Origin of the sequence: Paraburkholderia elongata (genome assembly GCF_013177735.1) — a bacterium.
Taxonomy (GTDB): Bacteria; Pseudomonadota; Gammaproteobacteria; order Burkholderiales; family Burkholderiaceae; genus Paraburkholderia; species Paraburkholderia elongata.
The window spans coordinates 1-42,008 of sequence record NZ_WOEZ01000225.1; the positions used below are offsets into that span (position 1 = coordinate 1).

The window sequence follows — 42,008 nt, forward strand, 5'->3', positions numbered from 1 at the left end:
GTCTGACGATCAACGGGCACGAAGCGACTCATCTATGGGCTCTCTCAGTGAACTGGCTGATTCATTAACGCCCAACGTGCCCGCCCGGATGACCAACCTCGGCGCAAACTCCGACAACCTCCTAGACAACCGTAGCCGGCTGGCGAGGGCACAGCAAAGCGAGGTTTAGTGATCGTGCGGATGCTTGTGAATCGCATCGACCCAGAAAACCGTTTCCGGCGCTTCCACCGCGTCGATGTTCAGATTCACCACCACCGCTTCATTGTCGCTGCGCACCACCACGCATTCGAGTGGATCGTCGGTGCTGGCATTGATCTCTTGATGCGGCACGTAGGGCGGCACGAAGATGAAGTCGCCGGGACCTGCTTCGGCCGTGAATTCGAGGTGCTCGCCCCAGCGCATGCGTGCCTGGCCACGCACCACGTAGATCACGCTTTCGAGCGCGCCGTGATGATGCGCGCCGGTCTTCGCATTCGGATGGATCGTCACGGTGCCGGCCCAGATTTTCTGCGCGCCGACTCGCGCCGCGTTGATCGCCGCCGCGCGATTCATGCCCGGCGTTTGCACGGTATTGCTGTCGAGTTGGTCGGCCTTGATGACCTTGACGCCGTGCTCGCGCCAGTCGATCGGCGCCGACGGTTGCTCATCCTTGTAATGCGGGTGTTCGTGATCCTGGCTCATGATGTGTCTCCTCGTGGGCGAGGCGTCCGGGTGCTGGGCGCGGGGCCATCTGGCATTTTTGCACGTTCAAAAACGTGTGTGTTGCGCGTGTTTTGCGTGTGTGTTACCTGCAGTTGCAGGCGGCTTCGCAGACGAAAAAAAGCCCATCCACAGGGGACGGGCCTTTTGCAGCTTGCCTTCATTGCATCGCGGGTCGCAGCACATGGCGTGTTGCGACCCGTGGCGCTTACTTCTGCTTCGCGTTGATCACGGCTTCCGCGACGTTGTTCGGCGTTTCAGCGTAGTGCTTGAACTCCATTGTGTACGTCGCGCGGCCTTGCGTTGCTGAACGCAGTGACGTCGAATAGCCGAACATCTCTGCGAGCGGCACTTCGGCGCGCACCAGCTTGCCGCCACCGCCGGCGATGTCTTCCATGCCTTGCACCATGCCGCGACGGCTCGACAGGTCGCCCATCACGTTGCCCATAAAGTCTTCCGGCGTTTCCACTTCGACCGCCATCATCGGTTCGAGCAGCACCGGCTTGGCCTTGCGCATCGCGTCCTTGAATGCCATCGAACCGGCCATGCGGAACGCGTTTTCGTTCGAGTCGACGTCGTGGTACGAACCGAAGGTCAGCGTCACTTTCACGTCGACCACCGGATAGCCCGCGAGCACGCCGGCCTTCAGCGTTTCCTGAATGCCCTTGTCGACCGCCGGAATGTATTCACGCGGAATCACGCCGCCCTTGATCGCGTCGACGAATTCGTAGCCTTTGCCTTGCGCCGACGGTTCGAGCGTGATCACCGCGTGGCCGTACTGGCCGCGGCCGCCCGACTGCTTGACGAACTTGCCTTCGACATCCTCGATCTTGTTGCGCACCGTTTCGCGGTAAGCCACCTGCGGCTTGCCGACGGTTGCCTCGACGCCGAACTCGCGCTTCATCCGGTCGACCAGAATTTCCAGGTGCAACTCGCCCATCCCGGAGATGATGGTCTGGCCGGATTCTTCATCCGTCTGCACGCGGAACGACGGGTCTTCCTGCGCCAGGCGATTGAGCGCGATGCCCATCTTTTCCTGGTCGACCTTGGTCTTCGGCTCGACGGCCTGCGAAATCACCGGTTCCGGGAAGATCATCTTTTCAAGAATGATCACATGTTGCGGATCGCACAGCGTGTCGCCCGTGGTCGCTTCTTTCAGGCCGACTGCCGCGGCGATGTCGCCGCAGTAGACTTCCTTGATTTCCTTGCGCTCGTTCGCATGCATCTGCAGGATCCGGCCAAGGCGTTCCTTCTTTTCCTTGGTCGCGTTGTAGACGGTATCGCCCGAATTCACCACGCCCGAATACACGCGGAAGAAGATCAACTGGCCGACGAACGGGTCGGTCATGATCTTGAAGGCGAGGGCGGAGAACGGATCGTCGTCTCGCGGATGACGCTCGATTTCCTTGTCGTGTTCGTCGTGGCCCGCGATGGCGGGAATGTCGACCGGCGACGGCAGATAGTCGATCACCGCGTCGAGCATGGCCTGCACGCCCTTGTTCTTGAACGCGCTGCCGCACAGCATCGGCACGATCTCGTTGGCGATGGTGCGCACACGAATGCCGTGCTTGATTTCCTCTTCGGTCAGCGTCCCGCCGTGCAGGTATTTGTCGAGCAGTTCCTCGCTCGCTTCAGCGGCGGCCTCGACCATCTTGTCGTGCCATTCCTTCGCGGTAGCCTCGAGTTCCGGCGGGATGTCGCGGTACTCGAATTTGATCCCCTGGTTCTCTTCGTCCCAGTAAATCGCCTTCATCTTGACGAGGTCGACCACGCCCTGGAAATGATCTTCCGCGCCGACCGGAATCTGGATCGGCACGGCTACGCCCTTCAGGCGATCGCCGATCTGCCGCTGCACGCGGAAGAAGTCGGCGCCGACGCGGTCCATCTTGTTGACGAACGCAATGCGCGGCACCTTGTACTTGTTCGCCTGGCGCCACACGGTTTCGGACTGCGGCTGCACACCGCCGACCGAGTCGTACACCATGCACGCGCCGTCGAGCACGCGCATCGAGCGTTCCACTTCAATCGTGAAGTCGACGTGGCCCGGGGTGTCGATGATGTTGATCCGGTGTTCGGGATAGTTGCCGGCCATGCCCTTCCAGAAGGCGGTGGTAGCCGCCGACGTGATGGTGATGCCGCGCTCCTGCTCCTGTTCCATCCAGTCCATCGTCGCAGCACCGTCGTGAACCTCGCCGATCTTGTGGGTCACGCCTGTGTAGAACAGGATGCGCTCGGTGGTGGTGGTTTTGCCGGCGTCGATGTGAGCGCTAATGCCGATATTCCGGTAGCGCTCGATGGGAGTCTTGCGGGGCACGTGAACCTCCTTGAAATGGCGCGCCTGAAACGCTTGCCGGGCGGCAGTCTGTGCTACCCGGGGAGCCTGGGTGCTGCTTTGCTAAGAATACTAGGATAGCGCGTCGGCCCGCCTTTTGCAGGAATCTTGCCAGCCGCGCGTGAAGGCCTGCTGGTATGGGCTTACGGCGCGGCGCGGGCCTCCGCCGCGCGGTCTCGCGCATGGATTGCCCCCGCGCAGAACGCAAAAAGCCGGTGTCCCGTGAAAGGCACCGGCTTTTTCTGAAAAGCGGCCGCTGAAGGCCCGGCGGGGCGTCGCCGTGATGGCGCGCTTTTATTGCGCGGCCGGCAACCCCTGGATTTTCATGCCCGGTTTGATGCCTTTCGACGAGAACCAGCCCTTGCTCATTTCCAACGCATACACGCCGTTGTTCTTCGGGCAGTGATTGTTGGTGGTCTCGGCCTGCATTTCGTCGATGTCGGTGACCGTGCCGTCGGCGCGCATGAAAGCGATCGACAGCGGGATCAGCGTGTTCTTCATCCAGAAGCAATGCACGGCGGTTTCGTTGAAGACGAACAACATGCCTTCATTCGGCGCAAGATTCGTGCGATACATCAGACCCTGTTCGCGGTCGGCGTCGTTAGCGGCGACGGCTGCGTCGATCACGAACATGCCCGCCGTCAGCTTCGCACGCGGAAAGTCGCCGGGCTGCTTCGCGCCGGCCGGCATCTGTTGCGCATGCGCGGGGGCAGCGGTGGTGGCGGCGAACGACATCGCGGCGAGCGGCAGTGCAACGGCAACAGCGAAACGCGCAATCAACGAGCGCATGGGAAATCGCACGGCATGACTCCTTGCTGGAAATTAACCCGCGAATGTTACGCGAGCGCGCCAAAAACAAAAAGGCAGATCGCCTTGCGGTGATCTGCCTTTCAACGCCGTAAGAACGGCAATAAAGCTAGTTCTTGACTGCGTTTTTACAACAAACTTACTCCGAAGCGCCCGAAGCTGCAGCTGCAGCTGCTGCCTTCTTGTGCGCCTTCTTGTGAGCGTGCTTCGTGGTCTTCTTTGCCGACGAAGCTGCTGCCATCGGAGCTGCCGAAGCTGCTGCCGGAGCTGCCGGTGCCGAAGCTTGTGCGAATGCTGCCGTTGCGAAGAGGCCAGCGACCAGAGCGGCGATCAGTTTGTTCATTTTGTAAATCCTCAGCTTGAGTTAATTAACCAAATGACCCGGTTATATGTAGAGTCATGTCGGTAAACGTGCCATCCACCTTTCGGTTGACAGCCGCATCGAACATTTTTTCGACGCGTCTGCTTAGCGCTCAGACTCCCTGTACTCACCGCGCGAGCGGCTTGTGCAAAGGCCCTTAAGGCTGAATGCCGGATAGCTTCGGGCGGCATCTGCGTCGAATAACGCGTGAGCGCGCGCACCGGTTGACGTGATTTTTGTGGAAAATTTATATGTCGATGTATTGAAGCAAATGAATGGCTGCGCAGTGATCGTGAACGCAATTGTTTCACGCGTTTTGCATGTTGGTTTCACGCGCCAATTTGTTTGCGGATACAACGAGTTAGCTTTTTTTGCTGCGGGTCAAAATACGGGGTTCATGCGAGTTCGGCGCAGGCATGGCGCCCAGGCAAACAAGTTCAGATGATGCCTTCCCATGGCGCCTTCAGCGGCAAATCAACACTCTCTCCCGGCTGCAGTCCGAGCGAAAAAATATCGAGTGCGCCGATACCGGCGCGCACGAGTCGCAACGTCGGAAAACCGACCGCAGCGGTCATGCGTCGCACCTGGCGGTTCTTGCCTTCGGTGATCGACAATTCGATCCACGTAGTCGGAATCGCGGCGCGATAGCGGATCGGCGGCGTGCGGGCCCATAGCGAGTCGGTCGGCTCGACGTATTCAGCGCGGCAGGGCCGCGTCACGTAGTCGCCGAGATCGACGCCACGCGCGAGCTTCTTCAACGTGGCATCATCGACCGCGCCTTCCACTTGCGCCCAATAACGTTTGACAAGTTTGTGGCGCGGTTCGGCGATGCGCGCTTGCAGCGCGCCGTCGTCAGTGAGGAGTAGCAGCCCTTCGCTATCGGAGTCGAGCCGGCCCGCCGGATAGACGCCGGGCACTTTCACCCAGTCGGCCAGCGACGCCCGCATTTCGTGCGGCGAAAACTGACAGATGGTGCCGAACGGTTTGTTCAGGGCGAGAAGTCGCATAAGGGAATCGATGAAGGTCGAGCGGCGCCGGCTGCGGCGGGGACGTGCCACGCGGGCCGGCAGAGGCGCTGGCTCGATAGTAAATGGCGGAATAATAATGCATAATGAGCTGCTGCAAGTCATCTGTCTTATATAAGACATAAGAGTAGGCGGCTTGCTGATTTTGATTTTAGACAATGTTGGAAAACCCCGAGCCGCTATGCCCTCGTTGCTGCCTCGGCGTGGGCTAGAATAGGCGACCAGGCCGCTCGCGGGCGTCCGGCATTGCGCGTAGCGAGGAGCACCCAGTTTCCGCAGTCTCCCATCAGCTTTCAGCACAGCCTTCACTGGAGTCCGATCATGCCGTATCAGCACATCAAGGTTCCGACCGGCGGTGACAAGATCACTGTCAACGCAGATTTCTCGCTCAACGTTTCCGACCAGCCGATCATTCCGTATATCGAAGGCGACGGAACGGGCCTCGACATCACGCCGGTGATGTTGAAAGTGGTGGATGCCGCAGTAGAAAAAGCCTACGCAGGCAAGAGGAAAATCCACTGGATGGAAATCTACGCCGGCGAGAAATCGACCAAGGTGTACGGCCCGGACGTGTGGCTGCCGGAAGAAACGCTGCAGGTGCTGAAGGAATACGTCGTCTCGATCAAGGGTCCGCTCACTACGCCGGTTGGCGGCGGCATCCGTTCGCTGAACGTCGCGCTGCGTCAGGATCTCGATCTGTATGTTTGCCTGCGCCCGGTGCAGTACTTCAAGGGCGTGCCTTCACCGGTGCGTGAGCCTGAGAAGACCAACATGGTGATCTTCCGCGAGAACTCGGAAGACATCTACGCTGGCATCGAATGGCCTGCCGAGTCGGAAGAAGCCAAGAAGGTCATCAAGTTCCTGCGGGAAGAAATGGGTGTGAAGAAGATTCGCTTCCCGGAAACCTCGGGGATCGGTATCAAGCCGGTGTCACGCGAAGGCACGGAGCGTCTGGTGCGCAAGGCGATCCAGTACGCGATCGACAACGAGCGCCGTTCGGTCACGCTCGTGCACAAGGGCAACATCATGAAGTTCACGGAAGGCGCATTCCGCGACTACGGTTATGCGCTGGCGCAGAAGGAATTCGCCGCGGAGCTGATCGACGGCGGTCCGTGGATGAAGATCAAGAACCCGAAAACGGGTGGCGACATCGTGATGAAAGACGTGATCGCCGATGCGTTCCTCCAGCAGATCCTGCTGCGTCCGGCCGAATATGATGTGATCGCCACGCTGAATCTGAACGGCGACTATGTTTCGGACGCGCTGGCCGCGCAAGTCGGCGGCATCGGGATTGCGCCGGGCGCGAACATGTCGGATTCGGTTGCCATGTTCGAAGCGACGCACGGCACTGCGCCGAAGTACGCTGGCAAAGACTACGTGAACCCGGGTTCGGAAATTCTCTCGGCTGAGATGATGCTGCGTCACATGGGCTGGACGGAAGCGGCCGATCTGATCATCAAGTCGATGGAAAAGTCGATTCTGCAAAAGCGGGTCACGTATGACTTCGCGCGCTTGATGGAAGGCGCGACGCAAGTGTCCTGTTCGGGCTTTGGTCAGGTGTTGATCGAAAATATGTAAGTGCGTCCAGCGTGTTCCGGTGAAATCCGGCAAGCCCCGATGTACACTGAGTGTCGTCGGGGTTTTTGTTTATTATGTTCCGACAAGGTGGAGGGAGATCCGGGCGTTGTGGAGGGGAATTTGGAGGGGAATTGGCCTGTTTTCTCCCTCCATTCCCTCCATTTGGAGGGGAATGAAAATGAGCCGTAACCGACATTTCAATTACACGCTGACGCCCACGCGTCTGAACAGCGCCAAACCTCAGGAAAAGCCTTACAAGCTCACGGATGGCGGCGGGCTGTTCGTGCTGATCCAGCCAGGTGGCTCTAAAACATGGGCGTACCAGTACCGGCTGGACGGACGGCGGCGCGAGGTAGTCATTGGCCGGTATCCGGAAATCGGCGTTGCTGATGCACGTGACCGGCACGCCGAGTACCGGGCGATGGTTGCGCAGGGCAACGACCCGGTTGCGCACAAGCGGACCGATGACGCTGAACGTAACGCGCGCGCATTGATGGAAGCGGACGAAGGGCAGTTCAAAGCCTTTTCCCTCAAATGGCTGGACGAGCGGTTGGGCAACAAATCGGATGGCTACCGTGCGCAGATGCGTTCGCTGCTGGATCGGTTCGTCTGGGCGGAGATTGGCCGTAAGTCGCTGGACGAGGTGCGACCGGCGCATGTGCTCGCGATCATTGAGAAGCGGCGCGACACGCCGAACACCGCTGAGAACGTCCGCGTGCTGATTCAGCAGGTCTACAACTACGCGATCCAGAAGCTATTGGTGGAAACGAACCCGGCGCTTGCGCTGCGTGGCGTAATCGAGGTTCCGAAAGCCGAACACCACCGGCACCTGAGCGAGTCGGAGTTAGGCGCTTTCTGGCGCGCTGTCGGCAAGCAGGGCGCGCATCCGTCCACCACGGCGGCGGTGAAGCTGCTGATGTACAGCATGTGCCGTAAGGCCGAAGTGCTGCGCGCGAAGTGGAGTGAGATCGACACGGACAAAGCGCAATGGGACATTCCAGCCGAGCGTATGAAGTCGCGCCGCCCGCATCGCGTTTATCTGTCCACGCAAGCACTCGAACTGTTGGAGGTGCAGCGCGCGCTTACCGGCGATCTGGAATATGTGTTCCCGTCCGCGTTCCGCGCCAATGTGCCGATGGCGGACGCGACGCTGAACCACCTGTTCAAACGACTGGACTTCGGCGTACCGGAATTCTGCCCGCACGGCACACGCGGCACGGCGGCGACGCTGTTGCGAGAACATGGGTTCAGCCGAGACGTTGTTGAACTGCTGCTGGCGCACACGGAGCGAAGCCAGACAGCGGCGAGCTACCACCATCACGAGCTGGAAGCCGATCGCCGGCGCGCGGTGCAATACCTTGCTGACGAGATCGAACGGCAAGCCGCCATATCAGCGGCGGGTAACGTGGTGAGCATCAAGGCGAAATCCACCTGACACTTTTCGAGCCGCGCCTAGATCAACCGGGTTCCCTCGCCCATGGCGCCGCTCCTTCATTATTGAGGGGCTTTCAGGAAGGGTGCAATGAATTCTGCTGGACGGAGAGCAAATGTTCTTGAACAGAGGATAAACGGGCTTAGGCATCGTGATCGACTTACCCTGCACGAAGCCGCTGATTTTGTGGAAGAGCGGCTAGGTACCTTTTCGGATGCCGCTCTGCGCTTGGTGATCGAGAGCGTTGAGGCGAATAAATTTCCAGCCCATATTGAGCCGGAAATCAATTCGTGGCAGGGAACCGTGGTAAGGCCCGTTGATCCTGATCGATCGACCGTCGCGACCGCCGACCTATTGGCGTGGCTAGATATGCTCGACAGCGGGAAGTCCACGAAACAGACGGAGCGAGCCGCCGATGTGGGGGGCCGCCCATTAGGCGAGCGCGAGCGCACCACGCTTCTTGTGATCATCGCGGGGCTCGCGAAAGAGGCAAAAATCGACGTTTTAAAACCATCAAAAGCTGGGGTGGAGATCGAACAATTGATAGCGCGAACCGGGGCGCGCGTGGCGTGCCGCACGATCGAGAATCACCTGAAGAGGATTCCTGAAGCGCTGGAAAAGCTCACCACGCCTTGATATAGACCGCAATTGCGTAAGCAGTGACCGCAGTTGGGCAAGTGCGTTACCGTAATCGGTTTCAATTCGGCCATGAGTTCCGGGGCGGTCCCAGAACCATCACTAAGGGTGAAAAATGACCGAACAAATCAAAACCGCACTTACCATCCTGCGCCGCAAGCAGGTTGAAGCCGCAACGGGGCTTTCCCGTTCGACCATCTATCAGCGCATCAGCGCAAAGACGTTTCCGCCTGCTGTCCAGCTCGGTCCACGTGCTGTTGGCTGGAGGCGCGGCGATATCGACGCTTGGCTTGCCAACCCCGCCGGCTACCGCGTGGAGTCTGTATGAGCGTCCTGCGCTCTCCGTGGTTTTAGAGCACGGGCTCGACGCGTGGCTTGATCTTCATTTGTAAACAACGTTTAGGATACCAAATGAATCAGAGTGAAAATTCCAAGTGCATTAAGAGCGAGAATCAATTGACCTGGGCGTCGATTCAAGTCTCGTTGGACGTGTTCAAACCGTGGCTGGATGACCCCACGACTTATGACGTTGCGAAAATGTGCATGATTGCCGCCGAGCTTGCCGGCCGGGGTAGCCCATTCCAAACAGCCACGGCCTGCCCTCATACCGCCGACAAGCTGCGGAAGCTCAGTGAGGTGTCCAAGATCCCGTTTGCAGTGATCTCTACCTTTGCCGATACCGTGGCTGTGCTGCAGAATCTCGACTTCCAGGGCTTCCTCGCGCTGTCCCACTCCCGCGAGGCCCAAAATCATGAATAACGCATGCCAGGATACGGCGATCTCCGCTCTCTCATTGGGGCTGTGTGCTATTCCCGCCGCTGGCCACACCGACCGTGCAAATCCTAAGCGCCCGTTTGGCGCATGGCGCACTTACCAGCAGGAGCACCCTCTGCGCCGTGATATCGAGGCGCTCTACACCCAGTATCAGTTCTCCACCGTAGGGCTCGTGTGCGGCAAGGTCAGCGGGGGACTCGAATGCCTCGATTTTGACACCGCGTCTGGTTACGAACTGTTCCTGCGCGCGGCGCGGACCTCCGATCTCGCACCCTTGGTTGCCCGTATCGAGGCCGGGTACTCGGAACTGTCGCCTAAGGGCGCGCATCAGTTGTATTTCTGTGACGCCGTTGGCCGTAACGACAAGCTTCACCGCGCCCTGAAGATTGAAACTCGTGGTGAGGGCGGCTTCGTTGTAATCGCCCCGAGCTGCTTCGCTGACGCTGGCGCACACAAGCAATATCGGATCAAGTCCGGCGCGCTCGCGTCGATTGCGCGCATTTCCCCTGTCGAGCGCGAACAGCTGCATTCGTTCATTCGCGCACTCGGTGACTCAGAGCCGCCGGGCAATGGCGTTGCTCGCAGCATGGCGGCTGACACGATTGCGGAAGGCGGCCGCAACAACTATCTGACTTCGCTCGCGGGCACGCTGCACAGCCGAGGCGTGTGTGGTGAGACGTTGAGCGCGGCGCTTCATGCCGAAAACAAGGCTTGCTGCAAGCCCCCCCTGCCCGATACCGAGGTCGAGGCCATCTTGCGCAGCGTGACCAAGTACCCCCCTGGCCGTCCGTCCGGAACGTCCGCACCGCTGATCTGGGCCACCCCCCTTGACCTGCCGACGGGCATGCCGACTGTACCGCCCCTTGACGCGCGCGTTCTGTTGCCGAGCGCCTTGGGCGACTGGGCCAGCGACACCTCCCACCGCCTGCAATGCCCTCCTGATTACCCGGCGGTTGGTCTGCTGGTTGCTCTCTCGGCAGTGATTGGCGGTCGCTTGTCCATTCGCCCGAAGCAGCGCGACGACTGGACGGTCACTCCGAATCTCTGGGGCTTGATTATTGGGCGCCCCAGCACACTGAAGTCTCCGGCGATGGCGGCGGCACTGGCGCCTTTGAACGTCCTTGAACGCGACGCGTATGCGAAGTACGACGCGGCACTCATGAACTACCGTGCCCAGAAAGCTGCATACGACCTCGCCGTCGGCCACACGAAAACGCAGGCCAAAACCAAGAGCGCTACGCTCCAACAGGCCAGCGTAACTGCCAATCTGGTGTCGGTTATGCAACAGCAGCCGGTCGTGCCGACACGTACGCGCTACGTGGTCAACGACGTGACCGTGGAAAAACTCGGCGAAATTCTTGCGGAGAACCCGAATGGTGTGCTGCTGTTCCGGGATGAGCTGAAAGGTTTTTTGGCTGAACTCGAAGGCGAGGAAAATGCTACCAAGCGCGCGTTTGTCTTGCAGGCGTGGGCGGGCGACAGCGGCTATAACTTTGATCGCATTGGCCGCGGCAGCGTCCGCATTGAACGCGCGATCCTTGCGGTCTTGGGAACCACCCAACCCGGTGTTGTCGAAGCCCACCTGGCATCGGCCATGCGCGGAGGAGTCGGGGACGACGGACTGATTCAGCGCTTTCAGCTCGCGGTCTATCCCGAGGAGCCCGACTCGTCAGCGCTAGTCGACGAATTCCCGGACCTCCAGGCCGCCGCCTTTGTGTCGGCACTGTTTCAGCGGCTCGCACAGCTCGATCCGGCTTCGATCGGCGCTCAGCAGGACAATATCGGCGCGGCTGATGGTCAGTGGTATCTGCGCTTTGACGCCACGGCCCAGCAGGTATTCAACACGTGGTATTCCAAGCTCATGGGACTCATCAAGCGCACCGAGCATGGTGCCGTCGCATCCCACTATGGCAAGTATCGCAGCCTTGTCCCGTCGCTTGCCCTGATCTTTCACCTGGCTGAAGGACGCTCCGGACCGGTTGACGAAACGGCGCTTTATCGTGCAATTGGCTGGGCTGCTTTTCTGAAGAAGCACGCGGCGCGGATTTATCATTACTCGATCCGCAGTGATGCACGAGCGGCTTGCGCGTTGGGTGACGCGATCAAGGAGGGAAAATTGGAGGACGGTTTTGCGCTGCGCGACGTTCGCCGCAAGTGCTGGTCGGGCCTTACGAGTCCGCTTCTCTGTCAACAGGCGATTGAGATCCTCGTGGAACACCACTGGCTTTCCATGGAACGCGTCGAGACCAATGGCAAGGTGACGGAACGTTGCCGCATCAACCCTGCGCTGATTAAGATGCAAAACTAGAGGTAGATGTGTCAGTGTTGTCAGTAAGGCTATGGATTCATTTTTTTTGATTCGCATTCCTACATATATAAAAATGGCAATTGCAAAAGACACAATTGCCAGATTAGCACTGACAACACTGACAAACCGGCTGAGGAAAAATGAGCTTCTTCGGTCGGTCATGAGGCGAAGCCCCCGTTACAACGTCGGGTCAACCTAACCACCAGCGAGAATACCGATGAGTGCATACATCAAGCAATTGAATCGCATGATGGAGACCGCCGCGCCCCGCCAACCGCCGCTCCAACAGCAGTTCATGGAATGGTACGGTTCGCTGCCGGAAATCGCGCGGTGCCGGCCGTTTTCAATGGTCGAGTTTGAGAAGGCGCTCGGCACGCAGGGAAAATACATCAGCCCGGTATTGCTGGAGCTGGGCTGGCAGCGTAAGCGCCGATGGGGTTCGCTGGGTCAGTATCATCGCTATTGGGTGCCGCCTCAGCTAGGTCGTTGAGGTCGCCGTCGCCCCTGAATGAGAAAACGTGCGCTGAACTAGCAGGCATTGGCTGGCTGTGGGTCGATCGAGCGGAGGACCGAAACCGACCGAGGCTGTGTGAAAACGCAAAAGTACTCGGTTTTCGGGTGTCGCTTTACCCTTCCCGAGTTGCTGCCAAGCCAATACGGCGCGATCTGAAGGGTCGATTTTTTGCAACGCGGCATTCAGCATGCGTTTTCACACACCCTCGACCCGTTGCCGTCATTCGCGTTGCCCCGACGGCAACGGCCGTTCTGAAAGTCCAACTGTCATTCCCTGCCGCGAGGTCGCCTGCCATACAGGCTGATTTCCTGGCATTTGCACCTCGGAAGCAGCGGCGTCAGGCTTCACTCCACGCGGCAATACTGCAAGAATCAAATCTGGGAAGTCTCAAGACTTGGGCTACGTGCGACTATGTAAATTTTGTTGACGCTATAAGGTGGGAACGTTCTCGACGGCGGCCATTAAATCGGTAGTGACAGCATCTATTTTCTGTCTGATAGTCCTCAAAGTTGAGCGGACGAAGCAACCTAGCTTCAGGAAGGGGCAATCGGCCAGCAATAACAATGAACTTGAGTGACTTATTCTAAATGAGAGTTTCTAAATAAAAGGAATAGTAATGTTAAAGTTGCCAGCTACATTTTGGTCGGGCGTTGTTACATTCATTGTGACACTATTCATAAATACGGGCATCAGCTATTACTCGGGCGATCAAGGGCTCGCAACGATTGGTCGTCCAATCATGCTCGATGGAAAGGTAGTTTTGCCATTGGCTCTGGAGAACTTTTCTGGCAAATCGATTAGCGGACTGTTGCTACAGGTTCCTGAGGAGGTGGGAGCTGCAAGCGTAGTTCGCGACGCCCCAGTGCAGATCACGAGTGTCAGCGATCAAGCAGGTAATTTGACACGATCGATTCGCATAGACGGCATAGAACCAAAGACGAGAACGAACCTATTTGTCGTGCTGCGCGACGTGACGGAAGTGCCGCTGGTCCGAATAATCAACGCTGATGAGGTTGGTTTTATGTTTGCGGATGGAGTGCCAGAATCTAAGCTGCACCGCGCCGTAACGTACGGATTGGTGGTTGCCGGTATTTACACGGTGATTGCCGTCGCGTTGGGATATTATTTCAACAAGATAATCCAATCACTTCACAAGAGATTGGACGAGGCAAAGGAAAATTCCACGAGGCTGCACGAGAATTCGGACAAGCTTCGTAAGGAATTGGATGACCTTAAAATGATGCAATCAAAAATTAGGATACTGTTGTTGTCAAGAATATCCGATTATTCAAAGGAGCTGGAATTTTGGAGAAATGCAATCAAGGAATTGCTTGTGCGGCGGGGAGCGCCTGCAAGTACTTCTGACGAGTTAATAAAGTGTGTCACTCGCGCACTCAAAACGTTTGGGACAAGGCGTGGGTCTGATGACTTTGACGCTATCGTTTTCGCAGCGGGTGTTCTTAAAGATGCGGAAAACAAGGCTCGTTCAGTAGAAGAGGCTGATCGGTAGTCAACTCTGGTAAAGGGAATTCGGCCGCGAGGCAGGCGGTTAGCCACGACGAATCGTACTTGTCGTTTGCGCGTCGGTCAGGACGTTCCTGAGGCGGCTGATGGCCGACTACCGCCCTATGTGATCGGCAGTAGTCGACCCGCAAGCGTCGTTCGGCAGGATGCAGCTTTGACGGCAGCGGTTTCGGAAACTGAAGGAAACGCGTTCACTTCGACTCGCTACCCGAAGCCACCTCCATTTCAGTGGGGCTTGGCGCTGTTGCCGCATCCGCAGCCTTCTTTGCCAACTCCAGCTTTGCGTTGTGCTCAAACGAGGCGGAGATTTCCGCCTTTAACGCGGCGAAACTTCTGTTAAGACACTTTACCGAATACTCGCTCGATAGCTCGGCGCTGTTCTGCAACGCAGCTCGAAGAATGCCCGCAGCATCCGCATATTCTCGATAGGCGCGAAATACGCTGTGGAACACCGTCGCATCCAACAATCTCGGATCACCCTTCTCTAGCGACACGTCAAGCAGATCCAGAGCCGCTTTCAGTCTAGCCATCGCCGTTTGACAGCCGTAGTACGCGTAAATTGCCACCTCTTTCATTCGCCCCAGATTACTCTGGTCAATCTCGAAATTCTCCGTTGCTCCTATAGCAGCTCGGATGAAGGGCTTCAACAACAATTGGACATGGGATATATCCTCGTGACTCATTTCCGCAGCCCTTGTCGCGAAAAATACGGCGGTCGCATGAGGCAGCCCATACCCTTCCATTTTAATGCCGCGCGCATTCACAAGCTTTTCGGAAAAATCCTTGATAAAAAAATCCGCTGCGACCACATTCGTCAGTAGCAGGAAGTTGACGTGGGCGAGACGCTTTCGCTCGTCTGAGTCCTCCCGATGCTTCGCCTTAAGCCGCACGATGTAACTTAAGTATGCTGAGACCAGTGCGCCGATTAGACCCGACACGATTGCAACGATTGGAGTAGAGCTCATTGGTTCCTCTCTGCCGTCAAATGGATAACCTCGCTGCTGGAATTGAATGTTTCATGGTTTGCCATTGCTGCGCCGCAATCAGTTCGGCCACGCGGCGAGATGGGAGTTTAATATACGGTGGTTACCTCATCGATGTCGAGATTTGAAAGTCAGGTACGGCCGAAAATCGGCATAATTTCATCCGACCGTGAAGGCCGTCGTTTGAGCGTTAGCCGCCGCTCGACTGGCCATATGACTACGGTGGCGAACGGCGGTTCGTGGCCGAACTCTGCCCGATGATGCCCGTACAGGTCCATGCGGTCGAATGTTCCCTCAAAACTGAGGGCAGCCGCGCGGCGACTGGCCGTTTCTGGGAAAGCTGATCGTGTCTGACGGGTCGAGCTGGGCCGGTCAACCGTCCCGCCGTTGCGATCATAGCGGCGGAACACCAACCAGCCTTTAGACCGTGCTCGGATTTGCCGATATATCGCGGTGTCGCTGGCACTATCCGGTGACAGTCCATGTCGGGGGAAATCGTGCGACGGCGTTCCAGGAAAAGAAAACAGAGTGTGTTCGATGCCGGACGCGTCACAGGCGCGAGACTCGTATCGCCCACAATGGGTGGTCCGCTGGCGGTTCTCTTCGGTTTGGCCGCAGTGGTATGGGTAGGCTCGCATCTCGATACCCAAGCCGCCGAGAGCATTGAGGCTACGGCAGTTGTCGCGGCACTTGTGGTGGTCGGGGTATTCTGGTTTAAGCAAACCGAGCGCACGCGCAAACGGCGTGACCTTATGCAACGCCAGCAGGGGCTAGATTCGATTCGAGCGCTCGCGTGGGATGAGTTCGAAGAGTTTGTTGGCGAACTCTATCGCCTTCAGGGCTTCGAGGTGCAGTCACGACTTCGCGGCGGAGCGGATGGGGGTGTTGATCTAATCCTTGAGCGCGGCGGCGGGAAAACACTGGTTCAATGCAAACACTGGAAAAGCACGACAGTGGGCGCGCCGGTCGTCCGCGAAATGATGGGGCTTATCACGCATCACGGAGCCGTGTCTGCAAAGATCGTGTGCAGTGGAAAATTCACTCGGCAAGCTATCCAGTTCGCTGAGGGCAAGCCCATTGAACTCGTTAGTGGCGAGGCGCTTTGGCTGATGGTTGAAGCTGCCAGGCGGCCATCGATGTAATTGGCTTGGAGCGACGTCTAAGTAGCTGCATCTGTAACTATCGGATTTTTTTCGGAAAAAATCTATGGGCGACCATGCAGGCCACCCCGCCCGCGCAGTTGGCGAGCCCCCCTTGGGGAGGCGCTCTGCGAAAAAGAATTCTTTCCGCCAGACCGGCTGGACGCGTGCGGGGATCGTGGCACCTCTAGGCGAGACACTAACGCCGTGTTGCTAACTATCGCGGGCGGCAGATCCTCTACTTCAACTGCTACCAAATCAGTCGTCCTCTCTGCGATGTTGCGAATTTGCCAAAGGAATCATTGCGACGACGTGATTCGCAATGATTGGGCTGGAGCCTTGTGAAGTGGGTAGCTGAGAGATAGTGAGGGGAATTTGGAGGGGAATTCGAACTGTGTAATTGATTGATCTATCACTGACAAGGCTTTGCGGGCGATTTACATAGAATGATCGAGAAACGAATCGCGCCGGCTTCTCCGGCTCGAATTCAAAACCCCGGCACCGTGAGGCGGCCGGGGTTTTTTCATGCGGCCGCCAACGGGTGAGCATCGAAAGCGTTCGGAAAGGAAGGCGGGTGTCCAGTATTTGAGACATTCGCTTTACCGACGTCTCAAGCCGCGGTAGCCGCAGTGGCGATCCGCCTCAAATTAGAAACCGCCGCCCAAAAAAAAGAAACCCGGCGGTGAAGCCGGGTTTCAAAGGACGGGTAACGAACAGTGTCAGGCAGGTGCCTGGATGTTCGATGCCTGTTTGCCTTTCGGGCCTTGCACGACCTCGAAGGTTACTTTCTGACCTTCCTTGAGGGTCTTGAACCCATTCATCTGGATGGCCGAGAAGTGTGCAAACAGATCCTCACCACCTTCGTCAGGCGTGATGAATCCGAAACCTTTTGCGTCATTGAACCATTTGACCGTACCAGTTGCCATTCCAACTTCCCCTGTAACTCATGTCACTACCACGAGCCCTCGAAAAGCTCGACGACCGCGCGATGCAGCCGCTCCCTCCTCACAAGCTCACCATCGGCATTTTTTCGATTTATGGCTCAGTGAAAAAAGTGCCAGCTTGATTGTTGAGGCTCTTTATTCGAGTGTCAAGAAAATTTTGAGATGTCGTTGCCGCGTTGCAAACAGGCGTTTCCAGGGTTTTTCCCGCTTTTATTTTCTTATGTGCGGTTGCCCAAGCGGGCCGTCTTGAAAAGTCGCATAATCGACTCACATGCTGTTCTGCGGGTCGCGCACCGTCCGCTGCGCCGGGCGCGTGCCCTCAGCCAGCACTGGCAGGTTGTGCGATACTCGATCCGACTGCGGCGCTGCACGGCTGCGACGCATCACAGGATAGGGGCCGGCTCCGCAATCGGCTCGTCGAATGACGCAACGCCGTTGGGGGTAATCACCCATCAGGCGGTAGCGAACGGGCTCACCGGCCGGTCGGCCGGGTTTTGACAGGATTGCGGGCCTGTCCTAGTTGTTTAGAATGGGTGTATGGCGATTATCCCGGACAAGCAGGACGGCACCGTACTGGAGCGGCAGGAGAAGAAGCTCAAGCCGCCATCCATGTACAAGGTGGTGCTGCTGAATGACGACTTCACGCCAATGGAATTTGTCGTGATGATCGTGCAGGAATATTTCAATAAAGATCGTGAAACCGCAACGCAAGTCATGTTGAAGGTGCATCGCGAGGGCAGGGGAGTTTGTGGGGTCTATACGCGGGACATCGCGTCGACCAAAGTCGAGCAAGTCGTTACCCACGCACGGCAGGCCGGGCATCCGCTGCAGTGTGTGATGGAGGAAGCATGATTGCCCAGGAACTGGAAGTCAGCCTGCACATGGCGTTCATGGAAGCACGCCAGGCGCGGCACGAGTTCATCACGGTCGAACATCTTTTGCTGGCACTGTTGGACAATCCAACGGCTGCGGAGGTGTTGCGTGCATGCGCGGCCAATATCGAGGATCTGCGCCAGAACCTGCGCAACTTCATTCATGACAACACGCCTACCGTGCCTGGCACGGATGACGTCGACACGCAGCCCACGCTGGGTTTCCAGCGTGTGATCCAGCGCGCGATCATGCATGTGCAATCCACCTCGAACGGCAAGAAGGAAGTGACCGGCGCGAACGTGTTGGTTGCGATCTTCGGCGAGAAGGATTCGCATGCGGTGTACTACCTGCAGCAGCAGGGCGTGACGCGTCTGGATGTGGTGAATTTCATCTCGCATGGCATTGCCAAGACCAGCAGCACGGACGCCGCGAAAGCGAGCGACGCGAATGCCGAGTCCGACGAAGCCGCCGCGCAGAAAGAAACGCCGCTCGCCCAGTTCACGCAGAACCTGAACCAGATGGCGAAAGACGGCCGCATCGATCCGCTGATCGGGCGCGAGTCGGAAGTCGAGCGCGTGGTGCAGGTGCTGTGCCGCAGGCGCAAGAACAATCCGCTACTGGTCGGTGAGGCCGGTGTCGGCAAGACGGCGATCGCCGAAGGGCTCGCCTGGCGCATTACGCGCGGCGAAGTGCCGGATATTCTGGCGGATGCGCAGGTGTATTCGCTCGACATGGGTGCGCTGCTCGCCGGCACCAAGTATCGCGGCGACTTCGAGCAACGGCTGAAGACGGTCCTCAAGGAATTGAAGGAACGTCCGCACGCGATCCTGTTCATCGACGAAATTCATACGCTGATCGGCGCGGGCGCTGCGTCGGGCGGCACGCTGGATGCATCGAATCTGCTGAAGCCGGCGTTGTCGTCGGGCACGCTCAAGTGCATCGGCGCGACCACGTTCACGGAATATCGCGGCATCTTCGAAAAAGACGCGGCCTTGTCGCGCCGTTTCCAGAAGATCGACGTGACCGAGCCGACCGTCGAGCAGACGGTGGCGATCCTGCGCGGCCTGAAGTCGCGCTTCGAAGAGCATCACGGCGTGAAGTATTCGTCGGGTGCGCTGTCGGCGGCGGCTGAGTTGTCGGCACGCTTCATCACGGATCGTCATCTGCCGGACAAGGCGATCGACGTGATCGACGAAGCAGGCGCGGCGCAACGCATCCTGCCGAAGTCGAAGCAGAAGAAGACCATCGGCAAGAACGAGATCGAAGAAATCATCTCGAAGATTGCTCGTGTACCGCCGCAAAGCGTGTCGCAAGACGATCGCAGCAAGCTGCAAACGCTGGATCGCGATCTGAAGAGCGTGGTGTTCGGGCAAGACCCGGCCATCGACGCGCTGTCGGCCGCGATCAAGATGGCGCGCGCAGGCCTCGGCAAGCTGGACAAGCCGATCGGCGCGTTCCTGTTCTCCGGCCCGACTGGCGTCGGCAAGACGGAAGTGGCGAAGCAATTGGCGTTCACGCTGGGGATCGAGCTGATCCGCTTCGACATGTCGGAATACATGGAGCGTCATGCGGTGAGCCGTTTGATCGGCGCGCCGCCGGGCTATGTCGGTTTCGATCAGGGTGGTTTGCTGACCGAAGCCGTCACGAAGAAGCCGCATTGCGTGCTGCTGCTCGACGAAATCGAGAAGGCGCATCCGGACATCTACAACGTGCTGCTGCAGGTGATGGACCACGGTACGCTGACGGACAACAACGGCCGCAAGGCGGATTTCCGCAACGTCATCATCATCATGACGACGAATGCGGGTGCCGAGGCAATGGGCAAGGCGGTGATCGGCTTCACGAATCGTCGGGAAACCGGCGACGAAATGGTCGACATCAAGCGCATGTTCACGCCGGAGTTCCGTAACCGTCTGGACGCAACGATCAGCTTCCGCTCGCTCGATGAGGAAATCATCATGCGGGTGGTCGACAAATTCCTGATGCAGCTGGAAGATCAGTTGCACGAGAAGAAGGTCGATGCGCTCTTCACCGACGCGTTGCGCAAGCATCTCGCCAAGCACGGTTTCGATCCGCTGATGGGCGCGCGGCCAATGCAGCGTCTGATCCAGGACACTATCCGTCGTGCGCTGGCCGACGAGCTGCTGTTCGGCAAGCTGATGAACGGCGGCCGCGTGACGGTCGACGTGGATGCGGAAGACAAGGTGCAGTTGACCTTCGACGAGCATCCGGCGCCGCGCAATCCGAATCCGGAAGCGGTCGAGGTCGAGTAAGTCAGTCGAGTAACGCTTTAGTCGTCCCTCTGAAAGCAGAACGGCGCGGGTTGAACCCCGCGCCGTTCTGCTTTTTGCGTTGTACGAAGCGCTTGTTAGAAGCAAGCGACGCTTCAACGCTTATCGCTTATCGCTTATCGGTGGTCTAAGTCTTAGTGCTTGCCCGTGCTCCCGAACCCACCGTTACCACGCTCGCTGGTTTCGAAATCGTCGACGATATTGAACTCGGCCTGGACCACCGGCACGATCACGAGTTGCGCGAGGCGCTCCATCGGATTCAGCACGAACGTGGTCTCGCCGCGGTTCCACGTCGAGATCATCAGCTGACCTTGGTAATCCGAATCGATCAGGCCGACCAGATTGCCCAGCACGATCCCATGCTTATGACCCAGGCCCGAACGCGGCAGAATCAACGCGGCATAACCCGGATCGGCGACGTGAATCGCCAGACCCGTCGGCACCAGCGCGGTTTCGCCGGGTTTCAGCGTCAACGGTTCGTCGAGGCACGCGCGCAGGTCGAGGCCCGCGCTGCCGGTGGTTGCGTAGGCCGGGAGTTGGTCGCGCATGCGCGCATCGAGAATCTTGAGGTCGAGTTTCATGCAGGTTCGAAGGTTTAAGGAGTGGAGGCCGGGCGTCCGAGTTGGAACGCTTCGGCGAGAAGTTCATAGGAGCGCAGCCGGGCGCGGTAGCTGCCCGCTACGGTGAGCACGATCAGTTCGTCGGCCTGGAACTGCTCCTGCAAGGCATGAAGCCGCTCAGTCACGGTTTCCGGCGTGCCGATGATACTGCGCGGCTTCTCGCGGTCGATCACCAGTTGCTCGCGTACGCCGTATTCTTGCGCGGCGCCTTGCTCGACCGTCGGAATCGGCGCATTCAGGCCAAGGGCCATCTGCACGCGGCGCAGGTCGACCGCTTTTTCCAGGTCGGCGGCTTCCTGTTCGGTGTCGGCGCAAATCACGAACACCGAGGCGGCCAGATAGGGCTGTTCTGTTTCCAGGCTAGCCTTGAAGTGTTCACGATAATCCAGCGCCACCTGATGCCCGAAATGCGCGTTGATGAAATGCGCGAAGGCAAAGCGGATGCCGAGTTGCGCCGCCAGCAGGCCGCCGAATTCACTCGATCCGAGTACCCACAATTGGGGGCGCGTGGCGATTTGCGGCTGAAGCAGTACGCCGTGCCCAAGGTGATCCTCGGGCAGTGTGCCGTGCATCAGGCCGACCAGATCGGCGACCTGCTGCGGAAAAATTTCGCCGCGATTGTAGGCACCGGCTGCGACTGCTTGCGCCGTGCGCATGTCGCCGCCCGGGGCGCGTCCTACGCCGAGGTCGATACGATTGGGAAACAGCGCCTCGAGCATCATGAATTGCTCGGCGACCTTGAAAGGGCTGTAGTACGGCAGCATCACGCCACCTGAGCCGAGTCGAATGCGTTTGGTGACGCTGCCGAGGCGCGCCAGCATCACCTCGGGGCACGGGTTCGACACGCCGCGCAAGCCGTGATGCTCGGCGCACCAATAGCGCGTGTAGCCGAGGTCGTCAGCCAGCTGGGCGAGTTCGACGGTGGCGGCGATTGCGTCCGCCACTGAGTGCCCGTCGATCACGGGCGTTTGATCGAGCACGGAAAGTAGCGTCATGTCAGTACTGCTCCAGATGAATCGATGCGCTAGAGGCGTTCGCGGCGAACGCAACATGCGCCGCCGCGAGCGGCTTCAGCGAATCAGACTTGTGTCGGGCAGACGCCTGGCAATTTCTACGATCAATGCGCGCGCGAGCGTCTGCTTGTCGGCGCGTGGCAGCTTGGTGGCACCTGCCGCTTCGAACAGGATGACTTCGTTGTCGTCCATGCCGAAGGTCAGTGGACCGAGATTGCCGATCAATAAAGGCACGTTCTTGCGCACGCGCTTTTCTTCGCCGTGCAGTTCGAGGTCGCCGCTCTCGGCCGCGAAACCGACTGTGAACGGCGGATGTGGCAGCTTGGCGACCGAAGCCAGAATGTCCGGATTCTCGACGAACGTGAAGGTGGGCAGTGCGCGCTCGGCGGTCTTCTTGATCTTCTGTTCGCTGGCGTGATCGACGCGCCAGTCGGCCACCGCGGCCACGCCGATAAAGATGTCGGCGTCCGCGACCGAACGCATCACCGCGTCGTGCATTTGCTGTGCAGTTTGCACGTCTTCGCGGAACACACCCCACGGCGTTTCCAGCGCAACCGGGCCGGCGACCAGATGCACCTCGGCGCCCGCTTGTTGCGCGGCGCGCGCCAACGCAAAACCCATCTTGCCGCTCGAACGATTGGTGATGCCGCGCACCGGATCGAGCGGCTCGAAGGTCGGGCCGGCGGTCAGCAACACGCGACGGCCGGACAGGATCTTGGGCGAGAAGAACGACGCGATCGCCTCAAACGTGGCGACCGCTTCCAACATTCGCCCGTCGCCGGTTTCGCCGCACGCTTGCGGACCCGAATCGGGGCCGAGCACTTCAATGCCGTCCGCGCGCAACTGCGTGACGTTGCGTTGGGTCGCCGGGTTTTGCCACATCTGCCGGTTCATCGCCGGCACGACGAGCAGCGGACAATCCCGCGCGACACACAGCGTCGAGAGCAGATCGTCGGCCATGCCGTGCGCGAGTTTGGCGAGGAAGTCGGTAGAGGCGGGCGCAATGACGATCGCGTCGGCTTCACGCGACAGATCGATGTGCGCCATGTTGTTCGGCACGCGCGCGTCCCACTGGCTCGTGTAGACCGGCCGGCCGGACAGCGCCTGCATCGTGACGGGGGTGATGAACTGCGTAGCCGCTTCGGTCATGACGACCTGCACGGTCGCGCCGGCCTTGGTCAACAGGCGCGTGAGTTCGGCGATCTTGTAGCAGGCAATGCCGCCCGTCATGCCGAGGACGAGGTGTTTTCCTGCGAGTTCTGCGGTTGCCAACGAAAGCCTCCGACAAAGCGTGGTGGCGGGCAGCGGTGCGAGTGTCGCACCGTCAGCCGCCTAAGCGACGTTAACGCGAGCCGCGCACGCGCCGCAACTCGTCGAGCACGAGCAGGATCGCGCCGATCGTGATCGCGCTGTCGGCGAGATTGAACGCCGGCCAGTGCCACGTGCGCACGTGAAAATCGAGAAAGTCGATCACATGGCCGTACGCGAGCCGGTCGATCACGTTGCCGAGCGCACCCCCGAGAATCAGCGAGAGCGCCGTGCAGAACATCTTCTGTCCGCCATGACGCTTGAGCAGATAGCAGATCACGAGTGCCGCGACCACGCCGAGCGCGGTGAACGCCCAGCGCTGCCAGCCGCCCGCCATCGCGAGGAAGCTGAAAGCGGCGCCGCGGTTGTACACGAGGATCAGGTTGAAGAACGGCGCGACCTCATGCGGAACACCGTAGGCGAACACCTTCTGGACCGCGATCTTGGTGAGCTGATCGAACAGAATCACGATCAGCGCGACGCCAAGCCAGGGCGCCAGCGAACTGTTTTCGGACGACGATTTCGACATGGTTTTCGCCATTATGCCGCGCTCCTCGCTTCACCGTTGCCGAACAGATTGCTGAAGCAGCGGCCGCACAGGGTGGGGTGCTCGGCGTTTGTGCTGACGTCCGCGCGGTAGTGCCAGCAGCGTTCGCACTTCAGATACTTCGAGGCGATCACTTCGACGCCTTCTTCCGCTTCGCTGTCGACCTTCACGACGTTCGCCGCCGACGTGATCAGCACGAACTTCAGGTCGTCGCCGAGGCTCGTGAGCGCGTCGTAACGTGCGCCGCCCGCGCGGATTTCGACCTCCGCCTGCAGCGACGAACCGATCAGGTTCGCGACGCGTGCCTCTTCCAGCGCCTTGGTCACGTCGCTACGCGCGGCGCGCAGCAGCGTCCATTTGTCGAGCAGGACGCCGGCTTCCGGCACCGCCGGGAACGCGTGATAGGTTTCCGTGAAGATCGTTTCGTTGTTCGGCGAGAAGATTTTCCACGCTTCTTCAGCGGTGAACGACAGGAACGGCGCCATCAGACGCAGCAGACCGTGCGCGATGTGATACAGCGCGGTCTGAGCCGAACGGCGCGCGACGGAGTCGGCCGCCGTGGTGTACAGACGGTCTTTCAGGACGTCCAGATAGAAGCCGCCGAGGTCTTCCGAGCAGAACGTCTGCAGTTTGGCGACCACCGGGTGGAACTCGTACTTGTCGTAGTGCGAGAGGATGTCGTTTTGCAGGTTCGCCGACAGCGCCACCGCGTAACGATCGATCTCGAGCCAGTCTTCGACCGGACGCGCGCGCTTCTCGAAGTCGAAGTCCGACAGGTTCGCGAGCAGGAAGCGCAGCGTGTTGCGGATGCGGCGATAGCTCTCCGTCACGCGCTTCAGGATCTCTTCGGAGATCGCCAGTTCGCCCGAGTAATCGGTCGAGGCGATCCACAGACGAATGATTTCCGCGCCGAGGCGGTTCGCCACGTCATGCGGGTCGATACCGTTGCCGAGCGACTTGCTCATCTTGCGGCCTTCGCCGTCGACGGTGAAGCCGTGCGTGAGCAGCGCGTTGTAGGGCGGGCGGCCGTCGAGCATCGAAGCGGTCAGGAGCGACGAGTGGAACCAGCCGCGGTGCTGGTCCGAGCCTTCCAGATACAGGTCAGCCGGGAATTGCAGTTCGTCTTTATGCGAGCCGCGCAGCACGTGCCAATGCGTGGTGCCCGAATCGAACCAGACGTCGAGCGTGTCGCGGTTCTTTTCGTACATGTTGGCGTCGTCGCCGAGCAGTTCGCGCGGGTCGAGCGTTTGCCACGCTTCGATGCCGGCCTTCTCGACGCGTTGCGCGACTTCTTCGAGCAGTTCCAGCGTGCGCGGATGCAGCTCGCCGGTTTCCTTGTGCACGAAGAACGCCATCGGCACGCCCCATTGACGCTGACGCGACAGCGTCCAGTCCGGGCGGTTGGCGATCATGCTGAACAGGCGCTGTTTGCCCCATGACGGATAGAAGGCGGTGTTCTCGATGCCTTCGAGCGCGGTTTCGCGCAGTGTCTTGTCGGTGTCGTTCGGCTTCACATCCATGCCGGCGAACCATTGCGAGGTCGCACGGTAGATGATCGGCGTCTTGTGGCGCCAGCAGTGCATGTAGCTGTGCGTGTACTTCTCAGTGCGCAACAGCGAGCCGGCTGCCTGCAGGGCTTCGACGATCTGCGGATTGGCCGCCCAGATCGACAGGCCGCCGAACAGCGCGAGCGATTCGATGTAACGGCCGTCGCCCATCACCGGGTTGATGATGTCCGAATCGGCCATGCCGTGCGACTTGCACGACACGAAGTCTTCCACGCCGTAGGCCGGCGACGAGTGGACCACACCCGTACCCGTTTCGGTCGTCACATAGTCGCCGAGATAAACCGGCGCCGTGCGCTTGTAAGCGGGATGCGCGGAGGCGAGCGGATGATTGAAGCGCAGGTTGACGAGCTTCGCGCCGGGCGTGGTCGCGACGACCGTGCCTTCCAGTCCGTACAGTTTCAGGCACGCTTCAACGCGCTCTTCGGCCAGGATCAGCAAGCCGCGCGGCGTATCGACCAGCGCGTAGACGATTTCCGGATGCAGGTTCAATGCCTGGTTGGCGGGGATGGTCCACGGCGTGGTGGTCCAGATTACGATGCCGCCTTCGTTGCGCGGCAGCGCCTTCAGACCGAACGCCTGCGCGGTCTTTTCCTGTTCGGCGAAACCGAACAGCACGTCGATGGTCGGATCGGTCTTGTCCGTGTACTCGACTTCCGCTTCGGCCAACGCCGAGCCGCAGTCGAAACACCAGTTGACCGGCTTCAGACCGCGGAACACGTAGCCCTTTTCCATGATCTTCGCGAGCGCGCGGATTTCGCCGGCTTCGTTCGTGAAGTTCATGGTCTTGTACGGGTTGTCCCAGTCGCCGAGCACGCCCAGACGGCGGAAGCCGATCTTCTGCTTCTCGATCTGTTCGGTCGCGTAGGCGCGCGCCTTCTGCATCACTTCAGCGGCCGGCAGCGATTTGCCGAACTGCTTTTCGATCTGGATTTCGATCGGCATGCCGTGGCAATCCCAGCCCGGCACGTAGACCGCGTCGAAGCCCGCCATGTTGCGCGCCTTGACGATCATGTCCTTGAGGATCTTGTTCACCGCGTGGCCGAGGTGGATGTCGCCGTTCGCATACGGCGGGCCGTCGTGCAGGATGAACTTCTTACGGCCTTTGCTGGCGGCGCGGATCGTCTCGTAGACTTTGCGTTCCTGCCATTCCTTGACCCATTGCGGCTCGCGCTTGGGCAGGTCGCCACGCATCGGGAACGGCGTGTCGAGCAGGTTGACCGGGTAGCGTGACTGCGGTTTCGAATCGGCTTTCTTGTTGCTCATGATGAGGTCGCGGTGAATTCTTTCTAAGCGCAGCGAGGCTGCGGTATGCGCATGAAGCGCAGGGCGTTGGGCGCGCCCGGCAGGCATGTCGCGTGATTCACGGACGCCCTTCGATGCGCGCAGCGATGGGTACATGCAGCACTCAGTGCGCTCGCATGTACCGCGGCGGCTATCTAATTCGGTCGGTGGCCGAGGTGGCGAAACCGGTGGAACGGCTGCCCGGCGTGCCGGCGCCGACGGCCGCGAACCACGCGCGCGCATTGGCGACGTCGCGCGCGATGGCGGCGGTCAGCGTTTCGAGGTCGACGTATTTTTCCTCGTCACGCAGCTTCTTCAGGAATTCGACGCGCACGAGTTTGCCATACGCGTCGCCGTGCCAGTCGAGCAGGTGCACTTCGAGCAGCACGCGGCCGGAATCGTCGACAGTGGGGCGCAGGCCGAGGCTGGCGACGCCTGGCAACGGTTCGTCCGTCACGCCATGCACGCGTACGACGAAAATGCCGGCGAGCGCCGGACGCTTGTGCGCGATCGGCAGATTGAGCGTGGGGAAACCGAGGTCGCGGCCGAGCTTCATGCCATGCACGACGTGGCCGCTGATCAGGTAATCGCGGCCCAGTGCGGCACGCGCCGAGTCGAGATCGCCTGCCACCAGCGCCGTGCGCACGCCCGAACTGGAAATGCGCGCGCCGGACGGATCGGCCACGGTTGCCATCTGCTCGACTTCGAAACCGTACTGTTGACCCGCGGTCTTGAGCGACGCGAAATCGCCCGCGCGCTTCGCGCCGTAGCGGAAGTCGTCGCCGATCATCACCCAGCGAGCATGCAGCCCGTTGACGATGATCCGTTCGACGAACGTATCCGGCGACTGGCTCGCGAAGGTGTGGTTGAAATGCTCGACCACTACCCGGTCGACGCCGTTGGTGCGCAGCGCCTCGAGTTTGTCGCGCAGCATGGCGATACGGGGCGGCGCGCCAGCCGGATTGAAGAACTCGCGCGGGTGCGGCTCGAAGGTCATCACGCAGACGGGCAGGCCGCGTGCATCGGCTGCGGCCCGGACGTGGGCGAGCAAAGCCTGATGGCCGCGGTGGACACCGTCGAAGTTGCCGATGGTCAGTGCGCAGGGCGCACGGCTTTCAGCATTGGGAAGACCGCGGAAGACTCTCACGATAGCGGGTTTGAGGTAGGGCGGCCGAGGTGCCGCAAAACAAACGATTATAAACGCTCAGCGCACGAGACGGCGGCGCGTCGCCGTTTCAGTGTCCCCCGAATGATAAAATCCGCGGATGAAAAAACTCGTCATCCTGATTTCCGGACGGGGAAGCAACATGGAAGCTATCATTCGCGCCTGCGCGGACGAGGGCTGGGCGGCGCAAGTCGCCGCCGTGATTGCCAACCGTCCTGTCGCTTCGGGCCTTGCGTTCGCGGCGTCGCACGGCATTGCCACGGCGGTGGTCGACCACCGCCAGTTTCCCGATCGCGACAGCTTCGACGCCGCGCTGGCGCAAGAAATCGACAGCTTCGCGCCCGATCTGGTCTTGCTCGCCGGCTTCATGCGGGTGCTCACGGCCGGTTTCGTCGACCATTACGCCGGGCGCATGCTGAATGTGCACCCGTCGCTGCTGCCGAGCTTTCCGGGTCTGAAAACCCATCAACAGGCACTTGACGCCGGCGTGCGGCTGCACGGCGCGTCGGTGCATTTTGTCACGTCGCAGCTGGATCACGGGCCGATCGTCGCGCAGGCGGCCGTCCCCGTTGAGGCTGGCGACACCCCTGCCACGCTCGCGGAACGCGTGCTGGCAACCGAACACATTATCTATCCACGCGCGGTGCGCTGGTTCGTCGAAGGGCGTCTTGCTCTCGACGGCTTGCGTGTCACGCTTACGCCGCCGGAGCCGCAATGGCTCTTTGCCGGTCACACCGCCGGAGAGGGCGCATGAGATTACATGGTTTTTTGATTGGACAAACTGAGACTTTGCTGGCTGAAGTCCTGAAACTCACCGGCCCAGCCGACGCCACGACAAGCCGCTTTTTCCGCGCGCATCCCAAGCTCGGGCACGGCGAGCGCGGTGTGATCGCCGAGGCGGTCTTCGCGGTGCTGCGTCGCCGGATGGAATTCGCCCACCTGGCCGAAGGCGGCGCGGGTAGCCCGGCCCGCCGCATGGCGTTGCTGGGACTGATGCAGACGGCGGGCCGCACGGCCCTCAAGCCGTTCGTGTCGGAAGCCGAGTCGAACTGGCTCGAGCACGTCGCGAGGATCGACCCTGAAAGCCTGCCGCTGCGGATTCGCCTGAATCTGCCCGACTGGATCTATCAGGCGCTCTCCAAGCGCTTCGAGCCCGCGGAACTGGCGCAGCTGGCCGCCGCGCTCAACTACCCGGCGCCGCTTGACCTGCGCGCGAACCCGATCAAGGCAAGCCGTGACGACGTGCTGAACGCACTGTCGAAGGCCGGCATCGAAGGTGGCGCGACGCCTTTTGCACCGTTCGGCGTGCGAGTGGTCGGCAAGCCGCCGCTCACCAAGCTGGACGCGTTCCAGCACGGCTGGGTCGAAGTCCAGGACGAGGGCAGCCAGTTGCTGTGTTCGCTGGTCGCGCCCAAGCGCGGCGAAATGATCGTGGACTTCTGCGCGGGTGCAGGCGGCAAGACGCTGGCGCTGGGCGCAGCGATGCGCTCCACCGGGCGTCTGTACGCCTTCGACATCTCCGAGCGGCGTTTGGCCAAGCTCAAGCCGCGCCTCGCGCGCAGCGGGCTGTCGAACGTGAATCCGGTGCTGATCGACAGCGAACACGACGCCAAGATCAAGCGTCTGGCCGGCAAGATCGACCGCGTGCTGGTCGACGCGCCGTGCAGCGGCCTGGGTACGCTGCGTCGCAATCCGGACCTGAAGTGGCGCCAGTCGCCGGAATCGGTGGCCGAACTGGCGCCGAAGCAGGCGTCGATTCTGGCCAGCGCCTCGCGTCTGGTGAAGAAGGGCGGCCGTCTCGTCTACGCAACCTGCTCGATTCTGGAAGCGGAAAACGAAGCTGTCGTGCAGCAGTTCCTTGCCGACCATCCGGACTTCGCTTTGGTGCCGGCGCACGACGTGCTCGCCGAGCAGCGCATCGACCTGGAAATGGGCGATTACCTGTCGCTGTGGCCGCACCGTCACGCCACTGACGGCTTCTTCGCAGCCGTGCTGGAACGCCAGAGCTAAGCGCAGCAGGCTATCTGCCGGCGCGACCGGGTTCTTTTCCTGAACCCGGCGTGCCGGCGATTTCGGCGACATAATGCAAAACCGCATTTTTCCTCACATGTTCAGCGACCTCGCGCGTGACTTCGGACAGCCGGTCATGCTGTGGCAGGTCGGCGTGCTGCTTGGGACGCTCGCCGTCGCGTGGCTGCTCGCGCGCCTCGCGCGCCGCACGCTCGATTTGCGGCGCCAGACGCGTTACCAGACCCTGCGTTTTGGCGCGGAAAGCCTGAACCGCGCGTTCTTTCCGCTAATCGGTGCGGGGCTCGTCTGGCTCGCGCAGGCGATCACCGGCCAGTTCATGCACACTTCGCTGCTCGATCTGGCGCTGGTGCCCCTGTTCGGTATCGGTCTGATTTACATCGTGTTTTTCTTCGCGCGACGGGTCTTCAGTCACGACGGCGCGAATCATCCGTGGTTGTTCCTGGTCGAGAAGATCGTCTCGCTGGTCGTCTGGATCGGCATGGTGCTCACCGTGATGGGCATTCAGGACGACGTGATCGCCTGGATGGGCAGCGTGCGCTTCAGAGTCGCAAATGCGCACATGACGCTGCTCTCGCTCACCACGGGCCTCCTGTGGGTGTGCGTGACGATGGTCGTCGCGATGTGGCTCGGTGCCACGTTCGAAGACCGCCTGATGCGCTCCGGGACGCTCGACGCCAACCTCAAAGTGGTGGTGGCGCGGGTCGGCCGTGCTGCGCTCGTGCTGGCGGCGGTGCTGATCAGCCTGTCGCTGGTCGGGATCGACATCACGGTGCTGGGGGTTTTCGGCGGCGCGCTGGGTGTGGGGCTCGGGTTCGGGCTGCAGAAGATCGCCAGCAATTACGTCTCAGGCTTCATCATCCTGATCGACCGCTCGCTGCGCATCGGCGATACGATCAACGTCAGCGGTCTGCAGGGCATGGTCACGCAGATCCGCACGCGTTATACGGTGGTGCGAGGTCTCGACGGCATCGAAACGCTGATCCCGAACGAAAAGCTGATTACGGACGTGGTGCAGAACCAGTCCTCCTATCTGACGCGCGGCTACGCCAAGGTGGCCGTGCAGGTCGCCTACTCCTCCGACGTCGAGCAGGCGATGGCGCTGCTCACCCAGGCCGCGCAGGGCGTCGCGCGGGTGCTGCAGGAGCCGGCGCCTACGTCCTATCTGGCCAGCTTTGGCGCAGACGGCATCAACCTCGAGCTGGGCTTCTGGATCGAAGACGCGGCGACAGGCACTGCAGGCGTGCGCTCGGCCGTGAATCGCAACATCTGGCGTCTGTTCTCCGAACACGACATCTCAATTCCTTTCGCGCAACGCGAAGTGCGAATCGTCGGCAACGTGAGCGACGCGATGCCGCAAGCGGTAACAATGACCGCTCCCGCGGCTAATCAGGCCGACAGCGCCCGCTGACGGGCACTTCGAACCCGCCGGCAGGTCTAAAAACAACCTCTGGCGCGTTCCATCCGATTGATACCGCACAAAAAATCCCTATTTGTTACAAACACTTGGAACGCTTCAAGTAGAATGTCGTCCAATCCCGCTGTATGCTTTCACTTTCTTGACGCGCGCATTTTGCGTGTGTCTGGCGTCTCTTGTTCCACAGGTAAATTGCCTTGTTGAATTCTTTGCTCGATTTTCTTGCCCACGGCCTGCTGCATTTCTCGTGGTGGCAACTTGTGCTGTACACGCTGGTCGCGACGCACATTACGATCATTGGCGTGACGGTCTATCTGCATCGCTGCCAGGCGCACCGCGCGCTGGAGTTGCATCCGATCGTCAGTCATTTTTTCCGTTTCTGGCTGTGGATGACCACTGGCATGCTGACCGGCCAATGGGCCGCGATTCACCGTAAGCACCATGCCAAGTGCGAGACCGAAGAAGATCCGCACAGCCCGCAAACGCGCGGCATCTGGAAGGTGCTGCTCGAAGGCGCGGAACTGTATCGTACCGAAGCCAAGAATGAAGAAACGATGCGCAAATTCAGTCACGGCACGCCGAATGACTGGATGGAACGCAACGTCTACACCAAGTACCCGATCCTCGGCGTGAGCCTGATGATGGTGCTGAACGTCGCGCTGTTCGGCGTTGTCGGCCTGACCATCTGGGCCGTGCAGATGGTGTGGATTCCGTTCTGGGCCGCCGGTGTGGTCAACGGCCTCGCGCACTGGTGGGGCTACCGCAACTTCAACTCGTCGGATGCCAGCACCAACATTTTCCCGTGGGGCATCATCATCGGCGGTGAAGAGTTGCATAACAATCACCACACGTATGCGACGTCGGCCAAGCTGTCGAACAAGTGGTACGAGTTCGACATCGGCTGGATGTACATCCGCATCATGTCGGCGTTCCGTCTGGCCAAGGTGAAGAAGGTCGCGCCTACGCCGCGCCTGACCACCGACAAGCTGGTACTCGATCAGGACACGCTGCAAGCCGTGCTGGCAAACCGCTACGAAGTGATGGCGCGTTACGGTAAGGCGCTCAAGCGTGCTTATCGCCAGGAACTGGCACATTTGAAGGAAGTCGGCGCGCGTGAGAAGTATCAGGTGATGCGCGGTGCGCGTAGCTGGTTCCACAAGGAAGAAGCGGGTCTCGACGAGCCGCAGAAGCGCCAGTTGCCGCAAATCTTCGCGAGCAGCCAGAAGCTCAAGACCTACATCGACATGCGCAACGAACTCGCGGCAATGTGGGAGCGCTCCAATGCGTCGCGCGACCAACTGTTGATTCAGTTGCAAGACTGGTGTCATCGCGCTGAGCAGAGTGGTATTAAAGCGCTGCAAGAATTCGCGATGCGTCTGCGTCGCTATGCCTGATCGTATGCCTGAGCGCGAAATCCATTAAAATTTCGTTACGTCACAAAACCCCGCGTTGGCGGGGTTTTGCTTTTTGGGCCGCGGCAATTTCAACGACACGCGATTGACAGTCCGCGGCGGCAGAGCGAAGGCAGAGGAGATCATGGATCAGCAGGCGATCAGGACCGTCGAATACGACCGGCCACAGGCACAGGGCACGACGTGCGGGATCGGGCAGGCGTGGGCGAAGGTGCCCGACGTGCCGTCGGCGGAGCAGAAGGTGGCGTTGAAGGAGCGTATCCGCGCATTGCTTAAGCGCGAGAAAGCCGTGCTCGTTGCGCATTATTATGTCGACGCAGAATTGCAGGAACTCGCCGACGAAACCGGCGGCTGCGTGGCCGACTCATTGGAGATGGCGCGTTTCGGCCGCGATCACGAGGCGCAAACGCTGGTGGTGGCGGGCGTGCGCTTCATGGGCGAGACCGCGAAAATCCTGAGTCCGGACAAGCGCATTCTAATGCCTGATCTCGACGCGACCTGTTCGCTCGACTTGGGCTGTCCGGTCGATGAATTCTCAGCTTTCTGTGACGCTCACCCGGATCGCACGGTGGTCGTGTACGCGAACACCAGCGCGGCCGTTAAGGCCCGCGCGGACTGGATGGTGACGTCGTCGATCGGGCTGGAAATTGTTGCCGATCTGCACGCACGTGGCGAAAAGATCATCTGGGCGCCGGATCGGCACCTCGGCAGCTATATCCAGAGCAAGACCGGCGCGGACATGCTGCTGTGGCAGGGCTCGTGTCTCGTGCACGACGAATTCAAGGGCATTGAACTCGATCTGCTGCGCGCCGAGTATCCGGGCGCGAAAGTGCTGGTGCATCCAGAATCGCCGGCTAATGTGGTCGCGCAAGCGGACGTGGTGGGTTCGACAACCCAGTTGATCGACGCCGCGCAAAAACTCGACGCGACGCATTTCATCGTGGCGACCGATCTCGGCATTCTGCACAAGATGCAGCTCGCCGCACCCGGCAAGACGTTGATCGCCGCGCCCACGGCCGGCAACAGCGCGGCCTGCAAGAGCTGCGCGCATTGCCCGTGGATGGCGATGAACGGCCTCGCCAATCTGGCCGACGTGCTCGAACGCGGCCACAACGAAATCTTCGTTGATCGAGCGATCGGCGAGCGGGCGCGTCTGCCAATCGACCGGATGCTCGACTTTGCTGCGCGTCACAAGAAGCGCGTGCAAGCCAGCGGCGATCTTGCGCGTGACGCGCAACTGTATTCGAACGTGGGAGCGGCGTAATGGGGGCGATGGAAGGCAATCAGGTCGAGGCGGTGTCGCCGCTGTTCGCAGAGATTCATGCGCAGTACGGTGCCGCGTTCGATGCTGCGTTAGAACGCAACGTCGCTGACGCGCTGGCCGAAGATATTGGCGCAGGCGATCAGACTGGCCGCCTTGTCCCCGCAGACGACGTGCGCGATGCCCGCGTCGTCGTGCGCGAAGATGCCGTGCTGTGCGGCGTGCCCTGGTTCAACGCGGTGATGCGCCAGGTCGATCCGCGTATCGACGTGCAATGGCGTTATCGCGAGGGTGATCGGATGGCAGCGGATACGCCGGTCTGCGAGCTGCGCGGTCCTGTCCGTGCGCTGTTGACTGCCGAGCGCAATGCGCTGAATTTCCTGCAACTGCTGTCGGGCGTGGCGAGCGCAACGCGCCGTTATGTCGACGCAATTGCCCACACTCAAACGCGTATCCTCGATACGCGCAAGACCTTGCCGGGCTTGCGGCTCGCGCAGAAATACGCAGTGCGCGTGGGCGGCGGGGCGAATCAGCGGCTCGCGTTGTACGACGGCATTCTGATCAAGGAAAACCACATCGCCGCAGCGGGCGGCGTCGGTGCCGCAATGGATGCGGCCCTCGCGCTGAATGCGGGCGTGTCGATCCAGATCGAAGTCGAAACGCTGGCGCAATTGGAAACCGCGCTGACGCATCGCGCGCAATCCATTCTGCTGGACAACTTTTCGTTCGATGCGATGCGCGACGCAGTGCGTATCACGGCAGGGCGTGCGGTGCTGGAGGTGTCTGGCGGTGTGAACTTCGAGACGGTGCGGACCATCGCGGAAACGGGTGTCGACCGCGTGTCGATCGGTGCGCTGACCAAAGACGTGCGCGCAACGGATTACTCGATGCGGATCGTCTGAGCCGTGCGCCTAAGCGTTCGCAATCAATGAAAAAGCCATCGCTGGGAAACCGGCGATGGCTTTTTCACTTCAGCTTTAGAAATCACACGTTGCGGTTACGCACATGCTCCGGCGACAACACCGTCGGCAGCGCTTTAGGCAGCGTGGCCGGCCAATCGCGGCTGAAGTGCAGGCCGCGGCTTTCACGCCGTGAGCGAGCGCCTTCGACGATCAGTGAAGCCACGTCGACCAGATTGCGCAGTTCAAGCAAATCGCGGCTCACCTTGAAGTTCGCGTAATACTCGTGAATCTCGTCGCGGAGCAACGCAAGCCGATGCTTGGCTCGCGTGAGTCGCTTGTCCGTACGGACGATGCCGACGTAGTTCCACATCAGGCGGCGCAGTTCATCCCAGTTGTGCGCGACCACTACTTCTTCGTCCGGATCGGACACGCGGCTCTCGTCCCAGTCCGGCAGGGGTGCGTGGACGGCGGCGCTGAAGCCTTCTTCCTCGATGGCCTGCGCAGCGGAGCGTCCGATCACGAGACATTCGAGCAAGGAGTTGCTGGCAAGCCGGTTCGCGCCGTGGAGGCCTGTGCATGACGTTTCACCGACCGCATAGAGGCCCGCGAGATCAGTCCGGCCGGCCAGATCCGTCACGACGCCGCCACACGTGTAGTGCGCGGCAGGCACAACCGGAATGGGCTCTTTGGTGATGTCGATGCCGAATTCGAGGCAGCGGGCTAGAATCGTCGGGAAGTGTTCGCGCAGGAATTCAGGCGGCTGATGGCTGATGTCGAGATACACGCAATCAATGCCGCGTTTCTTGATCTCGAAGTCGATCGCGCGCGCGACGATGTCGCGCGGCGCGAGTTCGGCGCGTTCGTCGTGGTTCGGCATGAAGCGCGTGCCGTCCGGCAGCTTCAGAATGCCGCCTTCGCCGCGCACCGCTTCCGAGATCAGGAACGACTTCGCATAAGGATGGAACAGGCAGGTCGGATGGAACTGGATAAATTCCATGTTCGACACGCGGCAGCCCGCGCGCCAGGCCATCGCGATACCGTCGCCGGTCGCGGTGTCGGGGTTGGTGGTGTACAGATAGACCTTGCCGGCGCCGCCGGTGGCGAGCACGGTATGCGGCGCTTCGATTGTCACGGTGCGGCCGCTTTGCAGGTCGAGTGCGTACAAACCGTGGCAGCGACGGCCGGGCAGACCGAGACGGTCGGACGTGATCAGGTCGATCGCGTAGTGGTCTTCAAGCAGGGTGATGTTCGGATGATGGCGTACACGCTCGCTGAGCGTGGCGACCACGGCATGGCCCGTTGCATCCGCAGCATGAATGATCCGGCGGTGGCTATGGCCGCCTTCACGTGTCAGATGAAAGCCGAGTTCGGCGGCGTCGTCTTTGGTGAATGGTACGCCTTGCTCGATCAGCCATTCGATCGCGGCGCGCCCATGCTCGACGATAAAGCGTGTTGCCGCCTCGTCGCACAGGCCGCCGCCGGCGATCAGTGTGTCGCGCACATGGTTTTCGATACTGTCCGCCGAATCCAGTACGGCGGCGATCCCGCCTTGCGCCCAATCGCTCGCACCTTCGGTCATCGATCGCTTGGCGACCACCGCAACCCGCCGGGTCTCCGCGAGATTGAGCGCAACGCTCAACCCTGCCAGACCGCTACCGACAATCGCTACATCGAATTCCATCGCCTGCATCTCCGTCTTTCGTTTTGCCATGGCGGCATGCATGTGTGCATGCCGCTAAAACGAGAAAGGATACGCGTCGCGACGGATGAGGGAAAGCTGGCCGAATGGGATAAGACTGTTCTGGTAGGCAAACGACAGCTAAATAGTGCGATATCGGGAGTCAGAAAACAAAAAAGCCTCGCACGAATGCGAGGCTTTTTTGCAAATCTGTTTGCCTTCGTCAGGCAGGAGCCAAGATTTACTTAATCTTGGTTTCCTTGTAGTCAACGTGCTTACGGACGACCGGATCAAATTTCTTGATCAGCATCTTTTCCGGCATGTTGCGTTTGTTCTTCGTCGTCGTGTAGAAGTGACCCGTGCCTGCGGTCGATTCCAACTTGATCTTGTCGCGTGCGCCTTTCGCCATGATTTACTCCTTAGGCTTCACCGCGTGCGCGCAGATCTGCGAGCACAGCGTCGATACCGTTCTTGTCGATCAGGCGCAGGCCGGCGTTCGAAACGCGCAGACGCACCCAACGGTTTTCGCTTTCCACCCAAATACGGCGGTTTTGCAGGTTCGGCAGGAACCGGCGCTTGGTTTTGTTGTTCGCGTGGGAAACGTTGTTGCCGCTCATCGGCGCTTTCCCAGTTACTTGGCATACGCGTGCCATGAGAGCACTCCTAATACGCTAATTCTGAGTTCGAACGCCGTGAAAGTTTCCCGAAAAGAGCCGCGCTTAAGTTGTTGAAACTCTAGGCACGTTTCCTTTCCGGAACGCCTTGGTGGCTTCGGAACAGGGGGTTGGAAATAGGCAAACCGGAATTCTAGCAGAAAAAAAGCCGCAAAATCAAACCTTATTTGCGATGCCGAACACGGCGCGACGTTGTCGTGGCCCAGGTTCAGACCATTTCACGGCCAGCCGGCGCGGGCGAACGAGTAGGTATTGTCGGCGCCGATCACCAGATGATCGATCAGCCGCACGTCGATCAGAGCAAGGGCATCGCGTAGCGTATGCGTCAATCGGCAGTCGCTCGCGCTCGGCTGGACGGCGCCGGAAGGGTGATTATGCGCGACGATCAGGCTGGCGGCATTCAGATTCAGCGCTCGCCGGACGATCTCGCGCGGATAGACCGCCATGCGTGTCAGCGTGCCGCGTGCGCTTTCTTCACAGCGGATCAACCGATGCCGGGCGTCGAGAAAGAGCGACACGAAGACCTCTTGCGTCCTGCCGCCTATGCGCAGGCGCAGATAATCTTGCACGGCCTCAGGCGAGTTCATCAGCGAACGGTCACGCAATTTGTCGACCAGCGAACGCCGCGCCATCTCCATGATGGCGAGCAACTGCGCCTTCTTTGCTGGGCCGATGCCGCGCAGGCCGTCGAAGTCCGAATAGGTTGCATCGAGCATGGCCCGCAGCGAGCCGAACCGGTCGAGCAGGGTGCGCGCGACGTTGAACACATCGTGGCCGGGCAGGCCCGAGCCAAGCACCAGGACGATCATTTCAGTGTCGGAGAGCACGCCCGGCCCTTCCTCGATCAGCCGCTCGCGCGGCATGTCCTTTTTAAGCCATTTGCCGCGTACGAGCTGCCGGGCAGGGGGTGTGCCGGCATTCGCAGCGGCGTCGGCGATGCGAACGCTATGATCGGCTGCGGTATTGCCAACTGCGGCGCAAGCGCGCGGTGACACTGGGGCGGGCGCTACGGCGGCGGGCGCGGCAGGCTCCGGCAAGGTCGCATCGAGTGTCGCTTCGTCTATCGTGCAGGCGTAGTCAGCCATATAGGTATGCATCCTCCAGTTCGAGTTTGTGGCGGCAGGCGGCGCCCGGCCGTGCCGCGATGCGCGCGACGGACCCAAGCCGCCGCCCGCTATGTGGCTTACAATAGACGCTTTGCGCACGGCATCCCGAGGGTTTGCCACACGCGTCGACTGCGCCCGCGGCGCACGCGTGCAGCGCGCTTCGACTGAGCGAGCATTGCATGAGCATCATCGACATTTCCGAAGTGAAACCCGGTTCACACGTGACGCTTCACTACCGGCTTTCCCTTGCCGATGGCGCCGAAGTCATCAATACGTTTACCGACAGGCCGGCCACGCTGCTGCTCGGCGCAGGCCAACTGGCGCCGCCGCTGGAAGATATTCTGCTGGGTTTGAAGGTGGGCCACCATTCGACCTTTCAGCTAACGCCGGATCAGGCGTTCGGTCCGCGCAATCCGGAGCTGATCCAGCGGGTCTCGCTGGCCACGCTGCGCGAAAACAGCATGATCGGCGAGGATTTTTCGCCGGGTGACCTGGTTGAATTCAACGCGCCGGGCGGCGGCCGCTACGCTGGCGTCCTGAAAGAAGTCGGCGAAACGTCGGCGTTATTCGATTTCAACCATCCGCTTGCCGGCCAGGCGCTGGCGTTTGAAGTGAAAATCATCGGGATTCTGTAAACATGAGCATCACGGAAACGACTCTTGCCGAAGCCGAGATCCTGCTGGCGCAGCCGCGCGGGTTCTGTGCCGGCGTCGATCGGGCCATTGAAATCGTGGAGCGGGCCATCAAGCTGCACGGCTCGCCGATCTACGTGCGCCACGAAATCGTCCATAACGCCTACGTCGTTGAAGATTTGCGCAAGAAGGGCGCAATCTTCATCGAACAGCTGGAAGAAGTGCCGGCTGGCAATACGGTCATTTTCAGCGCGCATGGCGTGTCGAAAGCGGTGCGCTCGGAAGCCGAGTCGCGCGGCCTGCGGGTGTACGACGCCACCTGTCCGCTCGTGACCAAGGTGCATATCGAAGTCGCGAAAATGCGCCAGGACGGCTTCGACATCGTGATGATCGGCCACAAGGGCCACCCTGAAGTCGAGGGCACGATGGGGCAGGCGGGCGAAGGCATGCATCTGGTGGAAGACATCGAAGACGTGCAGGCCTTGCAACTGGCCGATCCCGAGCGGATCGCGTTCGTTACGCAAACCACCCTGTCGGTAGACGACGCAGCCGAGATCATCGCTGCCCTGAAGGCGAAGTATCCGGCGATCCGCGAGCCGAAGAAGCAGGACATCTGCTACGCCACGCAAAACCGTCAGGACGCGGTCAAGTTCATGGCGCCGCAATGCGACGTCGTGATCGTAGTCGGCAGCCCGAATAGTTCGAACTCGAACCGGTTGCGCGAACTGGCCGAAAAGCTTGGCGTGCCCTCCTATATGGTGGACTCGCCGGACCAGATCGATCCGGTCTGGGTCGAAGGCAAGCGCCGGATCGGCGTGACGGCGGGTGCCTCGGCGCCGGAAGTGCTGGCGCAAGCGGTGATCGGCCGGTTGCGTGAGCTCGGCGTGCGCAACGTGCGCGCGCTCGAAGGCATCGAGGAAAACATCGCGTTTCCGCTACCGCGCGGGCTGGGTCTGCCTGCCTGACAATTAGCCGACGTTTCTGAAAGAAAAGCGCGCCCAAGGGCGCGCTTTTTTTACGCCCGCGGATTCGTGAGTCTGTCGGAAATAAGGTGCCAGAACACCTCGTCGAGCCGTTTTAAGTGTGCTCCCACACAAATTCTTTTGAATTGTGATTTGGCATTTAATCGTTTTTTCGACGATATGACCCCGTTTAACTCGCGTCAAACGCGTTGCGTCGATTTTTGACGCACTAAAATAGTGCGTACGCCTTGATATCAATGAAAACGTAATACTTAACGCGAACCACGGTGCAATCAGGGATCGGGGCATATCGCTGCAACACTTGATGCCATTGGGCGCAGCGGTGGTGCAACTGGTGCACGGAAAATAGTCGCAACTTGGTTGCGCCTATTGCCGAATTCCTCTCTCAAAATAAGGTTGCAATGCAGGAAAACCCCACCGTTTCAACAATATTGCGCGTCGCATAATTGGAGTTACAATGCGCGCGTTCTCAAGGCCTCCGGGTCCCGAACAACGGATTTTGCAAGGCGCGGGAGACCTACTTAATGCGAGTCAAATTTGCTTACGCCGTGTCCATCGTGACCGCGGTTGCGATGTTGACCGCGTGCGGCAAGAAACAGGAAAGCGAGGCGGGAGCAGGTGCATCGGCTGCCACGGCGGCGGCACCGGCGAGCGAAGCGATTGTCGTGAAGATCGGTCATGCGGCCCCATTGACGGGCCCCATTGCGCATCTCGGTAAAGACAATGAAAACGGTGCGCGTCTGGCAGTCGATGAGATCAACACACAGGGTTTGACTATCGACGGTCACAAGATCCAGTTGCAGCTTGACGCGCAAGACGATGCCGCGGACCCGAAAACGGGAACGGCGGTCGCCGAAAGGCTCGTCGAAGATCATGTCGTCGCCGTGGTCGGACACCTGAATTCAGGTGTGTCGATTCCGGCGTCGAAGATCTATAGCGATGCCGGGATCGTGGAAATCTCGCCGTCGTCGACGAACCCGGGGTATACGCAGCAAGGTTTCAAGACGACTTATCGGGTGGTCGCGACCGATGCCCAGCAGGGGCCGGCGCTAGCCAACTACGCAACGAAAGTGCTTGGCGCGAAACGCATCGCGATCGTCGACGACTCGACCGTCTACGGTAAGGGACTGGCCGACGAGTTTGCGAAGACAGTACAGGCGAGCGGGGCGAAGATCGTCGCGCGTGAAGTCACGAATGACAGGGCTACGGAGTTTCAGGCCGTCCTTAGAAAGATCAAGAGTGTTCAGCCGGACGTGATCATGTTCGGCGGAATGGACGCAACGGGCGGGCCGTTTACCAAACAGGCGGCGGCGCTCGGTATCAGGGCAAAAATCCTTGGCGGCGACGGCGTGTGTACCGACAAGGTGGGTGAGCTGGCGGGAACCGCCGTGCAAAACCTGGTCTGTTCGGAGGCAGGACTCGCGCTTTCGAAAATGGACAAGGGAGCGGACTTCGAAAAGAAGTACGTCGACCGCTTCCACACGCCGGTGCAGATTTACGCACCGTTCACGTATGACGCTGTGTACGTGATTGTCGATGCAATGAAGCGCGCTAATTCGATCGAGGCGCCCAAGGTGCTGGCTGCGATGCCGTCCACCGATTACAACGGGGTAATCGGCCACATCGCGTTCGACGACAAGGGTGATTTGAAAGAGGGCGCCATTACGCTTTTCGACTTCAAGAACGGCAAGAAAGCGGTTCTCGACGTCGTGAAGATGTGATGACGGGACGTAGCCTGACGGCACCGAAACCACCCAACGGTGCCGTTTTTGCATCCGCCATCGGCGAGTCCCCGGCTGCATCCCAGTCGTAAGACGAACCGGATAGCGGATAACCCTTACCGGTCTTTTACATCAGTACCCGCAGTGCCGTTGAGATTGGCGTACCGCATCACCGCCCACCGGCTGATGAAGAACGCGAATCCAGTCGCACGGGCTAAGGAGCATTAAATGGATATCTTCATCCAGCAGGTCCTCAACGGGCTGGTGCTTGGCAGCGTTTACGCCATCATCGCACTGGGCTATACGATGGTTTACGGCATCTTGGGCATCATCAACTTCGCGCACGGCGATGTGTTGATGGTGGGCGCGATGGTTGCGCTCTCAGCCATAGGCGTGCTTCAGAACCACTTCCCCGGCCTCGGCAATGTGCCGACGCTCATCATCGCGTTGATCATCGCGGCAGTGGTTTGCT

The 42,008-nt window shown here is 60.1% G+C and carries 38 protein-coding genes; 21 read left to right on the top strand and 17 right to left on the bottom strand.

All coding sequences use genetic code 11. The features are described 5' to 3' along the window. Positions 1-165: 165 nt before the first annotated feature. The 5 genes from GNZ13_RS39610 to GNZ13_RS39630 form a co-directional block, all read right to left on the bottom strand. Positions 166-681, bottom strand: coding sequence for a cupin domain-containing protein (locus GNZ13_RS39610; protein ID WP_172175472.1), 516 nt, complete (start codon positions 679-681; stop codon positions 166-168). 226 nt (positions 682-907) lie between these two features. Next, positions 908-3,013, bottom strand: coding sequence for an elongation factor G (gene fusA / locus GNZ13_RS39615; RefSeq protein ID WP_172175474.1), 2,106 nt, complete (start codon positions 3,011-3,013; stop codon positions 908-910). A 312-nt stretch (positions 3,014-3,325) separates the two neighbouring features. Further along, entirely contained in the window at positions 3,326-3,832 is a 507-nt protein-coding gene (locus tag GNZ13_RS39620; protein WP_093638877.1) for a DUF192 domain-containing protein, read from the bottom strand. Positions 3,833-3,977: 145 nt separating this feature from the next. Beyond that, a complete protein-coding gene (locus tag GNZ13_RS39625; RefSeq protein WP_172175476.1) occupies positions 3,978-4,181 on the bottom strand; it encodes a hypothetical protein in 204 nt (67 codons plus the stop codon). Between the two features lie 455 nt (positions 4,182-4,636). After that, positions 4,637-5,206 (bottom strand): pseudouridine synthase, encoded by a 570-nt coding sequence (locus GNZ13_RS39630; RefSeq protein ID WP_172175478.1) that lies wholly within the window; start codon positions 5,204-5,206, stop codon positions 4,637-4,639. A 339-nt stretch (positions 5,207-5,545) separates the two neighbouring features. On the opposite strand from GNZ13_RS39630, the gene icd reads away from it, so the two are divergent. The 8 genes from icd to GNZ13_RS39670 all read left to right on the top strand — a co-directional run bounded on the left by icd (position 5,546) and on the right by GNZ13_RS39670 (position 13,976). Further along, positions 5,546-6,802, top strand: coding sequence for an NADP-dependent isocitrate dehydrogenase (gene icd, locus GNZ13_RS39635; protein ID WP_172175480.1), 1,257 nt, complete (start codon positions 5,546-5,548; stop codon positions 6,800-6,802). A gap of 178 nt (positions 6,803-6,980) precedes the next feature. Further along, entirely contained in the window at positions 6,981-8,237 is a 1,257-nt protein-coding gene (locus tag GNZ13_RS39640; RefSeq protein WP_236002393.1) for a tyrosine-type recombinase/integrase, read from the top strand. A gap of 87 nt (positions 8,238-8,324) precedes the next feature. Continuing rightward, positions 8,325-8,870 carry a hypothetical protein gene (locus tag GNZ13_RS39645; RefSeq protein WP_172175484.1) on the top strand — a complete coding sequence of 182 codons (546 nt, stop codon included), beginning with the start codon at positions 8,325-8,327 and terminating at the stop codon, positions 8,868-8,870. Between the two features lie 115 nt (positions 8,871-8,985). Beyond that, positions 8,986-9,198: a helix-turn-helix transcriptional regulator gene (locus tag GNZ13_RS39650; protein ID WP_172175486.1), complete on the top strand. Its 213-nt coding sequence runs from the start codon at positions 8,986-8,988 to the stop codon at positions 9,196-9,198. 83 nt (positions 9,199-9,281) lie between these two features. Continuing rightward, positions 9,282-9,629 (top strand): hypothetical protein, encoded by a 348-nt coding sequence (locus tag GNZ13_RS39655; RefSeq protein WP_172175488.1) that lies wholly within the window; start codon positions 9,282-9,284, stop codon positions 9,627-9,629. Next, positions 9,622-11,952 carry a DUF3987 domain-containing protein gene (locus tag GNZ13_RS39660; protein WP_172175490.1) on the top strand — a complete coding sequence of 777 codons (2,331 nt, stop codon included), beginning with the start codon at positions 9,622-9,624 and terminating at the stop codon, positions 11,950-11,952. Before GNZ13_RS39655 ends, GNZ13_RS39660 begins: the two co-directional genes overlap by 8 nt. 217 nt (positions 11,953-12,169) lie before the next feature. Beyond that, positions 12,170-12,442, top strand: coding sequence for a hypothetical protein (locus GNZ13_RS39665; RefSeq protein WP_172175492.1), 273 nt, complete (start codon positions 12,170-12,172; stop codon positions 12,440-12,442). 640 nt (positions 12,443-13,082) lie between these two features. Further along, entirely contained in the window at positions 13,083-13,976 is an 894-nt protein-coding gene (locus GNZ13_RS39670; protein ID WP_172175494.1) for an aminotransferase class I/II-fold pyridoxal phosphate-dependent enzyme, read from the top strand. Between the two features lie 205 nt (positions 13,977-14,181). Here the strand turns inward: GNZ13_RS39670 and GNZ13_RS39675 are convergent, their stop codons facing one another. Further along, a complete protein-coding gene (locus tag GNZ13_RS39675; protein ID WP_172175496.1) occupies positions 14,182-14,955 on the bottom strand; it encodes a hypothetical protein in 774 nt (257 codons plus the stop codon). Between the two features lie 500 nt (positions 14,956-15,455). Here GNZ13_RS39675 and GNZ13_RS39680 point away from each other — a divergent pair, with 500 nt between their 5' ends. Next, a complete protein-coding gene (locus GNZ13_RS39680) occupies positions 15,456-16,115 on the top strand; it encodes a restriction endonuclease (protein ID WP_172175498.1) in 660 nt (219 codons plus the stop codon). A 716-nt stretch (positions 16,116-16,831) separates the two neighbouring features. Here the strand turns inward: GNZ13_RS39680 and GNZ13_RS39685 are convergent. After that, positions 16,832-17,038, bottom strand: coding sequence for a cold-shock protein (locus GNZ13_RS39685; protein WP_007180614.1), 207 nt, complete (start codon positions 17,036-17,038; stop codon positions 16,832-16,834). Between the two features lie 555 nt (positions 17,039-17,593). Between GNZ13_RS39685 and clpS the strand changes: the two genes are divergently transcribed. Both clpS and clpA read left to right on the top strand, forming a co-directional pair. Next, complete coding sequence (gene clpS, locus GNZ13_RS39690) at positions 17,594-17,908, top strand: ATP-dependent Clp protease adapter ClpS (RefSeq protein WP_006050100.1); 315 nt, start codon at positions 17,594-17,596, stop codon at positions 17,906-17,908. Continuing rightward, the gene (gene clpA, locus GNZ13_RS39695) at positions 17,905-20,202 is read left to right on the top strand and encodes an ATP-dependent Clp protease ATP-binding subunit ClpA (RefSeq protein WP_172175500.1); all 2,298 of its coding nucleotides are present in this window, start codon (positions 17,905-17,907) and stop codon (positions 20,200-20,202) included. The genes clpS and clpA overlap by 4 nt, the downstream gene beginning before the upstream one ends. A 152-nt stretch (positions 20,203-20,354) precedes the next feature. On the opposite strand, the gene dut is transcribed toward clpA, so the two are convergent. The 6 genes from dut to GNZ13_RS39725 all read right to left on the bottom strand — a co-directional run bounded on the left by dut (position 20,355) and on the right by GNZ13_RS39725 (position 27,704). Next, a complete protein-coding gene (gene dut / locus GNZ13_RS39700) occupies positions 20,355-20,801 on the bottom strand; it encodes a dUTP diphosphatase (RefSeq protein ID WP_172175502.1) in 447 nt (148 codons plus the stop codon). Positions 20,802-20,815: 14 nt separating this feature from the next. Beyond that, on the bottom strand, positions 20,816-21,835 hold the full coding sequence (locus tag GNZ13_RS39705; RefSeq protein WP_172175504.1) for an LLM class flavin-dependent oxidoreductase: 1,020 nt from the start codon (positions 21,833-21,835) through the stop codon (positions 20,816-20,818). Positions 21,836-21,910: 75 nt separating this feature from the next. Next, positions 21,911-23,125 carry a bifunctional phosphopantothenoylcysteine decarboxylase/phosphopantothenate--cysteine ligase CoaBC gene (coaBC, locus tag GNZ13_RS39710; protein ID WP_172175506.1) on the bottom strand — a complete coding sequence of 405 codons (1,215 nt, stop codon included), beginning with the start codon at positions 23,123-23,125 and terminating at the stop codon, positions 21,911-21,913. Positions 23,126-23,195: 70 nt separating this feature from the next. Beyond that, positions 23,196-23,702: a signal peptidase II gene (lspA, locus tag GNZ13_RS39715; RefSeq protein ID WP_172175508.1), complete on the bottom strand. Its 507-nt coding sequence runs from the start codon at positions 23,700-23,702 to the stop codon at positions 23,196-23,198. Next, on the bottom strand, positions 23,702-26,539 hold the full coding sequence (ileS, locus tag GNZ13_RS39720; protein ID WP_172175510.1) for an isoleucine--tRNA ligase: 2,838 nt from the start codon (positions 26,537-26,539) through the stop codon (positions 23,702-23,704). Before ileS ends, lspA begins: the two co-directional genes overlap by 1 nt. A 169-nt stretch (positions 26,540-26,708) precedes the next feature. After that, positions 26,709-27,704, bottom strand: coding sequence for a bifunctional riboflavin kinase/FAD synthetase (locus GNZ13_RS39725; RefSeq protein WP_172175512.1), 996 nt, complete (start codon positions 27,702-27,704; stop codon positions 26,709-26,711). A 118-nt stretch (positions 27,705-27,822) separates the two neighbouring features. Here GNZ13_RS39725 and purN point away from each other — a divergent pair, with 118 nt between their 5' ends. From purN to nadC, 6 genes are all read left to right on the top strand, one after another. Next, on the top strand, positions 27,823-28,476 hold the full coding sequence (gene purN, locus GNZ13_RS39730; RefSeq protein ID WP_172175514.1) for a phosphoribosylglycinamide formyltransferase: 654 nt from the start codon (positions 27,823-27,825) through the stop codon (positions 28,474-28,476). Further along, positions 28,473-29,732: an RsmB/NOP family class I SAM-dependent RNA methyltransferase gene (locus tag GNZ13_RS39735; protein WP_172175516.1), complete on the top strand. Its 1,260-nt coding sequence runs from the start codon at positions 28,473-28,475 to the stop codon at positions 29,730-29,732. Before purN ends, GNZ13_RS39735 begins: the two co-directional genes overlap by 4 nt. A 73-nt stretch (positions 29,733-29,805) precedes the next feature. Beyond that, positions 29,806-31,161: a mechanosensitive ion channel family protein gene (locus tag GNZ13_RS39740; protein WP_172175518.1), complete on the top strand. Its 1,356-nt coding sequence runs from the start codon at positions 29,806-29,808 to the stop codon at positions 31,159-31,161. Positions 31,162-31,364: 203 nt separating this feature from the next. Next, positions 31,365-32,561 (top strand): DesA family fatty acid desaturase, encoded by a 1,197-nt coding sequence (locus GNZ13_RS39745; protein WP_172175520.1) that lies wholly within the window; start codon positions 31,365-31,367, stop codon positions 32,559-32,561. A gap of 142 nt (positions 32,562-32,703) precedes the next feature. After that, positions 32,704-33,843 (top strand): quinolinate synthase NadA, encoded by a 1,140-nt coding sequence (gene nadA / locus GNZ13_RS39750; RefSeq protein WP_172175522.1) that lies wholly within the window; start codon positions 32,704-32,706, stop codon positions 33,841-33,843. After that, positions 33,843-34,742 carry a carboxylating nicotinate-nucleotide diphosphorylase gene (gene nadC / locus GNZ13_RS39755; protein ID WP_172175524.1) on the top strand — a complete coding sequence of 300 codons (900 nt, stop codon included), beginning with the start codon at positions 33,843-33,845 and terminating at the stop codon, positions 34,740-34,742. The genes nadA and nadC overlap by 1 nt, the downstream gene beginning before the upstream one ends. 82 nt (positions 34,743-34,824) lie before the next feature. Here nadC and nadB read toward each other — a convergent pair whose 3' ends face one another. From nadB to radC, 4 genes are all read right to left on the bottom strand, one after another. Further along, positions 34,825-36,423, bottom strand: coding sequence for an L-aspartate oxidase (gene nadB / locus GNZ13_RS39760; protein ID WP_172175532.1), 1,599 nt, complete (start codon positions 36,421-36,423; stop codon positions 34,825-34,827). Positions 36,424-36,661: 238 nt separating this feature from the next. Then, positions 36,662-36,829, bottom strand: a complete 168-nt coding sequence (rpmG, locus tag GNZ13_RS39765; RefSeq protein WP_006050116.1) for a 50S ribosomal protein L33 — start codon at positions 36,827-36,829, stop codon at positions 36,662-36,664. 10 nt (positions 36,830-36,839) lie between these two features. After that, positions 36,840-37,073, bottom strand: a complete 234-nt coding sequence (gene rpmB / locus GNZ13_RS39770) for a 50S ribosomal protein L28 (RefSeq protein WP_007180631.1) — start codon at positions 37,071-37,073, stop codon at positions 36,840-36,842. Positions 37,074-37,312: 239 nt separating this feature from the next. Then, positions 37,313-38,179 (bottom strand): RadC family protein, encoded by an 867-nt coding sequence (gene radC, locus GNZ13_RS39775; RefSeq protein ID WP_407945689.1) that lies wholly within the window; start codon positions 38,177-38,179, stop codon positions 37,313-37,315. Positions 38,180-38,379: 200 nt separating this feature from the next. On the opposite strand from radC, the gene GNZ13_RS39780 reads away from it, so the two are divergent. The 4 genes from GNZ13_RS39780 to GNZ13_RS39795 all read left to right on the top strand — a co-directional run. Then, positions 38,380-38,835 (top strand): FKBP-type peptidyl-prolyl cis-trans isomerase, encoded by a 456-nt coding sequence (locus tag GNZ13_RS39780; RefSeq protein WP_063497119.1) that lies wholly within the window; start codon positions 38,380-38,382, stop codon positions 38,833-38,835. 2 nt (positions 38,836-38,837) lie between these two features. Continuing rightward, on the top strand, positions 38,838-39,797 hold the full coding sequence (ispH, locus tag GNZ13_RS39785) for a 4-hydroxy-3-methylbut-2-enyl diphosphate reductase (RefSeq protein ID WP_172175528.1): 960 nt from the start codon (positions 38,838-38,840) through the stop codon (positions 39,795-39,797). Between the two features lie 542 nt (positions 39,798-40,339). Further along, the gene (locus tag GNZ13_RS39790; protein WP_172175530.1) at positions 40,340-41,536 is read left to right on the top strand and encodes a branched-chain amino acid ABC transporter substrate-binding protein; all 1,197 of its coding nucleotides are present in this window, start codon (positions 40,340-40,342) and stop codon (positions 41,534-41,536) included. Positions 41,537-41,764: 228 nt separating this feature from the next. Continuing rightward, positions 41,765-42,008, top strand: a 244-nt coding sequence (locus GNZ13_RS39795) for an ABC transporter permease subunit (protein ID WP_407945690.1), incomplete at its 3' end; no start/stop codon positions are given.

Excerpts from the sequence above, each read along its gene's own strand:
- GNZ13_RS39610 (WP_172175472.1), bottom strand. The coding sequence starts at position 681 with ATGAGCCAGGATCACGAACACCCGCATTACAAGGATGAGCAACCGTCG.
- GNZ13_RS39625 (WP_172175476.1), bottom strand. The coding sequence starts at position 4,181 with ATGAACAAACTGATCGCCGCTCTGGTCGCTGGCCTCTTCGCAACGGCA.
- GNZ13_RS39630 (WP_172175478.1), bottom strand. The coding sequence starts at position 5,206 with ATGCGACTTCTCGCCCTGAACAAACCGTTCGGCACCATCTGTCAGTTT.
- icd (WP_172175480.1), top strand. The coding sequence starts at position 5,546 with ATGCCGTATCAGCACATCAAGGTTCCGACCGGCGGTGACAAGATCACT.
- GNZ13_RS39640 (WP_236002393.1), top strand. The coding sequence starts at position 6,981 with ATGAGCCGTAACCGACATTTCAATTACACGCTGACGCCCACGCGTCTG.
- GNZ13_RS39645 (WP_172175484.1), top strand. The coding sequence starts at position 8,325 with ATGAATTCTGCTGGACGGAGAGCAAATGTTCTTGAACAGAGGATAAAC.
- GNZ13_RS39650 (WP_172175486.1), top strand. The coding sequence starts at position 8,986 with ATGACCGAACAAATCAAAACCGCACTTACCATCCTGCGCCGCAAGCAG.
- GNZ13_RS39655 (WP_172175488.1), top strand. The coding sequence starts at position 9,282 with ATGAATCAGAGTGAAAATTCCAAGTGCATTAAGAGCGAGAATCAATTG.
- GNZ13_RS39660 (WP_172175490.1), top strand. The coding sequence starts at position 9,622 with ATGAATAACGCATGCCAGGATACGGCGATCTCCGCTCTCTCATTGGGG.
- GNZ13_RS39665 (WP_172175492.1), top strand. The coding sequence starts at position 12,170 with ATGAGTGCATACATCAAGCAATTGAATCGCATGATGGAGACCGCCGCG.
- GNZ13_RS39670 (WP_172175494.1), top strand. The coding sequence starts at position 13,083 with ATGTTAAAGTTGCCAGCTACATTTTGGTCGGGCGTTGTTACATTCATT.
- GNZ13_RS39675 (WP_172175496.1), bottom strand. The coding sequence starts at position 14,955 with ATGAGCTCTACTCCAATCGTTGCAATCGTGTCGGGTCTAATCGGCGCA.
- GNZ13_RS39680 (WP_172175498.1), top strand. The coding sequence starts at position 15,456 with ATGTCGGGGGAAATCGTGCGACGGCGTTCCAGGAAAAGAAAACAGAGT.
- GNZ13_RS39685 (WP_007180614.1), bottom strand. The coding sequence starts at position 17,038 with ATGGCAACTGGTACGGTCAAATGGTTCAATGACGCAAAAGGTTTCGGA.
- clpS (WP_006050100.1), top strand. The coding sequence starts at position 17,594 with ATGGCGATTATCCCGGACAAGCAGGACGGCACCGTACTGGAGCGGCAG.
- clpA (WP_172175500.1), top strand. The coding sequence starts at position 17,905 with ATGATTGCCCAGGAACTGGAAGTCAGCCTGCACATGGCGTTCATGGAA.
- dut (WP_172175502.1), bottom strand. The coding sequence starts at position 20,801 with ATGAAACTCGACCTCAAGATTCTCGATGCGCGCATGCGCGACCAACTC.
- GNZ13_RS39705 (WP_172175504.1), bottom strand. The coding sequence starts at position 21,835 with ATGACGCTACTTTCCGTGCTCGATCAAACGCCCGTGATCGACGGGCAC.
- lspA (WP_172175508.1), bottom strand. The coding sequence starts at position 23,702 with ATGGCGAAAACCATGTCGAAATCGTCGTCCGAAAACAGTTCGCTGGCG.
- ileS (WP_172175510.1), bottom strand. The coding sequence starts at position 26,539 with ATGAGCAACAAGAAAGCCGATTCGAAACCGCAGTCACGCTACCCGGTC.
- purN (WP_172175514.1), top strand. The coding sequence starts at position 27,823 with ATGAAAAAACTCGTCATCCTGATTTCCGGACGGGGAAGCAACATGGAA.
- GNZ13_RS39735 (WP_172175516.1), top strand. The coding sequence starts at position 28,473 with ATGAGATTACATGGTTTTTTGATTGGACAAACTGAGACTTTGCTGGCT.
- GNZ13_RS39740 (WP_172175518.1), top strand. The coding sequence starts at position 29,806 with ATGCAAAACCGCATTTTTCCTCACATGTTCAGCGACCTCGCGCGTGAC.
- nadA (WP_172175522.1), top strand. The coding sequence starts at position 32,704 with ATGGATCAGCAGGCGATCAGGACCGTCGAATACGACCGGCCACAGGCA.
- nadC (WP_172175524.1), top strand. The coding sequence starts at position 33,843 with ATGGGGGCGATGGAAGGCAATCAGGTCGAGGCGGTGTCGCCGCTGTTC.
- nadB (WP_172175532.1), bottom strand. The coding sequence starts at position 36,423 with ATGGAATTCGATGTAGCGATTGTCGGTAGCGGTCTGGCAGGGTTGAGC.
- rpmG (WP_006050116.1), bottom strand. The coding sequence starts at position 36,829 with ATGGCGAAAGGCGCACGCGACAAGATCAAGTTGGAATCGACCGCAGGC.
- rpmB (WP_007180631.1), bottom strand. The coding sequence starts at position 37,073 with ATGGCACGCGTATGCCAAGTAACTGGGAAAGCGCCGATGAGCGGCAAC.
- radC (WP_407945689.1), bottom strand. The coding sequence starts at position 38,179 with ATGGCTGACTACGCCTGCACGATAGACGAAGCGACACTCGATGCGACC.
- GNZ13_RS39780 (WP_063497119.1), top strand. The coding sequence starts at position 38,380 with ATGAGCATCATCGACATTTCCGAAGTGAAACCCGGTTCACACGTGACG.
- ispH (WP_172175528.1), top strand. The coding sequence starts at position 38,838 with ATGAGCATCACGGAAACGACTCTTGCCGAAGCCGAGATCCTGCTGGCG.
- GNZ13_RS39790 (WP_172175530.1), top strand. The coding sequence starts at position 40,340 with ATGCGAGTCAAATTTGCTTACGCCGTGTCCATCGTGACCGCGGTTGCG.